54 protein-coding genes, 3 tRNA genes and 1 pseudogene (2 of these 58 cut by a window edge) are annotated in these 57,671 nt (G+C 56.3%); 48 read left to right on the forward strand and 10 right to left on the reverse strand.

All coding sequences use genetic code 11. The annotated features are described in order from the left end of the window. Positions 1-284: the 3' portion of a lactoylglutathione lyase gene (gene gloA / locus R2940_05155; protein MEZ4599159.1), read on the forward strand. Its footprint begins 121 nt before the window's first position; the window shows 284 of its 405 coding nt (coding positions 122-405); the start codon falls outside the window, past its left edge; it ends in the stop codon at positions 282-284. Here gloA and R2940_05160 read toward each other — a convergent pair. Beyond that, the gene (locus R2940_05160; protein MEZ4599160.1) at positions 281-1,024 is read right to left on the reverse strand and encodes a DUF72 domain-containing protein; all 744 of its coding nucleotides are present in this window, start codon (positions 1,022-1,024) and stop codon (positions 281-283) included. The genes gloA and R2940_05160 overlap by 4 nt on opposite strands. A gap of 239 nt (positions 1,025-1,263) precedes the next feature. Then, entirely contained in the window at positions 1,264-1,779 is a 516-nt protein-coding gene (locus R2940_05165) for a hypothetical protein (protein ID MEZ4599161.1), read from the reverse strand. Between the two features lie 503 nt (positions 1,780-2,282). Here R2940_05165 and R2940_05170 point away from each other — a divergent pair. The 10 genes from R2940_05170 (at position 2,283) to pepN (ending at position 15,308) form a co-directional block, all read left to right on the forward strand. Further along, on the forward strand, positions 2,283-4,445 hold the full coding sequence (locus R2940_05170; GenBank protein MEZ4599162.1) for a carboxy terminal-processing peptidase: 2,163 nt from the start codon (positions 2,283-2,285) through the stop codon (positions 4,443-4,445). A 188-nt stretch (positions 4,446-4,633) separates the two neighbouring features. Then, positions 4,634-5,179 (forward strand): hypothetical protein, encoded by a 546-nt coding sequence (locus R2940_05175; GenBank protein MEZ4599163.1) that lies wholly within the window; start codon positions 4,634-4,636, stop codon positions 5,177-5,179. Between the two features lie 47 nt (positions 5,180-5,226). Beyond that, positions 5,227-5,898, forward strand: a complete 672-nt coding sequence (locus R2940_05180) for a MotA/TolQ/ExbB proton channel family protein (GenBank protein MEZ4599164.1) — start codon at positions 5,227-5,229, stop codon at positions 5,896-5,898. Between the two features lie 15 nt (positions 5,899-5,913). Next, a complete protein-coding gene (locus R2940_05185) occupies positions 5,914-6,381 on the forward strand; it encodes a hypothetical protein (GenBank protein ID MEZ4599165.1) in 468 nt (155 codons plus the stop codon). A 5-nt stretch (positions 6,382-6,386) separates the two neighbouring features. Beyond that, the gene (locus R2940_05190) at positions 6,387-7,748 is read left to right on the forward strand and encodes a hypothetical protein (GenBank protein MEZ4599166.1); all 1,362 of its coding nucleotides are present in this window, start codon (positions 6,387-6,389) and stop codon (positions 7,746-7,748) included. Between the two features lie 8 nt (positions 7,749-7,756). Continuing rightward, complete coding sequence (locus tag R2940_05195; GenBank protein ID MEZ4599167.1) at positions 7,757-9,814, forward strand: hypothetical protein; 2,058 nt, start codon at positions 7,757-7,759, stop codon at positions 9,812-9,814. A 113-nt stretch (positions 9,815-9,927) separates the two neighbouring features. Then, positions 9,928-10,001: transfer RNA gene (locus R2940_05200), tRNA-Cys, on the forward strand. Between the two features lie 104 nt (positions 10,002-10,105). Beyond that, complete coding sequence (gene amrB / locus R2940_05205) at positions 10,106-10,933, forward strand: AmmeMemoRadiSam system protein B (GenBank protein ID MEZ4599168.1); 828 nt, start codon at positions 10,106-10,108, stop codon at positions 10,931-10,933. A gap of 101 nt (positions 10,934-11,034) precedes the next feature. After that, a complete protein-coding gene (gene gltX, locus R2940_05210) occupies positions 11,035-12,432 on the forward strand; it encodes a glutamate--tRNA ligase (GenBank protein ID MEZ4599169.1) in 1,398 nt (465 codons plus the stop codon). A gap of 221 nt (positions 12,433-12,653) precedes the next feature. Beyond that, positions 12,654-15,308 (forward strand): aminopeptidase N, encoded by a 2,655-nt coding sequence (gene pepN / locus R2940_05215; protein MEZ4599170.1) that lies wholly within the window; start codon positions 12,654-12,656, stop codon positions 15,306-15,308. 75 nt (positions 15,309-15,383) lie between these two features. Here pepN and R2940_05220 read toward each other — a convergent pair whose 3' ends face one another. After that, positions 15,384-15,584, reverse strand: a complete 201-nt coding sequence (locus R2940_05220; GenBank protein MEZ4599171.1) for a cold-shock protein — start codon at positions 15,582-15,584, stop codon at positions 15,384-15,386. Positions 15,585-15,884: 300 nt separating this feature from the next. Between R2940_05220 and R2940_05225 the strand changes: the two genes are divergently transcribed. The 12 genes from R2940_05225 to R2940_05280 all read left to right on the forward strand — a co-directional run bounded on the left by R2940_05225 (position 15,885) and on the right by R2940_05280 (position 24,557). Next, a tRNA-Gln gene (locus R2940_05225) sits at positions 15,885-15,958 on the forward strand. A gap of 504 nt (positions 15,959-16,462) precedes the next feature. Next, positions 16,463-16,639 carry a hypothetical protein gene (locus R2940_05230; protein MEZ4599172.1) on the forward strand — a complete coding sequence of 59 codons (177 nt, stop codon included), beginning with the start codon at positions 16,463-16,465 and terminating at the stop codon, positions 16,637-16,639. 482 nt (positions 16,640-17,121) lie between these two features. Beyond that, positions 17,122-17,346 (forward strand): reverse transcriptase domain-containing protein, encoded by a 225-nt coding sequence (locus tag R2940_05235; GenBank protein ID MEZ4599173.1) that lies wholly within the window; start codon positions 17,122-17,124, stop codon positions 17,344-17,346. 112 nt (positions 17,347-17,458) lie between these two features. Further along, positions 17,459-17,860, forward strand: a complete 402-nt coding sequence (locus tag R2940_05240) for a group II intron maturase-specific domain-containing protein (protein MEZ4599174.1) — start codon at positions 17,459-17,461, stop codon at positions 17,858-17,860. Between the two features lie 558 nt (positions 17,861-18,418). After that, on the forward strand, positions 18,419-18,877 hold the full coding sequence (locus R2940_05245; protein ID MEZ4599175.1) for a hypothetical protein: 459 nt from the start codon (positions 18,419-18,421) through the stop codon (positions 18,875-18,877). 235 nt (positions 18,878-19,112) lie between these two features. Continuing rightward, positions 19,113-20,417, forward strand: coding sequence for an aminotransferase class I/II-fold pyridoxal phosphate-dependent enzyme (locus R2940_05250; GenBank protein ID MEZ4599176.1), 1,305 nt, complete (start codon positions 19,113-19,115; stop codon positions 20,415-20,417). 86 nt (positions 20,418-20,503) lie between these two features. Beyond that, positions 20,504-21,817, forward strand: coding sequence for a hypothetical protein (locus tag R2940_05255; GenBank protein MEZ4599177.1), 1,314 nt, complete (start codon positions 20,504-20,506; stop codon positions 21,815-21,817). Between the two features lie 39 nt (positions 21,818-21,856). Further along, positions 21,857-21,931: transfer RNA gene (locus tag R2940_05260), tRNA-Gly, on the forward strand. A 164-nt stretch (positions 21,932-22,095) separates the two neighbouring features. Beyond that, on the forward strand, positions 22,096-22,329 hold the full coding sequence (locus tag R2940_05265) for a DNA gyrase inhibitor YacG (protein ID MEZ4599178.1): 234 nt from the start codon (positions 22,096-22,098) through the stop codon (positions 22,327-22,329). Positions 22,330-22,362: 33 nt separating this feature from the next. Beyond that, positions 22,363-22,734, forward strand: coding sequence for a 6-carboxytetrahydropterin synthase QueD (queD, locus tag R2940_05270; protein ID MEZ4599179.1), 372 nt, complete (start codon positions 22,363-22,365; stop codon positions 22,732-22,734). Further along, positions 22,706-23,467 (forward strand): 7-carboxy-7-deazaguanine synthase QueE, encoded by a 762-nt coding sequence (locus R2940_05275; GenBank protein ID MEZ4599180.1) that lies wholly within the window; start codon positions 22,706-22,708, stop codon positions 23,465-23,467. The genes queD and R2940_05275 overlap by 29 nt, the downstream gene beginning before the upstream one ends. Before the next feature lie 370 nt (positions 23,468-23,837). Continuing rightward, positions 23,838-24,557: a creatininase family protein gene (locus R2940_05280; GenBank protein MEZ4599181.1), complete on the forward strand. Its 720-nt coding sequence runs from the start codon at positions 23,838-23,840 to the stop codon at positions 24,555-24,557. Between the two features lie 8 nt (positions 24,558-24,565). Here the strand turns inward: R2940_05280 and coaD are convergent, their stop codons facing one another. Further along, positions 24,566-25,054 (reverse strand): pantetheine-phosphate adenylyltransferase, encoded by a 489-nt coding sequence (gene coaD / locus R2940_05285; protein MEZ4599182.1) that lies wholly within the window; start codon positions 25,052-25,054, stop codon positions 24,566-24,568. A 5-nt stretch (positions 25,055-25,059) separates the two neighbouring features. Next, a pseudogene (gene rsmD, locus R2940_05290) lies at positions 25,060-25,632 on the reverse strand (16S rRNA (guanine(966)-N(2))-methyltransferase RsmD). Positions 25,633-25,779: 147 nt separating this feature from the next. Here rsmD and R2940_05295 point away from each other — a divergent pair. After that, positions 25,780-26,913, forward strand: a complete 1,134-nt coding sequence (locus tag R2940_05295) for a deoxyguanosinetriphosphate triphosphohydrolase (protein MEZ4599183.1) — start codon at positions 25,780-25,782, stop codon at positions 26,911-26,913. Between the two features lie 73 nt (positions 26,914-26,986). Here R2940_05295 and yhbY read toward each other — a convergent pair whose 3' ends face one another. Then, on the reverse strand, positions 26,987-27,280 hold the full coding sequence (gene yhbY / locus R2940_05300) for a ribosome assembly RNA-binding protein YhbY (GenBank protein MEZ4599184.1): 294 nt from the start codon (positions 27,278-27,280) through the stop codon (positions 26,987-26,989). A gap of 713 nt (positions 27,281-27,993) precedes the next feature. Between yhbY and R2940_05305 the strand changes: the two genes are divergently transcribed. The 9 genes from R2940_05305 to R2940_05345 all read left to right on the forward strand — a co-directional run bounded on the left by R2940_05305 (position 27,994) and on the right by R2940_05345 (position 38,243). Continuing rightward, positions 27,994-28,512: an NAD(P)H-dependent oxidoreductase subunit E gene (locus R2940_05305; GenBank protein MEZ4599185.1), complete on the forward strand. Its 519-nt coding sequence runs from the start codon at positions 27,994-27,996 to the stop codon at positions 28,510-28,512. 17 nt (positions 28,513-28,529) lie between these two features. Further along, entirely contained in the window at positions 28,530-28,913 is a 384-nt protein-coding gene (locus tag R2940_05310; protein MEZ4599186.1) for a (2Fe-2S) ferredoxin domain-containing protein, read from the forward strand. A 19-nt stretch (positions 28,914-28,932) separates the two neighbouring features. Beyond that, positions 28,933-30,399, forward strand: a complete 1,467-nt coding sequence (locus tag R2940_05315) for an NADH-ubiquinone oxidoreductase-F iron-sulfur binding region domain-containing protein (protein MEZ4599187.1) — start codon at positions 28,933-28,935, stop codon at positions 30,397-30,399. Positions 30,400-30,417: 18 nt separating this feature from the next. Next, positions 30,418-32,175, forward strand: coding sequence for an NADH-dependent [FeFe] hydrogenase, group A6 (locus R2940_05320; protein MEZ4599188.1), 1,758 nt, complete (start codon positions 30,418-30,420; stop codon positions 32,173-32,175). Between the two features lie 255 nt (positions 32,176-32,430). Then, the gene (gene hydE, locus R2940_05325) at positions 32,431-33,489 is read left to right on the forward strand and encodes a [FeFe] hydrogenase H-cluster radical SAM maturase HydE (protein ID MEZ4599189.1); all 1,059 of its coding nucleotides are present in this window, start codon (positions 32,431-32,433) and stop codon (positions 33,487-33,489) included. 19 nt (positions 33,490-33,508) lie between these two features. After that, positions 33,509-34,933, forward strand: coding sequence for a [FeFe] hydrogenase H-cluster radical SAM maturase HydG (gene hydG / locus R2940_05330; GenBank protein MEZ4599190.1), 1,425 nt, complete (start codon positions 33,509-33,511; stop codon positions 34,931-34,933). A 1-nt stretch (position 34,934) separates the two neighbouring features. After that, complete coding sequence (locus R2940_05335) at positions 34,935-36,347, forward strand: aspartate ammonia-lyase (protein MEZ4599191.1); 1,413 nt, start codon at positions 34,935-34,937, stop codon at positions 36,345-36,347. Then, entirely contained in the window at positions 36,344-37,594 is a 1,251-nt protein-coding gene (gene hydF / locus R2940_05340; protein ID MEZ4599192.1) for a [FeFe] hydrogenase H-cluster maturation GTPase HydF, read from the forward strand. The genes R2940_05335 and hydF overlap by 4 nt, the downstream gene beginning before the upstream one ends. Positions 37,595-37,700: 106 nt before the next feature. After that, positions 37,701-38,243, forward strand: coding sequence for a hypothetical protein (locus R2940_05345; GenBank protein ID MEZ4599193.1), 543 nt, complete (start codon positions 37,701-37,703; stop codon positions 38,241-38,243). On the opposite strand, the gene R2940_05350 is transcribed toward R2940_05345, so the two are convergent. Then, entirely contained in the window at positions 38,223-38,714 is a 492-nt protein-coding gene (locus R2940_05350; protein ID MEZ4599194.1) for a hypothetical protein, read from the reverse strand. The two genes, R2940_05345 and R2940_05350, sit on opposite strands and share 21 nt — an antisense overlap. Before the next feature lie 233 nt (positions 38,715-38,947). On the opposite strand from R2940_05350, the gene R2940_05355 reads away from it, so the two are divergent. From R2940_05355 to R2940_05365, 3 genes are all read left to right on the forward strand, one after another. Next, a complete protein-coding gene (locus tag R2940_05355; GenBank protein MEZ4599195.1) occupies positions 38,948-40,447 on the forward strand; it encodes an NADH-ubiquinone oxidoreductase-F iron-sulfur binding region domain-containing protein in 1,500 nt (499 codons plus the stop codon). Continuing rightward, positions 40,426-40,659 (forward strand): hypothetical protein, encoded by a 234-nt coding sequence (locus tag R2940_05360; GenBank protein MEZ4599196.1) that lies wholly within the window; start codon positions 40,426-40,428, stop codon positions 40,657-40,659. Before R2940_05355 ends, R2940_05360 begins: the two co-directional genes overlap by 22 nt. 120 nt (positions 40,660-40,779) lie before the next feature. Next, positions 40,780-43,416 (forward strand): glycosyltransferase, encoded by a 2,637-nt coding sequence (locus R2940_05365; protein MEZ4599197.1) that lies wholly within the window; start codon positions 40,780-40,782, stop codon positions 43,414-43,416. Between the two features lie 84 nt (positions 43,417-43,500). Here the strand turns inward: R2940_05365 and R2940_05370 are convergent, their stop codons facing one another. Further along, positions 43,501-44,025 (reverse strand): ferritin, encoded by a 525-nt coding sequence (locus tag R2940_05370; GenBank protein MEZ4599198.1) that lies wholly within the window; start codon positions 44,023-44,025, stop codon positions 43,501-43,503. A 36-nt stretch (positions 44,026-44,061) separates the two neighbouring features. Next, positions 44,062-44,895, reverse strand: coding sequence for a DUF3014 domain-containing protein (locus R2940_05375; GenBank protein ID MEZ4599199.1), 834 nt, complete (start codon positions 44,893-44,895; stop codon positions 44,062-44,064). A 263-nt stretch (positions 44,896-45,158) separates the two neighbouring features. Here R2940_05375 and R2940_05380 point away from each other — a divergent pair, with 263 nt between their 5' ends. The 5 genes from R2940_05380 to R2940_05400 all read left to right on the forward strand — a co-directional run bounded on the left by R2940_05380 (position 45,159) and on the right by R2940_05400 (position 47,292). Continuing rightward, positions 45,159-45,425: an antitoxin gene (locus tag R2940_05380; GenBank protein ID MEZ4599200.1), complete on the forward strand. Its 267-nt coding sequence runs from the start codon at positions 45,159-45,161 to the stop codon at positions 45,423-45,425. Next, entirely contained in the window at positions 45,425-45,775 is a 351-nt protein-coding gene (locus R2940_05385; GenBank protein ID MEZ4599201.1) for a toxin, read from the forward strand. Before R2940_05380 ends, R2940_05385 begins: the two co-directional genes overlap by 1 nt. A 156-nt stretch (positions 45,776-45,931) precedes the next feature. Continuing rightward, the gene (locus R2940_05390; protein ID MEZ4599202.1) at positions 45,932-46,459 is read left to right on the forward strand and encodes a nitroreductase family protein; all 528 of its coding nucleotides are present in this window, start codon (positions 45,932-45,934) and stop codon (positions 46,457-46,459) included. Positions 46,460-46,480: 21 nt separating this feature from the next. Continuing rightward, complete coding sequence (locus R2940_05395) at positions 46,481-46,882, forward strand: TM2 domain-containing protein (GenBank protein ID MEZ4599203.1); 402 nt, start codon at positions 46,481-46,483, stop codon at positions 46,880-46,882. Between the two features lie 14 nt (positions 46,883-46,896). Then, complete coding sequence (locus R2940_05400; GenBank protein ID MEZ4599204.1) at positions 46,897-47,292, forward strand: PaaI family thioesterase; 396 nt, start codon at positions 46,897-46,899, stop codon at positions 47,290-47,292. 68 nt (positions 47,293-47,360) lie between these two features. Here R2940_05400 and R2940_05405 read toward each other — a convergent pair whose 3' ends face one another. Next, entirely contained in the window at positions 47,361-49,226 is a 1,866-nt protein-coding gene (locus tag R2940_05405; protein MEZ4599205.1) for an AMP-binding protein, read from the reverse strand. Between the two features lie 285 nt (positions 49,227-49,511). On the opposite strand from R2940_05405, the gene lepA reads away from it, so the two are divergent. From lepA to carB, 7 genes are all read left to right on the forward strand, one after another. Further along, on the forward strand, positions 49,512-51,314 hold the full coding sequence (gene lepA / locus R2940_05410; GenBank protein ID MEZ4599206.1) for a translation elongation factor 4: 1,803 nt from the start codon (positions 49,512-49,514) through the stop codon (positions 51,312-51,314). A 3-nt stretch (positions 51,315-51,317) separates the two neighbouring features. Further along, positions 51,318-51,962: a signal peptidase I gene (gene lepB, locus R2940_05415; protein MEZ4599207.1), complete on the forward strand. Its 645-nt coding sequence runs from the start codon at positions 51,318-51,320 to the stop codon at positions 51,960-51,962. 266 nt (positions 51,963-52,228) lie between these two features. Next, a complete protein-coding gene (gene pyrR, locus R2940_05420; protein ID MEZ4599208.1) occupies positions 52,229-52,765 on the forward strand; it encodes a bifunctional pyr operon transcriptional regulator/uracil phosphoribosyltransferase PyrR in 537 nt (178 codons plus the stop codon). A 111-nt stretch (positions 52,766-52,876) separates the two neighbouring features. After that, positions 52,877-53,809, forward strand: coding sequence for an aspartate carbamoyltransferase catalytic subunit (locus R2940_05425; GenBank protein ID MEZ4599209.1), 933 nt, complete (start codon positions 52,877-52,879; stop codon positions 53,807-53,809). A gap of 65 nt (positions 53,810-53,874) precedes the next feature. Next, positions 53,875-55,152: a dihydroorotase gene (locus tag R2940_05430; protein MEZ4599210.1), complete on the forward strand. Its 1,278-nt coding sequence runs from the start codon at positions 53,875-53,877 to the stop codon at positions 55,150-55,152. Between the two features lie 132 nt (positions 55,153-55,284). Further along, positions 55,285-56,403, forward strand: coding sequence for a glutamine-hydrolyzing carbamoyl-phosphate synthase small subunit (gene carA, locus R2940_05435; protein ID MEZ4599211.1), 1,119 nt, complete (start codon positions 55,285-55,287; stop codon positions 56,401-56,403). Positions 56,404-56,491: 88 nt separating this feature from the next. Continuing rightward, positions 56,492-57,671 carry the start of a carbamoyl-phosphate synthase large subunit gene (carB, locus tag R2940_05440; GenBank protein MEZ4599212.1) on the forward strand. 2,078 nt of this gene lie beyond the right edge of the window, so only the first 1,180 of its 3,258 coding nucleotides appear in the window; the start codon lies at positions 56,492-56,494; its stop codon lies off the right edge, out of view.

The following is a 57,671-nucleotide window of genomic DNA, read 5'->3' on the forward strand; positions in this document are numbered from 1 at the left end:
CTGCCGGCGAATTCACCTTGGCTTTCGTGGGCTACGGCGATGAGAAATCGCAGTCGGTGATCGAACTGACCCATAACTGGGGACGCAAAGAGCCTTACACGCTGGGAGACGGATTTGGCCACATCGCCATCGGTGCCAGGGACATCTATGGATTGTGCGACAAGCTGAAGGAGGCCGGCGGAAAAGTGGTGCGGGAGCCGGGACCGATGAAGCATGGCACGACCCACATTGCCTTTGTGGAAGACCCGGATGGATACAAGATCGAGTTGATCCAGGTGGGTTAATCCATTCGGCGACCGATCATCGATTTCAAGGTCAGGGCGTTGCGCACAGCATGTCCATCCACGTCGTTGTTGAAATAGACGAAGATGCTTCGCCCCTCTTTTCGCCAGACGAGAATACGCTGCGCCTGTGCCTCCAGGACCTGATCCGAATAGCTGCCGGAGTACTGAGCTTCAGCAGGACCGTGAAAGCGCAGGTAGACGGGATCTGCGGTCACCCAGTCGGGGCACTCGCCGATGGAGCGGTGGTCGTGGATGCAGAAGGCGATTCCGTACCGTTCCAGGAGTTTGCGGATGGGCTCCGCGTGCCAGCTGTCATTGCGGAATTCGAAAACCTTGACGAGGTCTTTCGGCAGGGCCCGCAGGAAGTTTTCCAGACGATCCGGATCGGCCTTCCAGCGGGGTGGAAGCTGAAAAAGGATCGGACCGAGACTTTCGGCGGCCAGAGCGGCCCGCTCGAGAAACTTGTCCAGGGAGGACTCGGGGTCCAGGAGCCGTTTGATATGGGTGATGTAGCGGCTGGCCTTGAAGGTGTAGAGAAAGTTTTTTGGCGCCACCTCCCGCCAGTGTTCGAAAGTTTCCGGGCTGGGGAGACGATAAAAGGTATTGTTGATCTCGACCGTATCGAAGTCGCGGGTGTAATAGCCGAACCAGTCCCCTTGGGGGATTTCCTTCGGATAGTAGGTCCCTTTCCAGTGCTTGTAGACCCATCCTGATGTGCCGATACGGATTTCCCTGCCCAATGGTCTTCTCCCTGTACCAGATCCGGAATATTTCAGGGATTGAAATTTCTCGCTGTCCGGGTCACTCCATGCCCGTCCATAAAATATACAGCACGTACAGCGGGTTGAAACGCCGGCGAGAAACCTGAGGAAGGTCGCGCCCCTGAATTGGTGGATTCTTGGGTCCAGGGTTCAAAGAAAAGGGCGGTGCCGTTCACTGGAGACGACACCGCCATTCTCAAGCCCGGTTTTGAAATCCGTCAATCGTCATGCCGACCACGTCGGTGGCTATGATCCCGGTGCCGTTTATGGTCGTCATCGTATTTCCGGTCATCGCGAGGACCTCTGCGGTAATGCCTGTAGTCGATATCGCGGATCCTCACAATGTCCCGATATTTTCTATGGGCCAGGCCCGGGGGAAGATGCCTGGGCGGAAGCGAGTGCCAGGGGCCGTGGATGCTTGGAGCCGCCAGCCAGCCGCGGCGGTGGTACTGGTAATAATTGCCCCCGAACCAGAACATGTCGCAAGGACCGCCGACGGCGACATGAACTCCAAGACCGGGAGAGGGCCAAAAATAAGGCTCAGGTGCCATCACGACAGGCGGAGGGGCGACAACGACGGGTGGCTGGGTGATGATCACGGGCGGTTGAGACACGACCACAGGCGGTGGGTACGGAGTTCCGATCTGGATGCCCAGATCGACATTGAACCTGTCGGCGTGAGCAGCAGAGGCAGCCAGAAGGATCGGAAAAACCAGGAAAAGCGTTTTTTTCATCGTCGTTGTCCTCTTTCAAGTGAGATGGTTATTGCATCCTGAAGAATAAGTTCTTTCGGCCGGTAGGACGCATCTCCGCTTGAAAAGGTTTACCGTCGTGAAAAAAATCGGATTGACTGTTAAATGCCCGAAGCCGGTGACGTGAAAAGGCGAAAAACGATCCCATATTTCTTCAAAATTCTTGCATGATGACCAAACATCAATCTGAATTTGCAATGTCGGACAAACATCCGGGATTTTTCCCCTCATACGGGTGAAAGGCGGCCCCTTTTATGCATTGGAACAGTGTCCCAAAAAAGTTCACGCGGGGCCTGGTGGTGGGGGCTAGAAGATCCAACGGAATAGGGATCGGACTCATTTTTCTTTTCTGGTTAAGCATTTTTACCGATTCTGCCCCTTTTCCATACCTCCGGTGTTGAGTATAATAGCCTCAGTTTTCCCCGCTTCTAATCTTTCAGGTGATCTCACATCAGTCAGGTGATAATTTGAGAGGAATAATTTTCTTGATCCGTTATTTCACAACCAGTGTCATTCTGCTGCTCGTTTTCATCCTTGGCTCGAGTTCCGCCCAGGTTTCCAGAAACTTTCTCGATTTCCAGACCAAACGGGAGCATCTGCTGGCATACCTGGTCCGCCAGCAACTGGCCGCAAATCATTTCAGCCACAAGGAGTTCGATGACTCGCTTTCGCGGGCGGCCTTCACTCTCTATGTCAAACAGCTGGATTCGCAGAAGCGCTTCCTGCTGGCGGAAGACGTGCGGGCTCTGGAAAAGTATGCCCGTCTGATCGATGATGAAATGATCAGCGGGTATATCGAGTTCCCGCGCGCCTCAAAAAAGCTGCTGGAACGCAGGGTCGGCGAAGTCCAGAAGATGTTTCTTGAAATCATGGACAAGGGTTTTGATTTTTCCCAGCAGGAGGATCTGGAAACCGACCCCGAAAAGCTGGTTTATTGCCGCAATCAGGACGAGCTTTATGAGCGTTGGCGGAAGATCCTGAAATACCAGGTACTGTGGCGGTATCTGGATCTGCAGGAGGCAGCCCAAAAGAAGCCGATGCCGGAAAAACGTACTGTCGAGTCGACCAAGGCATTGCCGGCCGGGCAGATCGACAAGCAACTACTCGAGGAGGCCACGGAAAAGATACGGGTGTCCACCCGCCAGCTTTTCGATCGACTGCTGACAGTGGGGGAGCAGGACTATCTCGATCGTTATTTCGATGCGGTCTGTCGTGCTTTCGATCCCCATACCAACTATCTTCCTCCCGAAGAGAACGAGGATTTCCAGATCAGTATGAAGGGATCCCTGGAGGGGATCGGTGCCACCCTGCGTGAGGAGGACGGTTTCATCAAGGTGGTTTCCATCGTCCCGGGAAGCCCGGCCTTCCGGGAAGGGCAACTCCATGCCGAGGACATCATTTTGAAGGTGGCCGAAGGGGATGCCGAGCCGGTTGACGTCACCGATGCCCGGCTGCGGGATGCGGTCAGGCTTATACGGGGTAAAAAGGGAACCAGCGTCAAGTTGACCGTGCGCAGGCCGGAAGGTACCGAACTGGTGATTGCCATCATCCGCGATGTGGTCCAGATCGAGGAGACTTTTGTCAAGGCGACTGTGATGGAACCGGTCGACGGACAAAAGGGGCGTTTCGGCTATCTGAAGATACCGACCTTCTATCGAGATTTCAGCGAGGAGGGGCAGGAGGACGGGGTGCGCAATTCCACGGATGATACCCGCAAAGCCCTGCAGGAGCTGGCCCGGCAGAAAATCGATGGTATTGTGGTTGACCTGCGTAACAACGGCGGCGGATCGCTGGTGGATGCGGTCCAGATCGCAGGGCTGTTCATACCCCAGGGACCCATCGTCCAGGTAAAGAACAGCAACGGCGAACTGGATATCCTGCGGGATAAGGATTCAGCCGTTTACTACGACGGCCCTGTGGTTGTGCTGGTCAACCGGTTCAGTGCTTCCGCTTCTGAAATTTTGGCGGGTGCCCTGCAGGATTACCGGCGGGCCGTGGTGCTTGGCAGTGAGCGAACCCATGGCAAAGGGACTGTGCAGACCATCATCAACCTGAATCGTGCCCTTACCGGAGGAGAACTCGAGCGGTACAAGCCGTTGGGGGCGATGAAAATTACCATCCAGAAGTTCTATCGGATCAGCGGCCAGTCCACCCAGATGGAAGGGGTGGTGCCGGATATCGTTCTTCCCGATCCTTTGGGCTATCTGAAGAGTGGGGAGCGTTACGCCGAATACGCCCTGGCCTGGGACTCGGTTTCCAGGGCAGAGTACAAACCCTGGTCACTGCATCCTGAAGTTGTCGAATCCCTGCGGGCCCACAGCAGAAAACGCCTTTCGGCCGATCCTCGTTATCTGCGTATCGCCGAGCAGGCCAGCCACAATGAAAACCGGAGCCAGAAGAGCCGCTATCCGCTTGTTCCCGACGGGCTCAGACGGGAATTGGACGAACTGAAGGCCCTGAGGGAGGAGGCCGCCGTCGAGCCGGAGGATTCCGAGGGCAAAGCTGCTGATCCGGCCTCCTGGAAGAAGGATCTCGTCGACGATTTCACGGTCACCGAGGCCGTGAGGATCCTCGGAGATCTGCTCGATTTCGAAAAGGAGTTGATACAACCCAGACAGGAGGTGGCAGGGACGGTATCCCCGTCCTGATCACCCCTGACATTCATAAAAAAAGGTCCTTCGGCATAGCCTGAAGGACCTTTTTTTATTACCAAATCGGCGAGCTGAAAGGTTGTTAACCAAAAACCGGTTGCTATACTAATCAAGATTGTGTAGTGAGCTTTTATAGGCTGGATTTGCTGTATGGGATTTTTCATTTGAATCAAGGAGTATTTGGAATGAAGATGTATACCTTGGGATTGATTTTTCTGAGCGTGCTGTTTATGTTGCTCGCCGGATGTTGCGGCTGCAACCGCTCCAATTGGCCCGCCTCGCCTGAATTGGGGCATATGGACCTTGACCAGAAACAGGTTTACATGGACAACGTCCGGCAGAACCTGACAGTTTTCCAGGCATCCTTCGACGACATCGAACGGCAAACACCGGAAATCTCCCCCGACGACCAACCGATCTGCGATGAGAATCAGTATTCCTGCGAAGTTTACAGGTATGTGGAAACCTACGCTATGCCCATCATCAGCGACGAAACCGCCCGGACCAATCTCCAGACCCGCCGCGAAGTCGCCCAGATCAACCTGCTGAGTGCCTACGCCCTCTATCAGGCCCAACAGTTCGGCCGTGCCAAATCTCTGGTCAAAATGTTCGAAAAACAGTATGGGGAAGATCCGTCGATCCTCAATTCACCGGTCGATTCCAACGAACTCGGTTTTTCCACATTCGGCGAAGGTTTACGGCTTTTGAAAAGAAAGCTCATCGCAGGCTGACCAATTGATCGGGAATTAGAAACGTCATTCATTGAGAGGTTCATCATATGCCGGCACAGGACAATATCTTCAACAAGATGGCCGATGGAATCATCACCGGACTGACCTATCTGATCAACGGCTATTCCGGTTTGCTGCAGCTGACCGTATATTTCATCATGGCCTGCGTCTTCGCCTTTGCCTTGATGAAGGCTTATCAATCCTTTCGTGCTCTGTCCCATTTCAATTTTCAGAACCTGAAAAACCGGGACGGGCTCAACAATCTTCCCGCCAGCCTGAAAACCCCCCTGGCCGTTATTTCAGCCTCGTTCTTTCACAAGGCCAAGCAGCACTATCTCGATGAAAAGGAAAAAGAGCGGAATTCTGACAAGGTCGTTCCGCCGGATGCCTTCATTCGGGATGCCGCCTATCAATTCAGCGAGCGGTATTTTGAAGAGAAGTTCATGGAACCGATCAGTATGATGGCCAACCTCATGCCCCCCATGGGTTTCATCGGCACCATCATCGGCATGGTCGTTCATTTTCTTTCCAACAGCGGCACCCTCAACAGCGAGCTGACGGTGGCCGGAATCGCGACGGCTCTCTATACCACGTTTATCGGCCTGGTCTGTTTTACCTTCCTGGAATTCCTGAAGAAAATTTTTTACAGTCTCGCCTACAAACGTATTGATGAAGGTCTCGCCGCGGTCGCCGACCTGGGCGAAACGGCAAACACTTGAAATTCAGGATTCAGGATGAAGAAAAAATCCAATAACTCATGGCTTTTCTCCTTTACCGACCTGGCTTTTCTGCTGCTGATCAGCCTCAGTGTCATCCCCAGTGCCGACAGTATCAATATCCGTTTCGCGGAAATGAATGTGCCTGTCGTGCCGGACAGCACCCAACTGGCTCCCATGCAGCATTTGAGAGAGGTCTGGGAGCTTCAGGTCTATCCGGTTACCGATGAACACCCGGTTCCCTACCGGATCATCCGCGGGGGAGTGGGCAACCGGCCCGATGCGGCGGGAGCAATGCTGCTTTCGGCAGAAGAACTGATCCCGGCCCTGGAGTCTTTGAAACAACGAAACATTCAACCCCTGCTGCTGCCGGAAAAAACCTCCTTGAGCCAGGATTTTCTGTTTGCGGCCGGTGCCCTGGGCAGGGTCTGGTCAACCTCCGGGGGGCATACCGTGGTTCAGCCTGATCTGGCCGAAAAGGAATAGGGGACATGGAGCTGTGGAATAAAAGTCCCTACGGATGGGGCGGATTCCGGATTCCGATGCCCAGATCCGCCACGGATATCTATGCCGACCGGCGCAGGAACAGGGGGATCCACAAGGGGATGGAACGGCGGCGGGATCTGTTCGTCAAACCCTTCCCGCTGATGCTGTCCGATTTTCTGAGAAACGATCTCCCGCTGCCAAAAACTTCTGCCGCCGTCTCTTTTGGCCTGGGTATGGTTGTGCTTCTCTCCCTGGCCGGGTTGCTCGTGCCCCCGCTGGAGGATGAAGTCCCTGCCAGAGTGGAGATCACCGCCCGGCTTTTCGAAGAACAGCTCACCCCGCCGAAGATTGCTCAGCCGGTGCCGCGGGATGTCCCGCCTGCGGTTGCCAAAACTCTTCCCCCGAAGCCGGTACAGGCCCCTATCCCTCCCCCGGAGGCCGTTGCTCCTGCTCTTACCAAAGAGCCGCCACCGGTTCCGGCGCCTCCGGTGAGGATCGTGGAGCGTGTTTATCCACGACCGGAGCCTGCCATCAAGGCACCGGCCAGGATGCGGAACTATGAGCCGGAACCCGCCAGAGTCGCGGCGTTGCCGGAAAACCGTTCTTTTCAAAAGATGAAAACGGCCTCGCAGAGCCAGCCGGTGAAAGCCGGTTTGCCGAAAAAAGATTATACCTTCGGAGAATCTTCGGGAAGAGCAGGCCTGCCCGCTGCAACGAACCAGCGATCGTCTTTTGCGGCTGGAACGACGGTCAATCTGCCAGCGACGTCCGGGCTTGTTTCCGATTATGGCCGTCCGGTCAGCCAGGGGGATAGCGCAGCGCCCCTGACCGGCCGCTCCTTTGCCCCCGACCGTTCTTCTGATCAGGTCAGCCTGCGCGGGTCCTCAGGACCCGGTGCCGGTTACCGGCAGCCGGTGAACGGAAGCCCCGATTTGTCCCGAATACCGGCCACCGGCGAGGGAGTCGGCGGGCTGGGTGGGCGCGCGACATCCACCGTCGATATTCCCGGCCTCGGGCAGAGGAAAACTGTATCCGGCGGTGACCTCAAACAGAATCTACCGGCCTCCGCCGGACTTCCGAACAGCAAGATTGCCCTGGGCGGCGCCGGAGACCTCGACCCCAACCTGTTCGTCAGCCTCAATCAGCTGAAGGCCTGCATCGATCAGAGCAGGGAGGATCAACTGCGCACCCAGCTGGCGACGATGCTGGAAACGAAGGGGCAGTGTCGAAGCGGAAATATGATCTTCAAGTTCGATTTTCCGGAAACAGGTTATACAATTCAGGTCGGTATTTACAATCCCACTGACTTTTCCGACAAATGCGCGGCTTTGACTGCAGCCATAGAATGTGTCCACCATTCCAAGTGAGGAAATCCATGAAATGTAACCGGATCCTGTTTGCACTGTATCTACTGTTCCTTGCGCCTTCCCTGGCATTGGCCTCGGAAATCTCCTTATCCCAATGGGACTCACTGCTCGACGTCAGCTACCGTTTCACCTGGTATCCGCAGAGCGATCTGCAATCGCTGCTGGAGGAAAAAGGGCGGGAATACGGAATGAGCCTCGAGGATTACCGGGAGGCCGTGCAAAATGAGCTCGGTATTGCGACCGGCACAGGTGGGCGGCTCGATGCGGCTTCAATGACCGGCGGAAAGGCGTGGAAGAAGTATTTTCTCCTTTCCCAGGCGGAGTATGTGCTCTTCCTCAATTCCGGGAACAGTGTGCACCTGGATAACGCCCGCGTGGCCCTGTCGACTCTCGAAGCCAGGGAGCAGCTGGATGTTTCCTTCTGGTCTCACTTTTTCCAAACCCACTCGGCCCTGGAACAGAACGATCGCCAGGCTTTCATGAGGGGTGTGTTCGATGTCTGGCAGAACGATATTCTCAAGCTCGAAGTCGATGATCTGCGCCTGCAGGGCGACCTCGGAAAGGCGGGTTTCATTAAAAGCCTCCCGTATCTGTATGAAAACCTCGCTCACCTGATCATTACCCGTGCCATTATCGAAAAGGAGATGAGCAATCTGGCGCCGTTGGGAGCCATCATTCTGGCCCTGAAAGGCAAACTGACCGTGGAAAACGGCTATCGCACCGTCGTCGAAGCCGTTGCTGAAAGGATGAGCGGCATCAACTCGGATAACCATAATCTGAATTTTGCCGTCGCCTTTCTCGAGGCGACCGCCAGCCGCAACACCTTTGAGGAGGAAAAAGATCCGGCCAGGCTCGTGGACCGGTTCAATCGGGCCGAAAAATTCTATCGGCTGGCACTGACCTGGGCGAACACCAAAAAAGGCAGGGCCGCGGTACTGCCGCAATACCTGGGCTTCCTGAACTATGTGACCCGCCGTCTGTCCGACCCTCAAGATCCGCTGACCGGTGAAAGCTTTTTTGCCGCCATCCCGGGAACGGCCGACCACTACCTGGATCAGGCCATTGCCCTTTACGACGATCTGGCCGGGCCGAAGGTTCAGGAGGAGGGGATCGCCTCCGCCGGTTTCAGGCAGTCAGACAATTATCTGGCGGCCATGCACAAGCTTTGGGATGCCTCGGCCAAGCTGGCGATCATGCTCGGCACCTATTACAAGGGACAAGCGGTTGGCCAGAGGCGAACGGCCGGTTTCCCTGCGGAAACTCCGCTTCTCAAGTATTGCGCTCTTTTCGACAGGCATGCCAGGACCAATCAGGACATCGTGCCCGACAACGCTTTTTTCCTGGTCGCTTTTGCCGCCGGAGAACTGGCCGGAATCTATCGGGAACAGGGCGAATTCAGCACCGATTCCCGGGCCGGCGATCTATTTTTCGGCTATCAGCTGCAGGCTGTCGAAATCTTCCCCATGGATATCCTGGGAATTCTGCAACTGGCCTATCAGTCCAGCCTCGATGGGAAAATCGAAGGCTATTTTTCATACACCAGTCCGATTGCCCAACGGCTCAGGGGAAGCGAACCGGTGCGGCGCTGGCGTGCCTCGAATCAGACCGAATATGACCGCCTCGTGGCGGCAGTGCCCTCCACGGTTCCCCAGATCATGGACAATGCCTACCCCCTGATCAACTTTATCCAGGACACGGGAGGGTCCGAGGACGGAATGTACCGCAAGACCCTGGCCATGAACCAGGTGCTGTTCGTCACCGCCAAGGAAAAAAACAGCCAAATCGCGGAAAAACTTTTGCGGGCAGTTGGTTCCGCCGATTTTTCCGACGGCACCATTGTGCTTGACGATGGTCTCAGGTCCCAGATCCCCTTGCAGGTGGCCGATCATGTCCAGCAAGCTCTGTCCGAGTCCCCCGTCTATCACTTTGGCAAGCTGAAAAACGAACTCTATGCTTCGCTGACAAGTCCGGTTCACAGCCTGTTGCGGGAGCTTTTCTATGAAATCCCCTACGGGCAGCACCAGTATCCGAAAATTCTTCAAAAATACGGTCATGCAGCCAGATAGAGCAGGTGTCGAGGCGATCGGGAGCCGGGGGTGTCCAAGGGGAATTTCTCCTTGACACTCCAGGGGCTATTTGGTATCAATACCGTCACGTTTCATGCCGGGAAAATTTAATCGGCCCCGTCGCCAAGTGGTAAGGCAGAGGTCTGCAAAACCTCCATCACCAGTTCAAATCTGGTCGGGGCCTCCATATCGTCGAAACAGCAAAAGCCAGCCCTGAGGGTTGGCTTTTGCTGTTTCGACCTGTGTTATAATCTGTGCGGAATGCTCACGGTCCGGGAAGGAGGTTTGGCCATGGTTCGAAAACCGGTTGTGGCAGGAAAATTCTATCCGGAAAACAAGGAAGAGCTTTTTCGGCAAGTCAGGGATCTGATGCCGGGTGAACGGCCGGCGAGAAAAGTTGTCGGAGCGGTCGTCCCCCATGCTGGATATGTCTATTCGGGCGGTATCGCCGGCAGGACTTTCTCCGAAATTCTTTTCCCGTCGACCATAGTTCTGCTGGGCCCCAATCATACCGGGTTTGGCGCTCCCCTGGCTGTTTTCCCCTCCGGTTTCTGGGAAACCCCATTGGGGAAGGTGAGGGTAGACGCGTCCCTGACCGATGAAATCGTACGGACATGCCCGGGGGCCATTGCGGATGACCGGGCCCACCGGTTTGAGCACTCCCTGGAGGTTCTGGTTCCCTTCATTCAGGTTCGCTCGCCCGAATCATCCATCGTTTCCATATGCGTCGGGCAAAACGAATTTCAGGAACTGGTCAATTTCGGCGATGCCCTGGGGGATCTGCTGGTTGCCTGCTCTTCCGATGTCCTGCTGGTCGCCAGTTCCGACATGACCCATTTCGAATCGGCCGAAAGGGCGCGGAAACAGGATTCGATGGCTTTGAAAACCATTCTGGACCTGGACCCGGAAGGGCTTTATCGGGTGGTGATGAAAGAAAGGATCAGCATGTGTGGCGTTTTTCCCACCGTGGCCATGCTCTGCGCTGCTCTGAAAATGAATGCCTCTCGCGGGGTCCTGATCCAATACGGCAATTCGGGAGAGGTCACCGGAGAAATGAATGGGGTCGTCGGCTACGCCGGGGTGATAGTAGAGAAGGGGGCAGGGGAAGAATCCTTATAGCGGTAAAAACACCTTGTCAACCCATAAGAGTTGCAGTATAAAACGGGGGGCCGCTGCTGGCGGCCCTCTTTTTTTGCATACTCTCGATCCAGGAGCAAGACATGTCCGGAATGCGCGTACGATTCGCCCCCAGCCCGACCGGCTATCTGCATATCGGCGGCGCCCGCACCGCCCTGTTGAACTTTTTGCTGGCCCGCAAGAATCACGGGACATTCATCCTGCGGATCGAGGATACCGATGTGGCCCGTTCTACCCAGGAATCAGTCGATGCCATCCTGCAGGCCATGGAATGGCTGGGCATGAAATGCGACGAGGGGCCCTATTATCAGTCGGAGCGATTCGATCTCTACAGGTTGAAAATTGCTCAGATGGTGGATCGTGGCACCGCCTACCGCTGCTATTGCACACCGGAGGAACTCGAGGCCAAACGGAAGCTGGCGGAGGAGGAAAAGCGTAAGCCCAAGTACGACGGCACCTGCCGAAATCGGAAAGACGTGCCCGAAGGGACCCCCTACGTCGTTCGCTTTCGCTGCCCCGATACGGGAATCACCTCCTTCAACGACCGCATCAAGGGCCCCATTTCTTTTCAGAACGAAGAGTTGGACGACCTGATTCTGCAACGTTCCGACGGAACCCCCACCTACAATGTGGTGGTGGTGGTCGACGACGCCGAAATGGGCATCACCCTGGTGGTCAGGGGGGACGACCACATCAACAATACCCCCCGTCAGATCCTCTTGTACCAGGCCATGGGCTATTCTGTTCCCGAGTTCGCCCATGTACCGATGATCCTGGGCTCGGATCAGAAACGGCTATCCAAACGGCATGGAGCCACCTCCGTCATGGCTTACCGGGATCTGGGTTTTCTGCCGGAAGCCCTGGTCAACTATCTGGTCCGTCTCGGGTGGTCCTACGGCGATCAGGAAATTTTTTCCATGGAGGAACTGATCGAAAAGTTTTCCCTGGAAAACGTCGGAAAGTCGGCGGGAGTGTTCAACCCGGACAAGCTGCTCTGGCTCAACAGCCATTATATCAAGACGGGTGATCCGAAAAGGCTGGCGGGACTTCTGGTCGAGTATCTGGAAAAAGAGGGTACGAAAGTTGGCTCCGGTTCCGAACTCGAGGCCATCGTCGCCGCTCTCCAGGACCGCTCAAAGACCATGGTCGAGATGGCCCAGGAGGCACGCTGTTTCCTCTCCGATGAAGTGATTTTTGAAGAAAACGCCGCCGAAAAGTTTTTGGTGGAGGAAAACCGTTCCGTTTTCGAAGCTTTAATCGAACACCTGAAAGGTTGCAGGGACTGGCGGGAAGCGGTGCTGGACCAGGTTTTCAAGGATCTGCTGGAAAAGACCTCTTTCAAATTCGGCAAGGTGGCCCAACCGGCCAGGGTGGCGCTGTTCGGGAGTGCAAAAGGCCCCGGTCTGAGCCTGATCATGCAGATTCTGGGAAAGGAAAAATCCCTTGACCGGTTGGAGAAGGCTCTTTTGGGGCTGAAGTGACGATTTTTTATCAGGATGAAGTCGGTTTTCAAGGGGTGCGCATCGATTTTCCGATCGGTGTCGCACCCCGTTTTGTTCGCAACTGGAAATAATCGGGGTTGCTATCGGTATCGGGGTCGGGGTCGAAAAGTAGTCTTTCGATACCGACGCCCTCTCCGAAGAAAACGGCTCAGATTGGAAAACTGTTTTTAGCAGATACAATGGGACCATGGAGAATCGGCATGGACGATACAAATAACCGCACCGTTCGGTTGAAGGACTATACCCCTCCTGAATTCCTGGTCGAAAAAACCGATCTTCGATTCGACCTCGATGAGGAGTTTACCGAGGTCCGGGCACGACTTGAGATCAGGCGTAATCCGGTGTCATCCGGCGGCAGAGCTTCTCTGGTGCTCCAGGGGCGGGACCTCGAATTGCTGGAATTGCGGCTGTCGGGTCGTGTTCTTGAAAAAGACAGGTACCATGTTGACGATCAAACCCTGACCATAGAATCCGTTCCGGAAGAATTGGTTCTGGAAAGCCTGGTCCGGATCCGCCCCAGGGACAATACGGCGCTCGAAGGGCTTTACCTGTCCAGCGGCATCTTCTGTACCCAGTGCGAAGCCGAGGGCTTCCGTAAAATCACCTATTTTCCCGACCGTCCGGACGTCCTGTCCCGCTTTACCACCACCATTGCCGCCGATCGGGAGCGCTTTCCGGTTCTCCTGTCCAACGGCAATTCCTTGTCTTGCCGGGATCTGGAGGGCGGTCGGCATGAGATGACCTGGACGGATCCCTTCGCCAAGCCGTGCTACCTTTTTGCCCTTGTGGCCGGCCGGCTTGAATGCCTTGAAGACTATTTCATCACGGTCTCCGGGAAAAAAGTTCTCCTGCAAATATTCGTGGAAAAACACAACCTGCACAAATGTGACCATGCCATGATTGCGCTGAAGAAGGCTATGCGATGGGATGAACAGGTCTACGGCCTGGAGTATGACCTGGATCAGTACATGATCGTGGCGGTGGATGATTTCAACATGGGCGCGATGGAAAACAAGGGGCTGAATGTCTTCAATTCCAAGTATGTGCTGGCGAAACCGGAGACGGCCACCGATGCGGACTATCAGGCGATCGAGGAAGTTATCGGACATGAATATTTCCATAATTGGACCGGCAACCGGGTCACTTGCCGCGACTGGTTCCAGCTGAGTCTCAAAGAAGGGCTGACGGTTTTTCGGGATCAGGAGTTTTCCGCTGATCAGGTATCCAGGGCGATCAAACGCATTCAGGATGTGAGGGATCTGCGAACGGTGCAGTTCGCTGAAGACGCGGGACCTCTGGCCCATTCCGTCCGCCCTGAAAGTTATCAGGAAATCAACAATTTTTACACAGCCACCGTTTACCATAAAGGGGCGGAGGTGGTCCGCATGATCCAGACCCTGCTCGGTCCTGACCGGTTTCGTAAGGGTGTCCGCTTGTACCTGCAACGCCATGATGGTCAGGCAGCCACGGTGGAGGATTTCCTGCAGGCGATGGAGGATGTGTCCGGCCGGACCCTGGCACAGTTCCGCCTCTGGTACAGTCAGGCCGGCACCCCGACCCTGCGGGTGAATTGCCGCCATGACCCGCAGGGGCAGGTATTCGAAATCAATGTTCGGCAGAACTGCCCTCCGACCCCTGGCCAGTCGCAAAAGCAACCGTTTCATATACCTTTGAGTATGGCTTTGCTCGATGCCGCGGGAAGGGAGATCCCTCTTCGGCTCGAAGGGGAGGAGAGTGGGGAAGGGCTGCCGGTCCGGGTTCTGGAGGTGATGGGAGAAACCCATACCTACCGTTTCACCGGCATCGCCACGCGACCGGTTCCCTCCCTGTTGAGGGGATTCTCTGCGCCAGTGCGTCTTGAGGACGACCTCGATGAGGGTGACCGGGCCTTTCTCCTCCAGTTTGACCAGGACTCCTTCTGTCGTTGGGAGGCCGGGCAGCATATCGCCAACCGGGCCATTCTCGACCTGGTGCCGCTGCGCCCTGATGCTGATACCGAGGCGATTCTTCCTGAACCCCTGGTGAAAGGCTTCCGGCAGGTTCTGCAGGATGAGAATCTGGATCGGGGGCTTGCCGCCCAACTTCTGTCCCTGCCCTCTGAACTCTATCTGGCCGAACTGATGGAAGAAATCGACGTGGAAGGGATTTTTATGGCCAGGGAGGCGGTTCGCCGGGGATTGGCCGGACGTCTGCAGGAGGATTTTCTTGCCGGATGGCGAAAGAATCAGGAGTCCGGTCCTTATGATGTCCAGCCTGGGTCCGTCGCCCGCCGAAGCTTTAAAAACCTCTGCCTCGATTACCTGACAACCCTGGGAGGGGATAATCATCGTCTGCTGCTCGAAAGTTATCGGCAGGCGGGCAACATGACCGACAAAATCGCTGCCCTGAATCTTCTTGCCAATTGCGATATAGCAGAACGGCGTATGGCGCTGGAGGACTTTTTCCGATTCTCCGCGAACGACCCGCTGGTTCTCGACAAGTGGTTTGCCGTGCAGGCCCGGTCAAGGCTGCCGGAAACGCTGGAGGTGGTGGTCCGGTTGACAACGCATCCGGCCTTCAACTTCAACAACCCAAACCGGGTTCGATCTCTGCTCGGGGTTTTCAGCCGGGGCAATCCACTGCGATTCCATGCCGCAGACGGCAGTGGTTATGCTTTCCTCAGCGAGCAGATCCTGCGTATCGACCGCCAGAATCCTCAACTCGCGGCAAGACTTGCGGAGGCTTTCGGTTCCTGGCGTCGTTTCGAGCCCGTGCGACGCAAACAGATGCACATGCATCTAACCGGCATGGCGAAGGAAAAACACCTCTCCCGGGATCTTGCGGAGGTCGTAACCAGAGCTCTGCGGGGAGTTTGACAGAAAACCTTCCGCCGAAAAGGCAAAACCCCGCCAACGGGGAGCGGGGTTTTGGAGGATTCGAGTCGGAGGGGATCAGATTTTGCGGACGTTGGCGGCCTGGGGACCTTTCTGGCCTTGAGTGATTTCAAAGCTTACCCGGTCGCCTTCGGCCAATGATTTGAAACCATCGCCCTGAATGGCCGAAAAATGCACAAATACGTCGGGTCCGGAATCCTGCTCAATAAAGCCATAACCTTTGGAATCATTGAACCATTTGACTGTTCCTTCTGCCACTTTCTTGCTCCTTTGCTTAACCGTAGGCGGTCTCTTGGTGCAGTTGCATGTCGCATCGCTTCACCAGTCACCCGGTCTGCCTAATCGGCTTGGCACAGGTCCATTCGACATGTATCCGCACAAATTATTTGGCTATGACGCTAGCATAGGGTATTTGACGAATCAAGAAAAAATTCCAATGGTCATATTTTTCGCAAACTGCCAAGTCCCTGAAATGTATAGCGATGAACGGATCGCTGGTCCGGCGGGGATTTTCCCTTGACAATACAGGCATGAATTGGTAAAAGTAGCGGCGTTTTTTGGGAGATCGTCTAGCGGCAGGACTGCGGACTCTGACTCCGTCAACCTAGGTTCGAATCCTAGTCTCCCAGCCAGTTAAAACAAGGGGTTATGGCGCGCGCCGTAACCCCTTTTCGTTGGTGCGCCAGGCATGGCGCGTAGCGCCTTGACTGGCGCTGTTCCGGTTGTTGTGGTGATAACCGGATGACTTGGGGTGTAAGTCCCCTGTGGACCCTGATGGCGGGAACCACTAGCCGAACGGCAAGGGTGTCCACCGCGAGGTGGGATCTCGAAGGAAGCCGCAGGCAAACTCCCGGCCCGACGAACAGAAATCGACATGAGGCAGTCTCCATCCGGCGAGAAGGCCAACATCTTCAAAGCCCCATAGCCATCCGGGAGGGTGGGGCTGTAGATGCGGCGGGTATATGGGAGGAAGGTCACGCGCATTACCCTGGGAGATCTGCCGATCTGCCTCGTGCTACCGGCGTCGAGAGGCGTCGGGACGGGTCGGCAGAAGTCAGCAGAGGCCATAGTAGCCGGGGTTGACCATCCCGGTGAAGGGCCGAACACGAGGCGCCATTCAGGAGACTCGAATTTCGATGACGATCGAAGAAGCAGAAGCCCTGATTGAGAGATCAGGGGCCGGGCCCGAGGGTAGCGACCGGAAGTCGCAAGAGTACGGCACAGGTGCGTCAAACGTCACGGCATGCCGGGAACCGTCCTGGACGGAAGCGGAGACGCGGCTGATGGAAGAGGTTGTCAGTCGCGGCACATGATGGCGGCCTACGCACCGGTGGTTGGCAACAAGGGAGCCCCCGGCATCGACGGGATGCAGGTGAGCTGAAAGGGCTACCTGGTCAAGGAATGGCCGCGCATCAAGGAGGACCTGCTGAACGGAAGTTACCAGCCCCAGCCGGTGCGGAAGGTCGAGATACCCAAGCCCGGCGGCGGGATGCGCATGCTCGGCCTCCCCACGGTGCTGGACCGGCTCATTCAGCAGGCGCTGCATCAGGAGCTGATGCGGCTGTTCGATCCAGACTTCTCCAAGAGCTCCTACGGTTTCGACCCGGACGGAGCGCCCACCAGGCGGTACAAGCAGCCCGCAAGCATGTGGCCGAAGGGCGGCGGTGGGTGGTCGATATCGACCTGGAGAAGTTCTTCGACCGGGTCGGACACGACGTGCTTATGGCACGAGTGGCCCGCAAGGTCAAAGACCCCCGTGTACTGCGACTGATCCGCAGACTACCTGAGGGCCTGAGTGCTCGAAGGGGGGATCGTCTCGCCACGGGTGGAAGGGACGCCGCAAGGCGGCCCGCTCTCGCCGCTGTTGTCGAACATCCTGCTTGACGAGTTCGACAAGGAACTGGAGAGGCGCGGCCACGCCTTCTGCCGTTATGCCGATGATTGCAACATTTACGTGCGCAGTCGGCAATCGGCGGAGCGGGTCATGGCTTCGCTGATCCAGTTTTCGAACAGCGGCTGAAACTCAAGGTCAACCGCGTCAAAAGCGCCGTTGGCCGCCCCTGGGAGAGAACCTTTCTGGGTTACAGGATGACCTTTCACAAGAAACCGCGGCTCAAGGTATTGAAGGCTCTGTGAAACGGTTCAAGGCCAACCTCAGAGAGCTCTTTCGTCGGGGAAGGGGACACAGCCTCAAACGGGTCATCGAAGAGTCCACCCCGAAACTGCGGGGATGGATCGTCTACTTTCGGCTGGCGGAAGTCAAAGGCATCTTCGAAGAACTGGATAGCTGGGTCAGGCGGAAACTACGCTGCATTCTGTGGCGGCAGTGGAAGCGCTCTTTTACGCGGGCCAGGAATTTGATGCGGCGGGGATTGTCGGAACTCAGAGCATGGAGGTCGGCTCAAAACGGGCGAGGCCCCTGGTGGAATGCAGGAGCCTCGCACATGCACGATGCGTTTCGAAAATCCTTCTTCGATAAACTGGGGCTGATCTGCTTGGTAGACAGTCTCAGACGCTTTCAGAGTGCTTTGTGAACCGCCGTGTACGGAACCGTACGCACGGTGGTGTGGGAGGACGGCGGGGGTGACCCCGCCTCCTACCCGATCCAGATTACTCCAGTAAATGCTTGTTGCAAGTCTGCTGGACCAACGGCACATCCCCGCACGCGATCTGCTTCTCCGCGACCATTCTGATCTCCTGAAGTAATCAAGTAGTAGTCCAGGACCATAGATAACTCCCGATCACAAATACCATCTATTTCAGAAAAATGGGGTTTCCTCTCCTTTGACTTTTTCTCGGCAAGGTAAAATTTTTCCAATTATCGTATTGCGCAAATTCATTGGCGTGCTATTTTTCTTAAAAAGAATTTAAATATTGAACATCTTCCAGTCCGGTTTCTTGGGAAATAAGTTGGATATCCAGCGCTATTTTCCCTGGCTGGTCGATCACCTGAAACTGATCTCCTGGTGTTAGGACTCCAGGCATTTGTCTGTTTGTGCATTTTCAAAAGTTTATCCCTGCAATCATTACCTGATAGCTGAGTGATTTGAATCATAGGGTGCGAAGTCTTTTGCCGTGAAATGGGGACTATTATGCTACTTAAACTGGTAATGTTGTTTTCCATTCTACTTGCTTCCTGCCTTTCTGCTTATGGTGGATGGTTTACGGACCATACCAATTTGGAATACAACATAACTTTTGCGCCGCCGCACAATGAGCCGGTGGTTGGTGACAGGGTGGCGCGATACAGAGTGCAGCTTCGCCCCAGCGTTGAATTCAAATACTTCCGCTACAATCTTAAAATCGACGCCTGGGCTTGCAACACCTGGCAAAGCAATGACGTGATCGGTAATGGCGGAGACGCCTGGGACAATTCGGACTACTCCATCGAAAAATGGCGTATCGGTTTCACCCACCGGGCGGAAGCTGGGCCGAAAATTATTCACCTTTTTACCGAGTATTATGTGCCATACGACAACGATTCCTGGGGTGGACACGGCATGGAGCGGCATTATTATTGGCTGGTCGGTTTCGGTGGCAAGTTCTGGTGAAACCGGACAAGAGCCGTGCTGCAACGGAGTGGGGCGAAAGCTCCACTTTTTTTATATGGATGTTTGACCGATCACTTGTGGCGATCCATCAATTTTTATATGGTGAAGGCAGGCCTCTTTTCACCCCTTTTCCCATTGACAACAATTCGCGAATATTGTTTAAATGCGCCCCTGAAAAGCTCGAAAAACAACTTGGCGGACCTATCTAAGACACTACTTTTGGGGAGATCGCATAGTGAATTCGCTGGCCCAAGAATTGAACGATGACCTGAAACGGTACTGTCCTGCCATTCTGGAAATGCTTTCCACCCTGGGCAAGGAGCTTTACTTTCCCAAGGGGATCCTGAGCCAATCTGCCGAAGCTAAGGAAAAGGCTCATCGCTTCAATGCGACGATCGGCATCGCGACAGAAAATTCAGGGCCGATGTATCTTTCCTGCATGCATGAAAAGCTGACCGGATACGATCCCAAAGACATCTATCCCTATGCTCCTCCCGCCGGCAAACCAGAGCTTCGCAACCTTTGGCAGAAGAAGATGCTGCGGGAAAACCCGTCCATGGAAGGCAAATTTTTCAGCCGGCCGATTGTGACCAACGCTCTGACTCACGGCCTGTCGATTGTTGCCGACCTTTTTGTCGATCCGGGGGATCACGTTCTTCTTCCAGACAAGATGTGGGGCAATTACAATCTGACTTTCGCTGTTCGGAGGGGAGGAGTGGTTCGGACCCATCCGACCTTTACCGCTTCCGGCGGATACAATGTTGAGGCTTTCGAAAAGGCTCTTGCCGAAACCGCAAGGCAGCGGGGGAAGGCCGTCGTACTGCTGAATTTCCCCAACAATCCAAGCGGATATACCCCTACCGTTAGTGAGGGGGAGGCCCTGGTGGATGCCATACTGCGGCAGGCCGAGAGCGGATGCAACATCGTTGCGGTGACGGACGACGCCTATTTCGGGCTTTTCTACGAGGATACCCTGAAGGAATCGCTTTTCGGCCGCCTCGCCAACAGGCATCCGCGTCTGCTGGCGATCAAACTGGACGGCGCCACCAAGGAAGAGTTCGCCTGGGGGTTCCGGACGGGGTTCATAACCTATGCCGGCGGCCTGGCAGAGGAACCGGCGCCGGTACTGAATGCTTTGGAGAAAAAGACCCTGGGTATCATCCGCGGCACCATTTCCAACTGTCCCCATCCGTCCCAGACGTTCGTCATCGAGGCGCTCCGCTCTCCCCTTTTCATTCAGGAAAAGCAGGAGAAGTTCGAAATCCTGAAGCGACGGGCTCTCTGTACGAAACAGGTGCTTCTTGAGGGAGATTTTGCTGATGCCTGGGAGTTTTATCCCTTTAATTCCGGCTATTTCATGTGCCTGAAACTGAAACGGGTTGATGCCGAAGTGTTACGCCTGCACCTTCTGGAAAAGTACGGGGTCGGGACAATTTCGATCAACCGGACCGATCTGCGCATTGCTTTTTCCTGTATCGCCGAAGAGGATCTGCCGGAACTGTTCAACATCATTCATCGTGCCGTTCAGGACCTGTCCTGAAGTTCCTGTTTGAGCCTTTTTCAGATATGGCCCGCCCGGTGCGGGCCTATCTTTTTTGAACCGGCCAATAGCGTTTCGGAGAGGGCATGTTCACCCCTCGTTCCTGCCTGCAGCGTTTGATTCTCGTGCGATTGGGTCAACTGGCGGCGAAAGAGCCGTGTTACCTGGTTGGAGGCGCCGTGCGCGACGTTCTGGCGGGGCGGATGGGGGCGGACCTCGATTTCGCTTTCCCCGCCGATCCTACCCCGATAGCCAGGCAATTGGCCGAAACCCTGGGAGGACACTGGTTTTTTCTTGATGAAGAACGACGGCAGAGCCGGGTGGTGATCCGGGACGGGGAGAAAGGCGACATGACCTGTGATCTTTCTCCGTTCCGCAGCGACTCGCTGTTCGAAGACCTGAAGCTGCGCGATTTCACCATCAACGCGATGGCCTTCCCCCTTGGTGAAGACGGATCTCTTGGAGTTCTTTACGATCCCCTGAGCGGCAGAGAGGACCTGCAAAAAAAGCTGCTCCGAATCTGTTCCCCCTCGGTGCTGCAGGATGATCCGCTGCGTGTCCTGAAGGGGATTCGCCACTGCCTGACCCATGGGCTGGCCATCGAATCGAACACCCTGCACGCAATGAGGGCGGCTTCCAGCCTGTTGTCCCAGGTAGCGCCCGAACGGATTCGTGACGAGCTTTTCGGTATCCTTTCAGCAGGTTCCGTGGAGCGAGGGATCCGTTTAATGCAGGAGTTGAAGATCCTGACCCTGCTGCTGGGATCCTCGCCCGTTGGGAAAGATTACAGGCAGGGGATAAAGCTGATCAGGCAGGCCGAAACCTGGTTGGCAGCGCTGGACTGTAATCCGCAGGCACCTCGCGCCAGAGAGCTGGCGAAGGCAAAAATCGAATCCGATATCGGGCGTGATCTTGTTTTAAAACTGGGGGCTCTCTTGAAAGGCTACGGAACAAAAGATTCAGCCTCGGTCCTGGACAGGTTGCGCTGCAGCCGGCGGCTGCAGGATACGGGGAGGGCGTTTCAAGAGCTTTCGGGTCAACTTTTCGGTGAATTTCTGTCCCTGAGGTGCGGTCGGAGGGGCCGAGCGCTGTGGCTGGCCGCTCTTGGCCCCGATCCGGTTGCCTGCCTCCTGTTTCTTGCTGTCCTTGGGGGGGGAGAAGGAATCCATAAAATCGATGCGGTGGAACAAGGCTGTGAGGACCTGCACGCCTGCCTCGTCGAGGGGCGGATTCCCGATCTGGTGGACGGACAATGGCTGCAAAGGCACGTGGGTTTAGAGCAGGGGCCCGAAGTGGGTCGTGCCCTGGCTGCCCTGCGGCATGAGGAGATTGCGGGCCGGGTTAACAACCGGCAGGAGGCGGAACTGTTTCTGCAGTCCTTCCGTGAAAAAAACCGTTGACAAAACCAGGCCCGGTTCCTAGAATTGCGGCTCTGATCGGCGGGAATAACTCAGTGGTAGAGTGTCAGCTTCCCAAGCTGAAGGTCGCGGGTTCGAATCCCGTTTCCCGCTCCAAAATGCAGGGGTCTGCGAGTTTTCGCCGACCCCTTTCTGTTTTTTCGATCCCCTTCGTCGAGGACTTTGGCCAGAAGGAATGTTTTTGACTGTCGCCCGTCCTTAAGATATTCTTCTGAACCTTACCCGTTGGCAACAGATTCCCTGCAGGAAAATAGAGTACAATGGAGAAAAAACGATTGGTGGTGGTCATGGGAAATGGGAGGCGGGGCCGGAACCAGTCTCCGGAGGTCGAACTGAGATGCCCGCAATGCCGCAAAAAAACGGCGTGGGGAAACAATCCCTATCGGCCGTTCTGCAGTTTCCGATGCCGTTCTCTCGATCTGGGTGCCTGGGTGGAGGAGGAATACCGGGTTCCCGGGGAATCGGCAAAGGACACCGAATCTTCTGAAGAATAGTCATAAAAACAAATAGTTGAAGGGTTAAATTTAATGTACTATCTCACTGTACACAGCCATTTTGCCGCCGCTCACAATCTCATCAACTACCAGGGGGATTGTGAGAACCTTCACGGCCATAACTGGAAAGTCGAAGTGACCGTTTCCGCCAGGGAACTCAATACCGCCGGCCTCGGAATCGATTTCAAGATTCTGAAGAAGGAAACCAACCGGATTCTTGACGAGCTTGATCATAAGTACTTGAACGAACTCGACCCGTTCCGGGATCAGAGCCCTTCTTCGGAAAATATTGCCCGTTTTCTGTTCGAACAGTTGGGTGCGTCCCTCGACAGCCAGAACGTGGCGGTGAAAAAAGTCACCGTTTGGGAATCCGAATATGCCTGTGCCAGTTATGCCAAAGATTGAGGGGCAGCTCCTGGAGGTTTTCTCCTCCATTCAGGGAGAGGGGGTTCTGGTCGGTTGCCGGCAGATCTTTGTTCGAATGGCCCTGTGCAATCTCAGCTGCCGCTATTGCGACACCCCGGTATCAGCGAAGGAGTCCTGCCGCATCGAGGATGCGCCGGGCTCCGGGAATTTTCGGGACGTGGGGAACCCCGTGTCCCTTGAGGTGCTGACAGCCATACTTGCGGACTGGACCGCCCGCAGCCGGGGCCTGCACCATTCCATCAGCCTCACGGGAGGGGAGCCTTTGATGCAGAGCGAAGTTCTGGTCTCCTGGCTGCCGGTGATAAAAAGAATACTCCCCGTGCATCTGGAGACCAACGGCACCCTTCCCGAAGCACTGGAACCCATCCTGACCTATCTGGAATGGATTTCCATGGATATAAAGCTGGCCTCCCAGACCGGACAGGAGACTCCTTGGAAGATCCATGAGGAATTTCTGCGACTGGCCAGGAAAACCTGCTGCGCGGTGAAGGCCGTGGTCGGCGAAAATACTCCTGTTGCCGAAATCGAACAGGCAGCCGCCTTGATGCACCGGGCCGCCCCAGAGACCCTGCTGATCCTGCAACCGGTTACGGAATCCGGCAGGGTGGGCATATCCGCCCCCGTGCTGCTGGAGCTCCAGGCCGCCGCTGCAAAGATACACCCCATGGTGCGCGTCATCCCCCAGACCCATCACTTCATCGGCCTGCCTTAGCTATTGGAGGGTTGTGACCAGGACTGGTAGTGCGTTCCGCAAAACCCCCTGTGACTTGCGATAGCGGCTTTCAGCCGGGATGATTTGCCGGGCAGGTCGCGCAAAAAAGGGTTTTTTTAAATTTTTTATCCAAATCGAAATCGGGATCGAAATCGGTCTTTGGCTCTGAATTTTTGCTTGGATAGCAAAATCCCAATGACCGGAAACAGGAACCAAAAGGCTAACCCCCGATTTCGATTGCGATTTCGATTTGAAAAAACCATAAGTATTTCATAGTGGGCTAAAAAACAGGATTCGTGTTAAAGCCAGGGACTTGGCTTTGCCCCTGGACCAGGGACCGGTGACCGCTTTTAAATCAGGAGGAAGCTTGATGATCATTGAAGAAATGACCATGCCGGAATTCATCGAGGGCCTGGAAAAAACCCGGACCGTTTTGATACCCTTCGGTTCCACTGAAGAGCATGGTCCCCATCTTCCGCTGTCGACGGATACCCTACATGCCGTGGAGGTGGGGCGCAAGCTGGCTGGCAGGCGAAATATTTTCGTGGCACCTCCAATCCCCTACGGCGTCTGTCGATCCACCTCCCGACATCCGGGCACGATCAGTATCGGCACGGCCACTCTGCGCGCGCTCGTGATCGATATCGTTTGTTCCCTTTATGCACAGGGTCTGCGCAATTTCATTCTGCTCACCGGGCATGCCGGCGGTACCCATTCCGCCATGTTGACCGACGGCGGGGAAGAATTACTGGAACGGTTTCCTGATCTGCGCGTGGCGGTTCTGACCGAATTCATGCTGGCAGCCAGGGAAGGGAAGGGGCTGATCGAAACACCGGGCGACTCTCATGCCGGGGAGATCGAGACCTCGCGGATTCTGCACTCCCACCCCCACCTCGTAAAAGGCGCCGCGAATGAGGAGTACCCGGAATTTCCCATGGGGATACTGGTTCGGGACAAACGAAAGTTCTGGACCGGAGGGGTATGGGGCGACCCCACGAAGGCTACGGCTGCCAAGGGGAAGGCTCTGGAGGAGCTGGTGGTCATGACCCTGGATCAATTCGTTTCCCGTTTTGAGGAATGGAAGGAGTAGAGGAAGGTTCACCTGTTCAAGAACTTGCGGGCCAGTGCCGCCTTGACGCAGGGAGGGACGAAAGGATCGATCCTGCCGTCCATTGAGGCGACCTCCTTGACAATCGAGGAACTGAGATAGGCATAAGAAACCGAGGTCATCATGAACAGGGTTTCCATATTCGGATTCATGCTGTGGTTCATCTGGGCCAGCTGAAACTCATTTTCGAAATCGGAAACGGCGCGCAATCCCCGCAGGACAACCCGCGCCCCCTTTCCGGCCATGTAGTTGACCAGCAGCCCGCTGAAGGAATCGACCTCGACCTGCGGGTAGTCCCTGACCGCTTCCCGGATCAGGTCCAGCCGTTCCTCGATACTGAACAGTCCGCGCTTGCTGGCATTCTGGGCGACAGCGACGATCAATCGGTCAAAGATATCCAGGCCCCGCAGAATAATGTCGAGGTGCCCATTGGTGATGGGATCGAAGGATCCGGGATAGACGGCAATACTTTTTTCCATGGCAATCAGGCCTTTGTATCGGTTATAGAATAGAGGACGATCCGGGTCGAACCGTATCTCCTGCGAAGGATGCAGCTCAGGTTTCCGGCTCTTTCCGGCAGGTCCTCACTGGAAGACACCTCGGCACAAACGATCCCGCCTTCGGTCAGCAGGCCGTGTCCGGCTATGGACAGCAGGGCGTTTTCCGCCAGATTCATGCCGTAAGGCGGATCAAGGAAAACCAGGTCAAAGGGGCCGCTGCCGGTCAGTTCGGGAATTTTTTTTAAAACATCTCCCCGCAGAAATCGAATTTTTTCCTGGACTCTGCAGGCCTTGGCATTCGCTTCCACAAGTTGTGCGGCCTGCGTTCCTCGGTCGACCATAAGAGCGATGCTGGCGCCCCGGCTAACCGCCTCCAGCCCCAGGGCACCGGTGCCGGCAAAGAGATCGAGAACTTTTTTGTCGGCAAAGGATCCAAGCTGGTTCGCGAGGATGTTGAACAGTGCCTCGCGCACCCGATCCGAGGTGGGCCGAATCTGACTTCCGGAAAAACCAGCCAGCTTTCTGCCCCTGGCTGATCCGCTGATAATGCGCACGAAGGTCGCCTCTTTTCTGTGGAACCAGGTTCCGCAACCGGTATTTAAACGGTTGAAAAACCTAGCATGTTTCGGGTTTTACGTCAAGCCGGGAGTGCCCGTCACAGGCCCTTGCCCAAGGGATATTTCAGCAGGAAGGGAGATTTTTATATGGAACGGCCGGACCTGGCCCCTTTTGCCGCCAAAAGCCGCGACAGTCGTGGTCGGCGGCATCAGGAAAAATTCAAGGACGTCCGCTCGGAATACGCCCGGGATCGGGACAGGATCATCCATTGCGCCGCTTTCAGGCGGCTCGAGTACAAAACCCAGGTCTTTGTTAATCACGAAGGGGATTATTTCCGCACTCGGCTGACCCACTCCCTGGAGGTCGCCCAGATCGCCTGTGGCATCGCCCGGCGCCTGCTTTTGAACGAGGACCTGGTCGAAGCCCTTTCTTTGGCGCACGACCTCGGTCACACACCCTTCGGCCATACCGGAGAAGAGGTTCTGAACCGGCTGATGGCCGAGTACGGGGGATTCGAGCACAATCGACAATCGCTGCGGATTGTCGAACTGCTCGAGGAGCGTTATCCGGGATTCAGCGGGCTTAACCTCACCTGGGAAACCCGCGAGGGGATCATCAAGCATTCCCCGGACCGGGATCTCGGGGAAAACCCTGAACTGGCCGAATATCATCCGGGGGAAAGGCCGTCTCTGGAAGCCCAGATTATCGATCTTGCCGATGAGATCGCCTACAACAATCACGACATCGACGATGGCCTGAAAGCCGGGTATATTTCATTGTCCGAGCTGGACGAGGTCGATCTCTGGCGCGATACCTTCGCCGAGGTGGGAGAGAAGTATCCGGGCCTCGATCAGGGGCGGCATGTCTACCAGACCATCAGTCATCTGATCGGGGCCCTGATCGGCGATGTGGTGGTGACCACCCTGAGAAACATAGAAAAACACTGCATCGACACCCAGGAGTCGGTGAGAAGGCACGGGCAGCGTCTGGTCTCTTTCAGTTTGGAGACGGGGAGGAGAAACCTTCAGCTGAAAAAGTTTCTGCGGAGGCGTCTTTACCGGCACTACAAAGTCGAACGCATGCGGGTCAAAGCGGAACGTTTCCTGACCATGATTTTCGAAAGTTTTGTGAAAAACCCCTCTTTGCTGCCCTGGAGCCATCAGGGCCGGTGCGAGGAGTTTGGCCGCGAAAGGGTCATCTGTGACTTTATTGCTGGGATGACCGATCGCTATGCTCTGGAAGAATATAAAAAGCTGTTTGATCCTTACGAGCGGGTTTAGCCGGGATCACAGGTGTTTAAGTATCCGCAGGAAAGGGCTGCAAGCTGCAGGAAACCCTGCTGGAACTGAAGAATCAGGGAACATGAATGATCTTTTCCTCGCTCGGGCGGTAGAGCAGGATGGTGTTTCCCAATACCTGAACCACCTTTGCACCCGTTTTCTCTGAAAGCATTGTGGCGGCATCGTGGCGGTCCAGGGAACACCCTTCCTGAATTTTGATCTTGATCAGTTCCTTGGCTGCCAGATTCTCTTCCACAGCGCTGAGGACATGTTCGGACAGATCCCCGCGGCCAAGCATGACAACGGGTTTCAGTTTATGTCCTAGACCCCTGAGGTATCGATTCTGTTTTCCAGTCAGCTTGTTCATTATTGTGTTCCTTTAGAAATCAGCCCAAGGCCAGGTCCGAGGTCTGAGAGAGGCCTTATAACAGAACTTTCCCGGAAAGAAAAGATGAATTCCTGGATAGAGTCAGGTTGTTGTGGAAACAGGGTTTCAAAGTGGGCTTGAAGCTTCAGATGCAAGAGGAACTTGCCCGTCAGTATCGCAGCTCCAAATGAATCCGAGAGGGCTTTTTTGCCGGTCGAATCGTTCTTGAAAATCAGGATTAAATAGATATCGTTCCGGTTTTTTTTCTTATCCCGCCCAGGCCCTCTGTAACGGTTTGGAACGAACTGGTTATTTATTTTAACTCATAACGGTTCCTTGAAGGTGATAACCGCTATTTTTTTCTTAAAAACAGACTATTTTACAGTAACTTGTCCTAATTTATGAGGTCGCCTGGCCAGTGTAACAAAATGGAACGGAAGACCTTTGGTGCAACAGGAAAAAAATGTTTTAAAGCGTGAGCATAAGCATTGACATGAAAAGCTGTTTTGTGTAAAAAGTGTGAGCTGTAAAAAGAGTTGTCTTGTTGTTATGAGGAGAGGGCGAGCGAAGGCGGCTCTCATTTTTTTGGTTCGTGATCTGATTTGCAGGGTCCAGAGGGTGAGGAGGGCTGAATGTTTAAAAAAATCCTTAGCTTTTTTTGTAAACCAAAGGCAGATTCCGATTTGGCGAAACAAAAGGAGAGGAAATCGAGTATGCAAACGTCAACGTGTCAGAAGTCCGGAGCCTGTACGCTGCCTGATCGTGCTACGCTGCCTGAATCCATTTACCAGGAGCTGGCCAATTTTATCGCCCAGCTTCCCACCAAAGAGGGGCACCTGGTAACCGCTCTGCACAAGGCCCAGCACCTGTTCGGCTATCTCCCCCGGGAGGTTCAGGAGTTTGTCGCCGACCAGATGGAGGTATCCCTGGCAAAGGTCTACGGTGTGGTCAGCTTTTACACCTTCTTCACCATGATTCCCAAGGGCAAGTATCCCATCTCCGTCTGTATGGGTACTGCCTGTTTCGTCAAGGGCGCAGACAAGGTTGTCGATGCCCTGAAGAAGCAGCTGAACGTCGAAGTCAGCGAAGTGACCGCCGACGGCAAATTCTCCATCGACTGTCTGCGCTGCGTGGGCGCCTGCGCCCTGGCACCGATCGTCATGGTCGGGGAGAAAGTCTATGGCCATGTGAAGCCTGACATGGTTAAAGACATCATCGCGGACTTTTCTTAATAGGGGAGAATTTGAAAATGGCTAAAATATCGAGTATTGCAGAACTCAACAAGAAGCGCGAAGAGCTGCAGGCCGCCGCAAAAGCCAAGGCCGGCAAGCCCCTCGTCAACGTATCCCTCGCCACCTGCAGCATCGCCTCCGGCGGCAAGGAAGTTCTGGACGCCATGAAGGCCGAAGCCGCCGCTCAGGGTCTCGCCGTGGAATTCATGCAGTCCGGCTGCATGACCTACTGCCATTCCGAGCCCACTGTCGAAATCACACTGCCCGGCAAGGAGCCGGTCGTGTTCGGCAAGGTCAATGCTGAAAAAGCCAAGGCGCTGGTCGAGAAATATATCAAGACCGGTGAGATGGTGGATGGCGTCAAAGTCATCCCGGTGGGCTACGAACGGGTGGTTTTTTAAATAAAAGGAGAAAATAGCTATGGCAGAGAAGAAACAGCTCAGAATAGCAACCAGGAACTCCGGTTTCATCGATCCGGAGAGCATCGAATCCTACATTGCCGTCGGCGGCTATCAGGCCCTGGGCAAATGTGTGACCGAAATGACCCCCGAGCAGGTCATCGAAGAGATGAAGAAATCGGGCCTGCGCGGTCGTGGCGGTGCCGGCTTCCCCACCGGCGTGAAGTGGGGCTTCGCCGCCAAATACCAGTCCGACACCAAGTACGTGGTCTGTAACGCCGACGAAGGCGACCCGGGCGCGTTCATGGACCGTGCCGTTCTCGAAGGCGACCCGCACAGCGTGCTGGAAGCCATGGCCATCGGAGGCTATGCCATCGGCGGCGGCAACGGCACCATCTACATCCGTGCCGAATATCCCCTGGCCATCAAACGCCTGCAGATCGCCATCGCTCAGGCCAAAGAGATGGGCGTTCTGGGCAACAACATCTTCGGCACCAACTTCAGCTTCGACATCGAACTGAAGTACGGCGCCGGCGCCTTCGTCTGTGGCGAAGAGACCGCGCTGATCAACTCCATGGAAGGCAACCGCGGCGAGCCTTACACCAAGCCTCCTTTCCCGGCTGAAGCCGGTTACTGGGACAAGCCGACCATTGTCAACAACGTCGAGACTCTGGCCGCTATTCCCGCCATCCTGGTCAAGGGCGCCGACTGGTTCAACAAGATCGGCACCGAGACCTCCAAGGGCACCAAGGTGTTCGCCCTGGCCGGCAAGATCAACAACGTCGGTCTGATCGAAGTTCCGATGGGCATCACCCTGAAAGAAGTCATTTTCGAAGTCGGCGGCGGCGTGGAAAACGGCAAGGAGTTCAAGGCCGTGCAGACCGGCGGACCCTCCGGCGGCGCGCTGACCTACAAGGATCTCGACGTCAAGATCGACTACGAGAGCCTGATCGCCTGCCAGTCGATGATGGGTTCGGGCGGCATGATCGTCATGGACGAGGACGACTGCATGGTCTCCATCGCCAAGTTCTTCCTCGACTTCACCATGGACGAGACCTGCGGCAAATGTACGCCCTGCCGCATCGGCTCCAAGCGCATCTATGAGACCCTGGACAAGATCACCAAGGGTCTGGCCACCGACGACGACGTCGACAAACTGAAGATGCTGGCCGCAAATGTCAAGGACACCGCTCTGTGCGGTCTCGGTCAGACCATGCCCAACCCGGTTCTGTCGACCATGCGCGTGTTCGAAGACGAGTACCGCGCCCACGTCCGCGACAAGAAGTGCCCGGCCGGCGTGTGTACCGACCTGCTGGAGTTCGTCGTGGTGCCCGAGAAGTGCGTCGGCTGTACGCTGTGCGCCAAGGTCTGCCCGGTGAACTGCATCAGCGGCAAGGCGAAGGAAGTACACGTGATCGATCAGGCCGCCTGTATCAAGTGCGGCGCCTGCCTCGACAAGTGTAAGTTCGACGCCATCATCAAACAGTAATGAAAGGAGACATAGATAATGTCTATGCTGAAAATAACGATTGACGGTAAAGCGACCGAAGTGCCGGCCGGCAGCATGATTCTGGACGCCGCCAAGAAGGTTGACATCACTGTCCCGACCCTGTGCTACCTCAACCTCGAGGAAATGACCTTCAACAACATGGCCGCTTCCTGCCGCATCTGTGTGGTCGAGGTGGAAGGCCGCCGCAACCTGGCTCCTGCATGCGCCACCCCCGTCATGGACGGCATGGTAGTGAAAACCAATACCCTGCGCGTCCTGCAGGCCCGCAAGACCGTCCTCGACCTGCTGCTGTCCGACCACCCCAAGGACTGTCTGGTCTGCGCCAAGTCCGGTGAGTGTGAACTGCAGGCTCTGGTAGAAACTTTCGGTATCCGTGAAGTTGCCTATCCCGGCGTCATGTCTACCTACCGTCAGGATGTCTCTCCTTCGATCATCCGCGACATGGACAAGTGCGTCATGTGCCGTCGTTGCGAAACCATGTGTAACGAAGTCCAGACCTGCGGCGTTCTGTCCGGTGTCAACCGTGGTTTCGACGCGGTTGTCGCTCCGGCTTTCGAAATGAACCTGCAGGACTCGGTCTGCACCAACTGTGGCCAGTGCACCCAGGTTTGCCCCGTAGGCGCCCTGGTTGAAAACGACCACACCTGGAAAGTCATCGACGCCCTGGCCAACCCCGAGAAGGTCACTGTTGTTCAGACCGCGCCTGCCGTGCGCGCCGCTATCGGCGAAGCCTGCGGCATGGAACCCGGCCAGAGCTTCACCGGCAAGATGGCAGCCGCTCTGCGCAAGCTCGGTTTCGACCACGTGTTCGATACCGACTTTGCCGCCGACCTCACCATCATGGAAGAGGGCAGCGAATTCCTCGACCGCCTGCAGCGCTACCTGGATGGCGATAAATCGGTCCGTCTGCCGATCATGACCTCCTGCTGCCCGGGCTGGGTCAAGTTCTTCGAGCACCAGTTCCCCGACCTGCTCGACGTTCCTTCGACCGCCAAGTCTCCCCAGCAGATGTTCGGCGCCATCGCCAAGTCCTACTATGCCGAACTGCTCGGCATCCCCCGCGAGAAGATGGTTGTCGTTTCGGTCATGCCCTGTCTCGCCAAGAAATACGAAGCCGCCCGTCCCGAGTTTGCCGTGAACGGCAACCCCGACGTCGACATCGTCATTTCCAGCCGCGAACTGGGTCGTCTGATCAAGACCATGAACATCGATTTCGCCTCCCTGCCCGATGAGGACTTTGACAATCCTCTGGGTTACTCCACCGGTGCCGCTCCGATTTTCGGCTGCTCCGGCGGTGTTGCCGAAGCGGCTCTGCGTACCGCCTACGAACTGGCCACTGGCGAAACCCTCGCCGATGTCAACTTCGAAGGCGTTCGTACCCTGACCGGCGTCAAGGAAGCGTCCGTTCAGGTAGGTCCGCACACCCTGAACATCGGCGTTGCCAGCGGCCTGGGCAATGCCCGCAAGCTGCTTGAAAAAGTGGCTTCCGGCGAGAAGCAGTTCCATGTCATCGAAGTCATGGCCTGCCCCGGCGGCTGCCTCGGTGGCGGCGGTCAGCCTTACCACCATGGCGACATGGATATCCTGCGCAAGCGCAGCAAGGTTCTCTATGACGAGGACGCCGGCAAGCCCGAGCGGAAATCCCACGAAAACCCCTACATCAAGGAGCTTTACGAGAAATACCTGGGCAAGCCGCTCAGCGACAAAGCTCACCACCTGCTGCACACCCACTACTTCAAGCGGCAGAAACTGTAGGATTCGGATATTAACCGCTGATTTTGCAATCCATCTTCAGGCCGGGCGAGAAATCGCCCGGCTTTTTTTATTTTCACCGGGAATATTTTTATGGAACTTGACCTGCGTCAAAGAAAAATTCGTTCAATTAAAGATAATGGGAGCACGTTTGCATACCGGATGTGGAAGGTTGCCGATGTGCGGCGATGAGGTGGTTGACTCTCGGAACGAACATCGGCAACCGAAACGAACAGACAGACGACAGGATTGGACTGAATGATTGATAAAGACGAAATTATCGGTTGGCTGAAGTGTGACGACAAGGCCCGCCTGGAAGATCTGTGGAACAAGGCCGACAGCATCCGCAGAGAAATGGTCGGTGACGCAATCCATCTCCGCGGGCTGGTTGAAATTTCCAATCATTGCGAAAGGGATTGCCTCTACTGCGGAATCCGAGCCCACAACCGGGCCGTGCCGAGATACCGGATGGAAAGGGAGGAAATCCTTGGGTGCGCACGCAAGGCCGTGCAGTTCGGTTTCGGTACCCTGGTCATGCAGGCCGGTGAAGACAGGGGGCTCGAAGCGGAGTGGATGGCCGAAACCATCCGGCAGATAAAGCAGGAAACATCCCTTGCTATCACCCTGAGCCTCGGGGAAAGGGATATGGAGGAATACCGCCTCTGGAGGGAAGCGGGCGCCGACCGTGCTCTGCTCCGGTTTGAAACTGGGAGACGGGATCTTTACGATCAGATCCACCCGCCTCTGGCAGGTGTGTGCAGCGACAGGCTGACCATTCTCCAGGAGTTGCGGAATCTCGGGTATGAGATCGGCAGCGGGGTGATGATCGGTATTCCCGGGCAGACCTATGAGGATCTGGCCGAAGATATCCTGTCCTTCCGGCGCCTCGATCTCGACATGATCGGGGTAGGGCCTTACATTTCGCACCCTGGAACTCCACTGGCAAAAATCGCCGGTGAACTTGCCGCACCTGCGGGCCTTCAGGTTCCGGCAACCACAGATATGGGTTATCGGGTCATTGCCCTGGCCAGGATTGTTTGTCCCCAGGCCAACATTCCCAGCACGACCGCTCTGGCAACTCTGGATGGCCCTACCGGGCGTGAGCAGGGACTGCAAAAGGGTGCCAACATCATCATGCCGAATCTGACTCCCCGCAAGTATCGGCAGATGTACGAGATCTACCCGGCGAAAGCGGCCAGCACCGAAGAGGCAGAGGAAAGTTGCGCTCTGGCTTTCAAGCAGATTGCGGCGCTGGGTCGTGTTGTCGGCAAGGGAAGAGGGGATTCTCCCAATCTTACAAAGACTTTTAAATCATAATTAAGAAAGAGGTTTAACTATGTGTGCGTTGCCAGCAATGACTTTAAGCAAGGGTGCCGTCGATTTCATTGACGAGGATCATCTCAACGGTCTGCTTGCCAAAGGCAAGCCGAGCCGGCAGAGGATTCGGGATATCATAGCCAAGAGCCTTGCCAAGGAGGCTCTGACAGTCGAAGAAACCGCTGAGCTGGTTTTGACGGATGAGCCGGACCTGCTTGAAGAGATTTTTGACGCTGCCCGGCAGCTCAAGAAAAATGTTTATGGCAACCGCATCGTGCTGTTCGCCCCTCTATATATCGGCAACGACTGTATTAACGACTGTACGTACTGTGCTTTCAAACGCTCCAATTTCGAGGCCTTGCGAAGAACACTCACTCCTGAGGAGATCCGCGGACAGGTCAAGGCCCTCGAAGACAAGGGGCACAAACGGCTGATCCTCGTTTTCGGCGAACATCCCAAATACAACGCCGATTTTATCGCCGATACGGTGCGTAACGTCTATTCGGTCAAATCGGGGTACGGGGAGATCCGGAGGGTCAACATCAACGCCGCTCCTCTGGATCACGAGGGTTACCGCAAGGTCAAGGAAGCCGGAATCGGCACCTACCAGATCTTCATGGAAACCTATCACCATGAAACCTACTCCATGATGCACCCCGGCGATACCCGCAAAGGAAACTACCTCTACCGTCTGGATGGTCTGAGCCGGGCTTTCGAGGCCGGGTGCGACGATGTCGGATTGGGTGTGCTCTTCGGTCTTTACGACTGGCGCTTTGAAGTTCTCGGCATGGTGCGGCATGCGCTGTATCTCCAGGAGAAATACAATGTTGGGCCGCATACCCTCAGCTTTCCCCGTTTGCGTCCCGCTCACGGCGTGGAATTCGACGAGAAATATTTCACCACCGACGCCGAATTTAAACGGATTATCGCCATCCTGCGCCTGGCGGTTCCCTACACCGGCCTGATTCTGACCGCCAGGGAAAAACCGGAGCTTCGCCGCGAACTAATGTCCTTTGGGGTTTCCCAGATCGATGCCGGCAGCCGGATCGAACTGGGCGGCTATACCGAGGCCGGTGATGCCCAGGTCATGGAGCGGGAGCAGTTTTCTCTCGGAGATATCCGTTCCCTTGACGAAGTCATGCGGGAGTTGATGAGCGATGGTTACGTTCCCAGCTTCTGCACCTCCTGTTACCGGAGTGGACGCACTGGGGAACATTTCATGGAATTCAGCATTCCCGGTTTCATCAAGCGGTTCTGTACTCCCAATGCCCTGTTGACCCTCGAGGAATACCTGGTCGACTACGCTTCACCGGAGACCAGAGCGGTGGGGGAGAAGCTGATCGCCGAGGAACTCGAAAAAATGGACGATGGGGATATGAAGCAGCGAACCCTTAAGCAGCTCGAGGACATCAGGGATCGTGAAGTCAGGGACATCTATTTCTGATATGAGCGAATATCGCAAGGAAAAAGATCTGCTGGGAGAGCGGGAGGTCCCTGCCGAGGCCTTGTACGGAATCCATACGCTTCGGGCCCTGGAGAACTTCGCGCTCAGCGGAAGGCGGGTGAACCCGGCGCTGGTCCATGCCTACGGCGCCGTCAAACTCGCCTGTGCCGGAACCAATGGAGATCTCGGCAGCTGGGCCGGAGAAAAAAGACAGGCCATTGAAAGGGCCTGTACGGAAATGATGGAGGGGCTTCTCGACGAGCATGTGGTGGTGGATGCGCTTCAGGGCGGGGCGGGAACGTCCACCAACATGAATGTCAACGAGGTGCTGGCAAACCGTGCCCTGCAGCTGCTCGGCAAGCCGCTCGGGGATTACGACACGGTCTGTCCACTGGAGGATATCAATCTCCACCAGTCCACCAATGACACTTATCCCACAGCCCTTAAGGTGGCGGCCATTCATCTCCTGCGCCAGCTGGAAAGGGACGTTGTGGCCCTGCTCGAGGCTTTCCAGACGCAGGAAAAGGCCCTGGCGCACGTGGTCAAGATCGGACGCACCCAATTGCAGGATGCGGCTCTGACCACCCTGGGGCGGGAAATGTCGGCCTATGCCGACGCCTTTGCCCGGGATCGCTGGCGCATCTATAAATGCGAGGAACGGCTGCGCGTGGTCAATCTCGGCGGGACCGCCATCGGGACCGGATTGGCCGCCCCCCGCCAGTATATTTTCAGAGTGGTGGACAGGCTGCGCGCCATTACCGGCCTGGGTCTGGCCCGAGCGGAGAATCTGATTGATGCCACGCAGAATGTCGACGCATTCGTGGAAGTTAGTGGTATCCTCAAGGCTCTGGCCACCAACCTGCTCAAGATCGCCGGGGATCTGCGTTTCCTCTCCTCCGGTCCCGATGCAGGCATCGGCGAACTGCGACTGCCTCCCCGCCAGGCTGGGTCCTCCATCATGCCCGGCAAGGTCAATCCCGTGATTCCGGAGGCAGTCTCCCAGGCGGCCATGGCTGTCATGGCCAAAGACCAGATGATCGCCCATGCCTGTGCCATGGGGCACCTCGAACTCAACCCTTTCCTGCCCATGGTGGCCGATGCCCTGCTTGGCAGTCTGGATCTGCTTAGCAATGCCTGTCAAATTTTCCGGCGCCACTGTGTCGAGCAGCTGTCTGCGGATGAGGATCGCTGCCGGCAGCAGGTACGAAACTCCACCGCCAGCGTGACGGCCCTGGTGGGTCTTATCGGATACGAGCAGGCGACGGAACTGGCCAGGGCCGTGGCCATCGAAGGAAAAGGATTGCGCCAGCTGGCTTTGGAACGAGGTCTGGTCAGCGCCGAGATATTTGACGAACTGACTTCACCGGAAAGCGTGACCCGTCTCGGAACGCCGGCCGGCAGGGGGAATAGATGAAATCTACACCAAAAGGAATGCGCCTGCACATCGGTCTGTTCGGCCGTCGCAATGTCGGCAAATCCTCATTGCTCAACGCCTTGACCCGGCAGCATGTATCGATCGTTTCGAATGTTGCCGGCACCACAACCGATGCGGTCGAAAAACCGATGGAAATGCTGCCCATCGGACCGGTGCTGTTCATTGACACGGCCGGCATCGACGATGTCGGTGCTCTGGGGGAAATGCGGGTGCAAAAAACCCGGCAGGTCTTCGACCGGGCGGACATCGGCATCATTGTGACCGAAGCCGGGCAGTGGGGAGATTTCGAGGAAGCCATTTTGTCCGAGTTGGGCCGGAGGGAAATTCCCATCATCGTGGTTTTCAACAAGACCGATCTGTTTCCGCTGGAATCGGGCCACACGGAACGATTCAGGGAGCTTCAGGTGCCCTGTGTGGCCACGGCCGCAGAGCGCGGGGAAGGGGTGCTCGAGCTTCGCGAAGCCTTGATCCGGACAGTTCCTGATGAATTCATCAACCCGCCGTCCATTTTGGGCGATCTGGTTCCTGCTGGCGAACTGGCGATTCTGGTGGTGCCGATCGACATGGAGGCGCCCAAGGGTCGGCTGATACTGCCGCAGGTTCAGTCGATTCGCGACATTCTTGACAACGATGCTTACTGCATGGTGGTCAAGGAAAGGGAATTGCGCGATGCCCTGGATCGCCTCAAGCGTCCTCCCGCCCTGGTGGTCACCGATTCCCAGGCTTTTCTCAAGGTGGCCGCCGATACTCCGGAAGAGATCGCCATGACGTCCTTTTCCATTCTGTTTGCCCGATTCAAGGGAGATCTGGTTGAATACGTCAAAGGAACCATGGCCATTGAAAATCTGGTCCCCGGGGACCGGGTTCTGATTGCGGAATCCTGTACGCATCACCCCATCGGAGAAGATATCGGAAGAGTCAAGATCCCCCGTTGGCTGCAGCAGTACGTTGGCGGCAAGGTGGAATTCACCCACATGCAGGGCCACGATTTTCCGGAAGACCTGCCTTCCTACAAGCTGGTCATCAACTGCGGTTCCTGCATGTGGAACCGGCGCGAGGTTCTTTCCCGCATCATGCACTGCCAGCAGGCCGGTGTTCCGACCAGCAATTACGGACTGACCATTGCCTACGCCTTGGGGATTTTTGAAAGAGCCCTGAAACCGTTTCCCGCCGCCATGGACGCCTACCGGGAACTTTCGGGGACTGCAAGCCTTATTTCCAATTGAATTTTATAGTAGGGGGTTGGCAGGCACCGGCGGTTGGGGCTATAATTGCCCACAGCCCGAATTCCGACCATTCTGGTATCTTTCAGGGCACAAGAGAGGAGCGAACATGACCGTTTTCCGGTTCATCGCTGTGTCTGCCCTTTGCAGTCTGATGGTGGTTGTCTCCCCCGTTCTCCTCGGGATATCTGCGGTTTCTGCCGAGGAGAAAAGCCACGAGGAATTCAATATCAAAGGCGGAGGAGGCGCACAAAAGGAAAACCTTTTCAATCTGTTTTTCGGTCACATCCCCATGATGCCAACCCAGCGCGGCACCGTGATTATCGAAGCCTACCATGATGTCAACGGCAACCAGCGCCGGGATGAAGGGGAAGAAAAACTGGAAAAGGTCATTTCCGCCATCGTCGATGAAGTGGAGTATGACCTTCCGGCCTTTATCCCCGGCCTGGATAACGGAAAAAACTACACCATTCTTTTCGAGGGGAGCCGTTATCAACCCGTCGAAAGTAAAAAAGAGGTCTTCATCAAGAAACGGGGCCAGATCATCCGGATCGATCTGCCCTGCCGCGAGGGGAATCCCAACACCTCCCTGGCCGCGAAGGAGGAACGGGAAGAGAGACTGTCCGGTGCATCAGGCATCGGTCTGCGCTGATTCATCCATTGGGGCTGTCTCCAAGGGAGCTGTTTCCTCCGTTCCTTCGATTGCCTTCCGAAGAGAATCTGTCCTCACCCTGAGATTCCCTCTCGCTTCGCGAACCTGTTGCAAAGCCTGGCGGGCCTGTTCGATCACCGCCTCGGCCGATTCATCCACCTGATCCAGCCGGGTATTCAGATCCGCGATCTGCCTGGTCACTCTCATGACCTCCTCACCGACAACCTTCGCCTCCTGGGCCAGTTCCCTGGCCTGATTTTCGATCATCTCCAGGCGTGCTCTGGCCTGTTCGGCCTTTTCGGCCGCGAGGTCGGTTCTTTCCCTTATCTCCTGGTCGATTTTATCGGCTGCATCCGGCCGCTCGATGGCGGGTGGTTCCTGCGCCGTGGATGCCGGTTCATCTCCCTGGCCGCATCCTCCTGTGAGAAGCAATAATACGCACAGTGCCGGGAAAACCATTTGACGTGTCATTTTTCCTCCTCCTGTTGTTTTTTCAAAAATAACGGCGGTTTGGAAATCTCATTTAATTTATAACAGGTCAAACTGAATTGTTCGAATAAAAACCTTTGCTGGGAAAACGTGGTTTATCCTGATCCTGCCATTGAAAATGCCGATTTGCGTCTTAAAGTTTTTAAAAAGGCCAAAAGCCGGGAAGGTGCCCACATTTACGGCCCCGGTGAATCAATTGCCCAGGAGATGTAATCATGACGACGAAGAAACAACTGCGCATCGCCACCCGGAATTCGGGTTTCATCGACCCGGAGGAGATTGATTCCTACATTCTTGCCGGCGGGTATCAGGCCTTGGGCCGTTGCCTGAGTGAGATGACCCCACAGGAACTGATTCAGGAAATTAAAAAGAGCGGCCTGCGGGGACGGGGCGGGGCGGGTTTTCCGACGGGAGTGAAATGGGAGTTTGCCTCCCGGTATCAATCCGATGTCAAGTATGTCATCTGCAATGCCGACGAAGGGGACCCGGGAGCCTACATGGACCGTGCGGTACTCGAGGGGGATCCGCACAGCATTCTTGAGGCCATGGCCATCGCGGGCTACGCCATTGGAGCCCATAACGGTACCATCTACATTCGTGCCGAATATCCTCTAGCGGTGAAACGGCTGCGCATCGCAATCGAACAGGCCCGGGAATATGGACTTCTCGGAGAAGACATCCTGGGCACCGGATTCGGTTTTGCAATCGAGATCAAGTATGGAGCCGGAGCCTTCGTCTGCGGTGAGGAAACGGCTTTGATCCGGTCCATGGAGGGCAACAGGGGTGAGCCTTACACCAAGCCGCCCTTTCCGGCGGAGGCTGGTTACTGGGGGAAACCCACCATCCTGAACAACGTCGAAACCCTTGCCAATATTCCTGCCATTATCATGAAGGGGTCCGACTGGTTCAGGTCCATCGGAACGGAAACCACCAAGGGGACCAAGGTCTTCTCCCTGGTCGGGAAGATAAACAACGTCGGCCTGATAGAGGTGCCGATGGGGATTACTCTGGGGGAAATCATTTTTGATATCGGCGGCGGGTGCCCTGGGGGGAAAATGTTCAAGGCGGTACAGACGGGAGGCCCGTCAGGAGGAGTCTTGACCTACAAGGACCTCGATGTGCGGATCGATTACGAAAATCTGGCGGCCTGCGAATCGATCATGGGATCGGGGGGCATGATCGTCATGGACGAGGAAGCCTGCATGGTGGCGGTGTCGAAGTTTTTTCTCGATTTCACCATGGACGAAAGCTGCGGGAAATGTGCCCCCTGCAGGATTGGATCCAAGCGGCTGTGGGAAACACTCGACAAGATCACCCGGGGGAAGGGTGATGAGGAGGACCTGGAAAAACTGGAAAACCTGGCCCGCCGGATCAAGGACACCGCCTTGTGCGGCCTCGGGCAGACCATGCCGAACCCGATCCTTTCCACTCTGAGGGTTTTTCGTGAAGAATACCTGAGCCATGTCCGAGACCATTTATGTCCGGCAGGCGTCTGCGAACAACTTCTGGATTTCGTCATCCTCAAGGACAAATGTGTCGGGTGCACCCTTTGCGCCAAGGTCTGCCCGGTGCATGCGATCAGCGGATCCCCCAAGGAAGTTCATGTCATCGACCGGGAGGTCTGCATCAAATGTGGTGCCTGTATCGATAAATGCAAATTCGACGCGATCGTGCGCAGTACGGAGAAAACACCATGTCTTACCATTTTGAACTGATTTTCCAGAAAACGGAACACGGCCGTCCGATTCATGCCTGTGCCCAGGTGGCGCTGGATCACTACTCCGAGGATGAGTACGGCAACATTCTTGTCATACACCCCTGCAAAGAGGCCGAAGACTTTGACTCTCATATTGTCCAACTGATCGATGAGCTGGAAGAGATCCGTCGAAAAGCCAGGGAACAGTTCGCCGCTGCACCCAGGATCTAGATCCAGTTGAGCCCTCTGACAATCTGCAGAGACCTATTGACCCCGGACCGGGAGCGGGAATAGAATAGCGCGGTTTTATGGCCTTCCTTGTTGGGAGGCCTTTTTCCGTGGGGCTATTCCATGCGCAGAGACAGTTTCATCATTGCCGTGGCCGTAACCATACTGGCCATTATAGGCTGGGCGGCCATTAATCGGCCGGAGGCAGAACCCCCCTGGCCGGCCACCATCCAGGGTTTTTCCTTCGCCCCTTATCATAAGGGTCAATCGGGGATAGAACGAATCTATCCCAGCCGTGAACAGGTCGACTCGGACCTGTCCCTTCTCGCCGGACGGACCCATGCAGTCCGCACCTACAGTGTCGACGGAATTCTGGGAGAAATTCCCGAACTGGCCGAAAAACATGATATCAACGTCGCCCTGGGGGCCTGGCTGGAAAGAAATCCGGATCGGAACGAACAGGAAGTCACCCGGCTGCTCGAAATTGCCGCCCACGCCCGCAATGTGGTTCGCCTCATTGTCGGCAACGAGGTACTGCTTCGCGGCGATCTTTCCCTGGATGAACTGACCGTCTTTCTCGACAGGGTGAGGGCCGAAATCGACATTCCGGTCAGCACGGCCGAGCCTTGGCACGTCTGGGTCGATCATCCCGAACTCGCCGACCATGTCGATTTCATTGCCGTCCACATGCTGCCTTACTGGGAAGGGGTACCCCCCGAAAAGGCCGTCGACTATGTCATCGAGCGCATGGGCGATCTCACAGAACTCTTCCCGGGCAAGCCCATCGTCATTTCCGAGGTCGGATGGCCGAGCAACGGCCGGACATTAGGGCGAGCCGTCGCCTCGGAGGCCAACGAGGCCACCTTCCTGCGCCGTTTCCTGGCCAGGGCGGAAACGGAAAACTACATCTACTATGTAATGGAAGCCTTTGACCAGCCCTGGAAACAGGAAACTGAGGGGGCGGTCGGCGCCTACTGGGGGGTCTATGATTTCGAGCGGCAACCGAAGTTCGCCTTTGACGAACCGATTGCCCAGATTCCCGACTGGCCCGTTCTGGCGGCGACTTCCGTCATCGTCTCCCTGATCATCTTTGCCTTGCTTCTGGTCGACAGCCGCCGGCTTCGCAAGCGGGGCCGGAGCTTTCTTGCAGTCATCGCCTATGCTTCGGCCACCGCCGCAGTCTGGGTTGTCTACGATTACAGCCATCAGTATCTGACTCTGACCAACATCCTCGTCGGGGTACTGCTGGTTTTCGGCATGATCGGGGTCATCGTGGTGCTGCTGGCCGAGGCTCACGAATGGGCGGAGGCTCTCTGGGTTTTGGAGCACTCACGGCTCTCGGCGCCGCCGGCGGCAGAAGACGACCTCCTGCCGATGGTATCGGTCCACGTACCGGCCTATAATGAACCGCCCGAGATGATGATAGAAACCCTCGACGCCCTGGCGGCTCTGGATTATCCCCGGTTTGAGGTTCTGGTGATCGACAACAACACCAGGAATCCCGACGTGTGGCAACCGGTGGAAGCCCATTGCCGACGGCTCGGCCCCCGTTTTCGATTCTTTCACGTCGACCAGCTCGCCGGTTTCAAGGCCGGGGCCCTCAACTTCGCCCTGCGCCGGACGTCCCGGGAAGCGGAGGTGGTGGCTGTCATCGACAGCGATTACAAGGTCCATTCCCGCTGGCTGAGGGACCTGGTGCCTCATTTTCTGCAGCCCAACGTCGCCATCGTCCAGGCCCCCCAGGATTACCGGGATGCCGGCGAAAGCGCTTTCAAGGCCATGGCCTATGCTGAATACCGTGGTTTTTTCCATATCGGGATGATCACCCGCAACGAACGCAACGCCATCATTCAGCACGGCACAATGACCATGGTCCGGCGCAGGAGCCTGGAACAGGTGGAAGGGTGGGGAGAATGGTGCATTACCGAGGACGCGGAGCTGGGACTGCGCATCTTCGAAAAAGGGTATGAGGCTGTTTACGTCCCCCGCAGCTATGGCCGGGGGTTGATGCCCGACACCTTCCTCGACTACAAGAAGCAACGTTTCCGCTGGGCCTACGGCGCGGTGCAGATCCTGCGCCGCCATGGCCGCATGCTGATTTTCGGAGGAGACAGTCGACTCACCTTCGGTCAACGCTACCATTTCGTGGCCGGATGGCTGCCATGGCTGGCCGACGGCATCAACCTGCTTTTCAATCTGGCCGCTTTGTTCTGGACGGCCGGAATGCTGGCCGCACCCGGGAGAATCTACCCTCCGTTGCTGGTGTTCTCCCTGCTGCCCCTGACCCTGTTTATCTTCAAGATCGGAAAGCTGATCTATCTGTACCGAACCCGGGTCGGCGCCAGCAGCGTCCAGACCATGGCTGCCGCATTCGCCGGTCTGGCCCTCACCCACACCATCGGTGTGGCCATGCTCACCGGTTTCGTCAAAACAGGGCTGCCGTTCTTCCGCACGCCCAAGCTGGCCAACCGGCAGGTGCTGCTGCAGGCCCTGCTGGCCGCCCGTGAGGAAGTCCTGCTTCTGGTCGCTCTGTTCCTGGCCGCGGCGGGAGTGATCGGGCGATTGGGTACGGAATCACTGGATCTGCTGATGTGGTCCGTCATGCTGCTGTTGCAATGCATCCCTTATGCGGCTGCCCTGCTGGTATCCATCATCAGCGCTTTACCGCAGCTGCCCTCTAACTGGATCGGCGAGATCGGGAGCAGCGTCAGGGAACACCGTCACCCGCTCCGGGCAAAATGCTCCTTCAGGGCGCGATGATCAACCCTGCAAAAATGGAAAAACCCCGCCCGGGGCAGGCGGGGTTTTTCCAGATATAACGCCATTTTTGCCCTCGGGACCGTCTCAGGCCCCGGTGATGCTCATCCCTGCCGGCGGGACGAAGGTGCGCTGGCTCAGTTCCCGATCCAGCATCAGCAGTCCGCGCCCGTCGTTCCCCATCCGCTTCAGCTTTTTCAGTTCGAGTCCGAAGCTGGCTTCTTCCTCGACCTGCTCGCTGACGAACCATTGCAGAAAGATTTCAGCGGCATGGTTCCCTTCATTCTTGGCCAGCGTCATCAGCTGGTTGATCCTGTCGGTGACAAACGCTTCATGCTTGCAGGAATATTCGAAGACATCCTGAGCGGATTCGTAATCGGTTTTGGGACCGTCGATCGGAAGGAGAAGAGCCCGTCCTCCGGCTTCGCAGATGAATCGGAAGAATTTTTCCCCGTGGCACATCTCCTCGAGGCTTTGCAGGTGCATCCAGTGAGCGAAACCGGGCAGGTCTTCTCCTTCGAAATAGGCGGCCATGGCCTTATAGAGATAGGCCGAAAAGAATTCGTTTTTCATCTGTTCGTTCAAGGCATCCTGCAGCTTATTACTGAGCATTTTTCCTCTCCTTATGAGTAGATTCGTTTATACCTTTTATGAGTTTGTAGCAGCGGATGACGATTCTCCTTGCTGTCCTTCACCAACCAACTGATTTCGCAGCTTAAGTAAAACATCCCGGATACGTTGGGAATTATCGGGTCCCATGCGCAGCAGAAGCTTCCGGCCGGCCGACAGGGATTCCAGCTGAGGATCGGCATAGCGGAACGCTTTGACATGCTGCACAACCGGGAGAGGGTATTCGACTTCGGGCGTGTCTATCATGTGGTCCAGGACCTGGATCATGCGATCGTGAAAATATCCCTTCGGATGGCCCAACTGGCGGTAGGCCTGTTCCATCAGCGGATAGACGGTAAGATAGGTGTATTTTAACCTTTCCGACGGTACCGCTTCCGCCAGCCGGACATAGGGGGTGTAGCGGCGAAAGTTTTCTGCGGCGATAACCCTGCTGCCCGCCTCGCCCGAGACCTGGAACTGGCCGGGAGGGGACTGTGCCGGTACATGCTGGTGGGGATATTCCTTGCGGGGCAGGGAATCGATGATCAGAACCATGCGAGGAATGAACTCCTGGGAAACCAGGACTTTGGAGGATTCACCGAAAAGGCGCAGGAAAAGCTCCTTCATGTAGGGGTCGCTGTCGGCCAAAGCCGGTAAGGGTCTTGCCGGTTTCTCTTCCTCGGAAGCGATCCTTTCTTCCGCCGGAAGGGGGTAGCGAATCTCCGGTTCTGCTTCGAGAGGCGCCGCGGGAGGCCTTTCCAGCTCTGTGACCACCGGCGGCGAGGAAGGTTTCTGCGGCCATAGGAAAAAGACCACCAGCAGGGTGACCACCAGCAATCCCAATATGAGAGCGGCGATATGAAAAGGTTTCATGTCAGCGATCTCCCCAAGCATCGGTTTTAATCTTCAGATGAAATAAGCATGTAATAGAACAAGCATAGGTGACCGGACAGCTTCCGTCAAACCGTCCCCTTGCAGATTTCGACCTGTAAACCCAAAAATTACGACTATTTGAAGAAAAGGACCGGTTCCTCTTGCTTTTCCCGACAGGGTCTGATAACGGTAAAGCCTTTCGTAGCGGGACCCCTGAAAAAGACACGCCCGGTCCGCCCAACCCTTCCGAGGTGCGCCAGGAAATGAACAAGTATGAAGCAGTCTATCGGGCCACCCTGACCAAATGGGGGGAAGAGGCCCAGTATGATCAGGCCGTCGAGGAGTGTGCCGAACTGATTGCGGCGCTGAAACATTACAAGCGCGACAAGATAGGACCCGAGCAGGTCATCGAGGAGTTGGCCGACGTAGCCCTCATGGTCGGGCAACTCAGTTTCATGTTCGGGGAGGACCTGGTGCAGCAGGCCGTTGAAAGGAAGCTGGCCAAGCTGGGCAGACTGCTGGAGACGTGATGGAATTACCTGATTACGATTTTTTTCCGACACCTCTGTTTGCTGACAAGCTCGAAAGAATCAGGAAACAGGATCCTCCCGGCCATGCCCGCATCATGAAGGTGATCGAACGCCTGCTGTTTCACCCCGAAGACGCCGATGGAAGGATGCACGGCGTTCATCACGGGCGGCTGAAAAAGTACGTCGGTCGTCGGGATTACCGGTTGATCTATCACTGGTGCAGACTCTGTCGCAAGGAAAACCGCCGATTCGAAGACCAGTGCGGTTACTGCGAAAAAATTCCGGACCATAGCGTCATTTTTTTTGATGTTTATCACAAGAACGAACTCGCCCACCTGAAAAACCTCTGAAAAGCGTTTCTCTCCGGCAACGCCATACCTGGTCTGGCAAAGGTCGTTACCCGTTCTGCCGATCACGGCTTGAATCATTCCGGCAATAAAGGTATGCTCCTGAAAGAACTCAGATTTCCATGAATTGACATCTTTTGTCGAAGGAAAGGGAACGGCATGATTCTCAGTCTCTTGCAGAAAAGGCGCAGCATCCGCTGTTTTGAACCTAGGCCCGTTGAACAGGAAAAGGTGGATATTCTGGTCGAAGCCCTTCTCAGATCCCCCTCATCCAAAAGAAGAAATCCCTGGGAATTTGTCGTGGTCACCGACCCCGAAATTTTGTCCGGACTGGCGGGCGCCAAGCCTAAAGGTGGTGATTTCCTCAATTCCTCGCCCCTGGCTATTGTCATTTGCGCCGATCCTGAAAAGTGCGATGTCTGGATCGAGGACTGTTCGATTGCCGCGATCATCCTGCAGTTGGCGGCGGAAGATCTCGGCCTGGGAAGCTGCTGGTCACAGATCCGGCTCCGTCCAACCGAAGCCGGTGGCCGGGCTTCCGATTACATCCGCGACCTGCTCAACCTGCCAAGCGGCTTTGAAGTCGAGGCCGTGGTCGGTATCGGCTATCCTGGCGAAGAGAAAAAAGCCCATCCCCGATCCTCCCTGGAGTTTGAAAAAATCCATCTGAATCGCTTTGGGGCCTGACCCGGGCAAGGAGAATCCGGAATGACCAACATCATCGACACTCACAGCAAATTGTTCGGTTATCTTCTCTGGCTGTTCGGCTTCACCGGATCGCACCGGTTTTACTATGGCCGGCCGATTTCCGGAACCATCTATTTCTTCACCCTGGGACTCCTCTTCATCGGCTGGATCATCGACCTCTTTCTGATCCCGTCCATGGATCGGCAGGCCGATCTGGAATTCGTCCCGGGACACCTCGATTATAATATCGCCTGGCTGCTTCTTGTCTTTCTCGGCGTCTTCGGCGTCCACCGTTTGTATATGAGGAAGTGGATCACCGGGATTCTTTATCTGTTGACGGGCGGATTTTTTCTGCTGGGGGTTCTCTACGATTTCTGGACCCTGAATGATCAACTGTCCAAAATCAACCGTTCCGCGGTTTAGGGGAGGGATCGAGAGTGGAGGTCCTCAAAAGTGAAGGCTGTTTTGTCTGCGGATTGGACAATCCGTCCGGTCTGAAAGCCCGTTTTACCACCGACCGGGAAAACAATCGCTCCAGCTGCCGTTTGATCCTCGATGCCCGGTTCCAGGGTTGGGCAGACGTGGTGCATGGAGGAGTGATTTCCGCCCTGTTGGACGAAGCCTGCATCTATGCCGGGCTGGGGCTGGGGCGGCAACTGGTGACGGCCGAGCTTTCCGTTCGGTTCCGGAAACCGCTGCCTGTGGACAGGGAAGTCCTGGTTTCGGGAGAAGTCTTGGAAATCCGTCGCAAGGTTCTGCGGGTCAAGGCCTGGCTTTCCCTGGACGATGAGGTCCACGCCGAAGCGGAATCGCGGGTTTTCGTGCTTGATTAACCAGGATTCAACGGTGTCGTGCCTGCTTTGACGGCGGGCGTTCTGCCCCCTCGATGACCTGCGCATCTTCATTCGGTGGCTGAAATGTCCGCCTCGACCACAAATCGTTTGATTTTTCGGGTAGTCGTTTTCGGGAACTCGTCATCCCGCAAAGTGAAACGCTTCACCCGCTTGTAGTCCGCCAATCGCTGTCCGCCCGCCACGATCTCCCGACGAATCAGTTCCTTGAGGCCGGCCTCATTCAGGGGCGGAATCCCCTGTTCCCTCACATGCCGGTCAATGGCTTCATGGTCAGGATAGACCTGGGCATGCACCTCCTCCTCGCTGGCGTCCAACTTGTGGCCGTAGACCATGACCTCGGCGATAAAGGGGCTTTTCAACAGCTCGTTTTCCACCTCTTCAGGGTATATATTCTTGCCCGACGGGGTGACGATCAGGTTTTTAACCCGGCCGCAAATGGTCAAAAAGCCTTCCTCGTCCAATTTCCCGAGATCCCCCGTATGATACCAGCCGCCTCGGAGAACCTCCGCGGTTTCCTCAGGACGATTGTAGTACCCCTGCATGACGTTGGGACCACGAACCAGGATTTCCCCCACACCCTCCTCGTTTGGACTATCGATGCGGACCTCCACACCGGGGATGGGGCGACCGACGCTTCCGATTTTTTTTTCGTTCGGACATTCCACGGAAATGACGGGAGAGGTTTCGGTAATGCCGTATCCCTGGTAGATCGTGAAACCGAGTTTTTCCAGGCCGATCGCGATTTCAGGGTCGAGGGCAGCACCGCCGCTGATGAAGGTCACATTGCCGCCCAGATTCTTTTTGACCTTGGCGCTGACCAGCGGGCGGGTGATCGGATTGGCGAATAAAACCCTCGAAAGGGCCTTGTCGTTGATATTTTTCATGATGCGGTTCAGCAGCAGCCGGAAAACAGCCGGGACACCAAGGAAAATAGAGGGTTTTTCCTCAACGAGATTCTGGCCGATCTTCTTGATCGATTCGGCGATGGAAATCGTCCCGCCGAGAGACAGGGGGATCAGCATTCCGGCAACCTGTTCGAAGACATGGTTGATGGGCAGAAAGGAGAGGGTATGCATGGTGTGATCGACGTCCAGCCGTGGAATGGAATTCCTGATGTTGCTGATAATGTTGGCGTGGCTGAGCATGGCTCCCTTGGAGCGTCCGGTCGTGCCCGAGGTATAGAGAATGACGGCCGTATCCTCGCTGTTTCTGCCCGAGGGGCGGGGAGGGGTATCGGCGACGACAAATTCATCGAAGCTGCAAAGACCATGATCCTGGCAGAATTTTCGAAACCGCAGCGCCTCCTTGGCAAACAGGCCACGTTCCTGCACCTCGGCGGTTTCCGCTTGAGAATTTTGCCGCAAAAGTCCTTCCAGTTGACGGCCAAGGGCTTCCATGCGGGATCTTTCATCAGGAGGGATATGGAACTTCTCAGCCAGTTGCTGCCACTCGTCAACCATCAAGGCAATCGTCTCAGACAGCGTCTGCAGGGCGTTCAGGTCCGAGGAACCATCAAGGAGGACGATTTTTTTCAGATCCGGCAGTTCTCTGCCGATTTCGGCCACACCATCAAGGTAAGCTCTTTCGGTAAACAGGATGCAGCTGCCGCAATCTTCGAGAACATGACGGAGTTCACCGCTTTTCAATTCCTTGTCTACGGGCACGACGATACCGCCGGCGTGGAGGATGCCAAGATAGGAACTCATCCAGCGGGGGGAATTGGGACCGAGCAGCGCGACGCGATCACCGTGCCGCAGCCCCCAGGTCTGCAGACCTGCCGCGACCCTCTCGACGTCGCGCCACAAATCCCGGTACAGTGTTTCCCGCCACAGACCGGCGACTTTTTGCCGCACCGCGGCCTTGGCAGAAAACTTGCGACTGCTGTCGCTGATCAGTAGATCGATGGTACTCACGGGATTTGCTCCTCCTCGGGTTTATGGCATGTCAATCGTCTCTATCATACAGGCGGCATCGTAACCGGGCAACGAATCTGAGGCAATTAAAAACATGATCCGCCGAAGCAGGGCTGCAGCACAGGGCTTTTCCCTTTACAAGGGACTGGCCCTTTGTGTACCCTATAAAGTCTTTGCACGCCCGAGTCGTTTCTAAAGATTTCAGTCGAAACCGCCATTTAACGCCCTGCGGTGGAAACTCGCTGAAAGGATCGGGGTATTTTACCTTGAGGATATGCAACCTTTATGGATCAGAGCCTGATACGCAACTTCTCCATCATTGCCCATATAGATCATGGCAAATCGACCCTCGCCGATCGCCTGCTGGAGGCGACGGGAGCCCTCACGGAAAGGGAGAAAACCAACCAGTTCCTCGACAAGCTCGATCTGGAACGGGAAAGGGGCATTACCATCAAGGCCCAGGCCGTGCGTCTCAATTACCGGGCCCGGGACGGCCGAACCTACGTTCTCAATCTGATCGACACCCCCGGGCATGTCGATTTCACCTATGAAGTGAGCCGATCCCTGTCCGCCTGTGAAGGGGGGCTGCTGGTGGTCGATGCGTCCCAGGGGGTGGAGGCCCAGACTCTGGCCAACGTCTATCTGGCTATCGACCAGAACCTGGAAGTCTTTCCCGTACTGAATAAAATCGATCTCCCCGGAGCGGACCCCGCCCGGATCAAGGAGGAAATCGAGGAAATCATCGGCCTCGACGCCTCCGATGCGGTGGAGGCCAGCGCCAAGGAGGGGATCGGCATCGAGGAGATCCTCGAAGCGATCGTTCAGAAGATACCGCCTCCCAAAGGCGATGCCGAAGCGCCCCTGCAGGCGCTTATTTTTGACTCCTGGTACGATTCCTATCAGGGAGTCATCGTGCTGGTACGGATCAAGCAAGGGACCCTGCAGAAGGGGGACAAAATCAAACTGATGGCCAGCGGCAGGAGTTACGAAATCCTCAAGCTCGGCGTCTTTTCCCCCCATCCGGTGGAGATGACCTCCCTGGCCGCCGGCGAGGTCGGTTTTGTCATCGCCGGCATCAAGATCGTGCAGGACGCCAAGGTCGGGGATACCCTGACTCATTTTCATCGGCCGGCGAGCGCACCCCTGCCGGGTTTCAAGGAAGTCAAGCCGATGGTCTTCTCCGGGCTTTACCCCATCGACACCGGGGAGTATGATTCCCTGCGCGATGCCATGGAGAAGCTGCGCCTGAACGATTCCTCCTTTTCCTTCGAGCCGGAGAACTCTCTGGCCCTCGGCTTCGGATTCCGTTGCGGTTTTCTGGGGTTGTTGCACATGGAGATCATCCAGGAGCGTCTGGAAAGGGAGTTCAACGTCGATCTCATCACCACCGCGCCAACGGTACGCTACCAGGTCACAACGGTGCAGGGGGAGGAACTGGTGGTGGACAGTGCCAACAAGCTGCCGGATGTTCAGTACATCGACCAGATCCGTGAACCCTACATCCTGGGATCGATCCATGTGCCGAACGAATATGTTGGCGCGGTTCTGGCCCTGTGCGAAGAAAAACGGGGCGTTCAGCGGGAAATCAAGTATCTGACGGCCAACCGGGTCATGGTCGTTTACGAGCTTCCCCTGAGCGAAATCGTGCTTGATTTCTACGATCGCCTCAAGTCGATCAGCCGCGGCTACGCGTCCCTCGACTACGAATTCCTCGACTACCGCCCCAGCGATCTGGTGCGGTTGAACATCCTTGTCAACGGGGATCCGGTCGACGCCCTGTCCCTCATTGTCCATCGGGACAAGGCCCAGTTTCGCGGACGCGAACTGGTGGCCAAGATGAAGGAGTTCATTCCCAGACAGCAATATGAAGTGGCGATCCAGGCGGCCATCGGCAGCAAGGTGCTGGCCCGTGTCAACGTCAAGGCACTGCGCAAGGACGTCACCGCCAAGTGCTATGGCGGCGACATAACGCGCAAGCGGAAGCTTCTGGAAAAACAGAAGGAAGGTAAAAAACGGATGAAACAGGTCGGCAACATCGAATTGCCTCAGGAGGCTTTCCTGGCAATCCTTAAAGTGAAAGAGAAATGACACATGCTCTTCAAATCCAAAAACCGCAACAAACCCTGGTACCGGGAATACGGTGAAGCACTCCTCTTCGCCCTGATTCTGGCCCTGATCATCCGCACCTTTGTGGTTCAGGCCTTCAAGATTCCGTCCGGGTCGATGGAAGACACCCTGCTCGTCGGAGATCATCTGCTGGTCAACAAGTTTATCTACGGCATCCAGGTGCCGTTTGCCGATGACAAAATTCTCTCCCTGCGGGACCCGGAGAGAGGCGACATCATTGTCTTTGAATATCCCGAGGATCGGGAAAAGCCCTTTTTCCAGAGAAGGGATTTCATCAAGCGGGTGGTAGGTGTTCCCGGTGACGTGGTCCAGATAACCAACAAGCAGGTCTATCTGAACGGTCAGCTTTTCAATCTGGAACAGGCGGTTCACAAGGAGGATAATGTTTTTCCGGCGCATTTTTCGCCCCGGGACAACATGCCTCCCGTTCTGGTGCCGCCAGGTAAATATTTTGTCATGGGCGACAATCGGGACCGTTCCCACGACAGCCGGTTCTGGGGCTTTGTCGACGACGACGAAATCAAGGGTCTCGCGTTCATCAAATACTGGTCCTGGAACGGTGAAAACCATCGCCCGCGCTGGAGCCGGATCGGAAAACTGATCCATTAGCCCGCCAGATCGATTTGTGATTGACGGCACTTCGGGGTTTTGATAGAGTCCCCGAAACAGTTCGATTCAGAGAGATACAGGCATGCCTTTTAAGCTGATCCAGAGAGATCAGCAAGGGTGGCGATAATGTTGTTCGAAAATAAAGCGGTAATAAACAGGGTATCCTTTCGCATACGGCGAGGGTACCCTTTTTTGTGCCCTGAAAATCCCGCTAAAGGGGCAGAAGGGCGGACGAACATGAATGAACAGCCTGTCAGGGAGGCCGAATGACGACACGGGAAACCATCCTTCTGGACAATCAGGCAATCGCCCGGGCCTTGACCCGAATTGCCCATGAAATTCTTGAAAAGAACAAGGGAACAGAGGGCATGGTCCTGGTAGGGGTGCGCCGCGGTGGAGATCATCTGGCGCGCTGTCTGCAGAACCGGATCCGGGAAATTGAAGGGGTGGAGGTGCCGATGGGGTCCATTGACATCACCATGTACCGCGATGACCTCGGGTCGCGGGGAAAGCTCCCCGTCGGCAGGACCGAAATCCCCTTTTCCCTGGATGACCGGCATATCGTGCTGGTGGACGACGTACTGTTTACCGGGCGCACCATTCGGGCGGCTATGGACGCCCTGATCGATCTCGGCAGGCCGCGGTCCATCCAACTTGCGGTCCTGATCGACCGGGGCCACCGCGAACTGCCGATCAGGGCCGATTTTGTGGGCCGCAACGTGCCAACCTCGCGCAGTGAAAAGATTCTGGTTCAGTTCGGGGAACAGCAGGCGCCCGAGGAGGTGCGCCTGGTCAAACCCTGAACCGGCGTGTCAAATCGGTCCGTTTCCTGGTGGAACAGGGCCGTGACCCTTTTTCTTCAGCATCCATTCGGGCATGGGTGCACAAAAAGTCCGAACATCCGGAGGTCCGCCATGTCTTTCCGACATAAACACATTCTGGGTATCGAACCGATGTCCGCCGAAGACATCACCCAGATTCTCGATACCGCAGACAGCTTCAAGGAGATCAGCACACGGGAGATCAAAAAGGTGCCGACTCTGCGAGGGAAAACCATCATCAACATTTTTTTCGAAGCGAGTACCCGCACCCGCACCTCCTTTGAAATTGCCGGCAAACGCCTCTCTGCCGACACGGTCAACATCAGTGCGTCGACCTCCGCCGTGGTGAAGGGGGAAACCCTTGAGGATACCGCCCGAAACCTGGAGGCCATGCATCCCGACATCATTGTCATGCGGCACGGGCACTCCGGCGCTCCCCACTACCTGGCGGAGCGCTGCGGGTTCTCCGTGGTCAATGCCGGGGATGGCGCCCATGAGCATCCCAGCCAAGCCCTGCTCGACCTGATGACGATCCGGGAGAAAAAAGGGCGGATCGAAGGGCTGACGGTCGCCATTGTTGGCGACATTACCCACAGCCGGGTGGCCAGATCCAACCTGTACGCCCTGAAGAAAATGGGCGCCCAAGTGCGCCTGGCCGGTCCGGGAACCATGCTGCCGCCTGGAATCGAAAGACTCGGCGCCCAGACCTTCAATCGCATCGAGCCGGCCATTGAGGGCGCTGACGTGGTGATGATGCTGCGCATCCAGCAGGAGCGCCAGGGCAAGACCCTGCTCCCCTCGACCCGCGAGTACAGCCGGTTCTTCGGTCTGAACCGGGAGAAACTGAAACTGGCCGCGCAGGATGCGATCGTCATGCATCCCGGTCCCATGAACCGGGGCGTGGAGATCGCTTCGGATGTGGCCGACGGCTCTCAGAACGTCATTCTCGACCAGGTTGAAAACGGCGTGGCGGTACGGATGGCCCTGCTGTATCTCATTTCGGGCGGCGAGCATCCCGCCGAATAATCCGGCGGCTTGCGCTGCCGGAACGGTTTTTGCCGATAATCAAAACAGTCTTTACGGGGTGGACGATGAAAATACTAATCAAAAACGGCAGACTTCTGGACCCTGCCCATGGTGTCGATGACAAACTCGATCTGCTTGTTCAGGACGGAAAAATTGCCGGAATCGGCCAGGGAATTGAAGCGCCCGATGCTGAACTCGTGGAGGCTGCCGATTCCCTGGTCGTGCCCGGACTGATCGATATTCACGTTCATCTGCGGGAGCCGGGGCAGGAGTACAAGGAGGACATATACTCCGGGACCCGGGCCGCTGCGGCGGGAGGCTTCACCTCGGTAGCCTGCATGCCGAACACCTCGCCGGTGAATGACAACAAGGCGGTGACTCGGTTGATTCTGGAAAGAGCCGCCGAAGCGGGTTTTGCCAACGTCTATCCCGTTGGCACCATTACCCGCGGCCTGCAGGGGGAAACTCTGGCTGAAATGGGCGAGCTGCGGGAAGCCGGCTGCGTGGCCATTTCCGACGACGGCCGTCCCGTGGCCAGCGGCGAGATCATGCGCCGTGCCATGGAATATTCCCGATCCTTCGATCTGCCGGTCATCAGCCACGCCGAGGATCTCTCCATCGTCGCCGGCGGTGTCATGAACGAAGGGTTCGTGTCAACCGAACTGGGACTTAAGGGGATACCCTGGGTTGCCGAGGACGCCATGGTGGCCCGGGACGTCATGCTGGCCGAATTTACCGGGGCCCGTCTGCATGTCGCCCATGTCTCCACCCGGGGGGCGGTCGAAATCATTCGCGCGGCAAAAAAAAGGGGTGTAAAGGTGACGGGGGAAGCGACCCCTCATCATTTTACACTGACGGAGGAGGCCGTGCGGGGATACGACACCAACGCCAAGATGAATCCGCCCCTGCGAACGGCCGACGATGTCGCCGCCATCAGGGAAGGGCTGGCGGATGGCACTCTCGGGGTTATCGCCACCGATCATGCGCCCCACCATATCGACGAGAAGAATGTCGAGTTCAACATTGCCCTGAACGGCATTGTCGGGCTCGAATCTGCCCTGGCCCTGACTTTGCGTCTGGTCCAGGAGGGGGTCCTGACCTTGCCCCGGGCCATCTCCTGCCTGACCTGCGGACCGGCACGAGCCCTGAACATCCCTCGGGGTACCCTGGAAGTGGGCAGGGCGGCTGACATAACGGTGATCGATCCGGAGCATAAATGGACCTTCCGGGCTGCAGACATGGTCTCCAAAAGCCGCAACACCCCCTTCGACGGCTGGAAGTTTGCAGGGGCTGCAACCATGACGATCTGCGGCGGCCGGGTGGTTTACCGCCGGACGGTGTAAATTATAGGTGAGGAGTGAGGCGTGAGGGGTGAGGTGTAATTCTTCCGTCTAAAAAAGGGTCTTCCTTTTTTTTCTCCTCACTCCTAACCCCTCACTCTACCGTATTTTCAAGCACCAAGGAGCATTAACCTTATGAAAGCGATTCTGGCCCTTGCCGACGGCAGGGTTTTTTACGGCAAGGCCCTGGGTGCCCGGGGCGAAACCACCGGGGAGGTGGTTTTCAATACCAGCATGACCGGATACCAGGAAATTCTCACCGACCCCTCCTACTGCGGGGAAATCGTGACCATGACCTATCCGCAGATCGGCAACTACGGCATCAACCCCGAGGATGTGGAATCGGGCAAACCCCATCTTGCCGGTTTCGTGGTCAAGGAAGCCTGCGAATACCCCAGCAACTGGCGCTCCCGCAAGTCCCTGGGCGCCTATCTGGAAGAAAACGGCATTGTCGGCATCCAGGGGATCGACACCCGGGCCCTGGTGCGCCATATTCGTGACAATGGAGCACAGACCGGGATCATTTCCTCCATCGATCTCGATCCGGAAAGCCTGATCGCCAAGGCTCGCCGTGCTCCCTCCATCGTCGGGCGGGACCTGGTTCGGGAAGTGACCTGCAAAGAGCCTTACGAATGGCACGAAGGTCTCTGGGATCTTGAAAAGGGCTATGCTCAGGCCGACGGCCAGGAGCGTTTCAAGGTGGTTGCCTACGACTTCGGCATCAAGCGAAACATTCTGCGCAATCTGACCGCCTCGGGCTGCCAGGTTACGGTGGTTCCCGCCGATTTCCCTGCGGAAAAAGTGCTGGGAATGAAACCCGACGGTGTCTTCCTCAGTAACGGACCCGGCGACCCCGAACCGATCATCTATGCCCAGGAGAACATACGCCAGTTGCTGGGAAAAGTGCCTGTTTTCGGGATCTGTCTGGGGCATCAGCTCCTGGCTCTGGCTCTCGGCGGCCAGACCTACAAACTCAAGTTCGGTCACCGGGGCGGCAACCAGCCGGTCATGCGGGAAGAGAGCCGGCAGGTGGAAATCACCTCCCAGAATCACGGTTTTGCCGTCGCCGGCGACTCCCTCAAGGACGAGGCGGTGCTGACCCACATGAACCTCAACGACAACACCATCGAAGGTCTTGAGCATTGCCGGTTGCCGGCTTTTTCCGTCCAGTACCACCCGGAAGCTTCTCCCGGTCCGCACGACGCCCGGTATCTTTTCCAGCGTTTCATTGCGATGATGGAAAAAGAGCAGTAGGCAAGGTGACCGGTCAGCGAAACCGGATGGAACGCGAATCCGTTTTTCAGTCCGCCGCATCGGCGCTCATTATTACCAAGGAACCAGAATGCCAAAACGTACCGACATCGAGAAGATTCTGATCATCGGCGCCGGGCCGATCATTATCGGCCAGGCCTGCGAGTTCGACTATTCCGGAACCCAGGCCTGCAAGGCTCTGAAGGAGGAAGGGTACAAGGTCATCCTCCTCAATTCCAACCCGGCCACCATCATGACCGACCCGGGTTTTGCCGACCGCACCTACATCGAACCGGTTACCCCGGAGTCATTGGCGCGCATCATCGAGAAGGAACGCCCCGACGCTTTGCTGCCGACCCTGGGGGGCCAGACGGCCCTCAATACGGCGGTGGCCGTGGCCAAACAGGGGGTCCTCGACAAGTTCGGTGTGGAACTAATCGGCGCCAAATTGCCGGCTATCGAAAAAGCCGAAGATCGCACCCTGTTCAAGCAGGCCATGGAAAGGATCGGCGTGCCGGTGCCCCGGTCCGGTCTTGCCCATAACTATCAGGAGGCCATGGAAGTTATAGAACACGTGCGCTTCCCGGCCATTATACGGCCCTCCTTTACCCTCGGCGGAACGGGCGGCGGCATCGCCTACAACCTCGAGGAGTACGAGGCGATGGCCATGGCCGGCATCGAGGCTTCACCCAGCAACGAGATCCTGGTGGAAGAATCGGTGATCGGCTGGAAGGAGTTCGAGCTCGAGGTCATGCGCGACATGGCCGACAACGTGGTCATCATCTGCTCCATCGAAAATTTCGATGCCATGGGGGTGCATACCGGCGATTCCATCACCGTCGCGCCCGCCCAGACGCTGACCGACAAGGAATATCAGATCCTGCGGGATGCCTCGATCCGGATCATTCGGGAAATCGGCGTCGATACGGGCGGATCGAATATCCAGTTCGGAGTCAACCCCCGGGATGGCCGGCTGGTGGTCATCGAAATGAATCCCCGCGTCTCACGGTCCTCGGCCCTGGCGTCCAAAGCGACAGGTTTCCCCATCGCCAAGATCGCGGCCAAACTCTCGGTAGGGTACACCCTGGACGAGATCCCCAACGATATCACCCGGGAAACCTTCGCCTCTTTTGAACCGACCATCGACTACGTCGTCACCAAAATACCTCGCTTTACTTTCGAAAAGTTCCCCCAGGCCAACAGTGTTCTGACTACCCAGATGAAATCGGTGGGCGAGGTGATGTCCATTGGACGGACCTTCAAGGAGAGCT

The organism is Syntrophotaleaceae bacterium (genome assembly GCA_041390365.1).
GTDB lineage: Bacteria > Desulfobacterota > Desulfuromonadia > Desulfuromonadales > Syntrophotaleaceae > JAWKQB01.

What these genes read in the sequence shown, in the direction of transcription:
- carA (MEZ4599211.1), top strand. Translation starts at nt 55,285, where the DNA reads ATGAAAGCGATTCTGGCCCTTGCCGACGGCAGGGTTTTTTACGGCAAG.
- R2940_05255 (MEZ4599177.1), top strand. Translation starts at nt 20,504, where the DNA reads ATGTTCACCCCTCGTTCCTGCCTGCAGCGTTTGATTCTCGTGCGATTG.
- R2940_05165 (MEZ4599161.1), bottom strand. Translation starts at nt 1,779, where the DNA reads ATGAAAAAAACGCTTTTCCTGGTTTTTCCGATCCTTCTGGCTGCCTCT.
- amrB (MEZ4599168.1), top strand. Translation starts at nt 10,106, where the DNA reads ATGGTTCGAAAACCGGTTGTGGCAGGAAAATTCTATCCGGAAAACAAG.
- R2940_05315 (MEZ4599187.1), top strand. Translation starts at nt 28,933, where the DNA reads ATGGCAGAGAAGAAACAGCTCAGAATAGCAACCAGGAACTCCGGTTTC.
- R2940_05245 (MEZ4599175.1), top strand. Translation starts at nt 18,419, where the DNA reads ATGCTACTTAAACTGGTAATGTTGTTTTCCATTCTACTTGCTTCCTGC.
- R2940_05365 (MEZ4599197.1), top strand. Translation starts at nt 40,780, where the DNA reads ATGCGCAGAGACAGTTTCATCATTGCCGTGGCCGTAACCATACTGGCC.
- R2940_05335 (MEZ4599191.1), top strand. Translation starts at nt 34,935, where the DNA reads ATGAGCGAATATCGCAAGGAAAAAGATCTGCTGGGAGAGCGGGAGGTC.
- R2940_05195 (MEZ4599167.1), top strand. Translation starts at nt 7,757, where the DNA reads ATGAAATGTAACCGGATCCTGTTTGCACTGTATCTACTGTTCCTTGCG.
- R2940_05355 (MEZ4599195.1), top strand. Translation starts at nt 38,948, where the DNA reads ATGACGACGAAGAAACAACTGCGCATCGCCACCCGGAATTCGGGTTTC.
- R2940_05320 (MEZ4599188.1), top strand. Translation starts at nt 30,418, where the DNA reads ATGTCTATGCTGAAAATAACGATTGACGGTAAAGCGACCGAAGTGCCG.
- R2940_05305 (MEZ4599185.1), top strand. Translation starts at nt 27,994, where the DNA reads ATGCAAACGTCAACGTGTCAGAAGTCCGGAGCCTGTACGCTGCCTGAT.
- R2940_05430 (MEZ4599210.1), top strand. Translation starts at nt 53,875, where the DNA reads ATGAAAATACTAATCAAAAACGGCAGACTTCTGGACCCTGCCCATGGT.
- coaD (MEZ4599182.1), bottom strand. Translation starts at nt 25,054, where the DNA reads ATGGAAAAAAGTATTGCCGTCTATCCCGGATCCTTCGATCCCATCACC.
- hydG (MEZ4599190.1), top strand. Translation starts at nt 33,509, where the DNA reads ATGTGTGCGTTGCCAGCAATGACTTTAAGCAAGGGTGCCGTCGATTTC.
- R2940_05190 (MEZ4599166.1), top strand. Translation starts at nt 6,387, where the DNA reads ATGGAGCTGTGGAATAAAAGTCCCTACGGATGGGGCGGATTCCGGATT.
- R2940_05275 (MEZ4599180.1), top strand. Translation starts at nt 22,706, where the DNA reads ATGCCTGTGCCAGTTATGCCAAAGATTGAGGGGCAGCTCCTGGAGGTT.
- hydF (MEZ4599192.1), top strand. Translation starts at nt 36,344, where the DNA reads ATGAAATCTACACCAAAAGGAATGCGCCTGCACATCGGTCTGTTCGGC.
- R2940_05310 (MEZ4599186.1), top strand. Translation starts at nt 28,530, where the DNA reads ATGGCTAAAATATCGAGTATTGCAGAACTCAACAAGAAGCGCGAAGAG.
- R2940_05425 (MEZ4599209.1), top strand. Translation starts at nt 52,877, where the DNA reads ATGTCTTTCCGACATAAACACATTCTGGGTATCGAACCGATGTCCGCC.
- R2940_05180 (MEZ4599164.1), top strand. Translation starts at nt 5,227, where the DNA reads ATGCCGGCACAGGACAATATCTTCAACAAGATGGCCGATGGAATCATC.
- R2940_05375 (MEZ4599199.1), bottom strand. Translation starts at nt 44,895, where the DNA reads ATGAAACCTTTTCATATCGCCGCTCTCATATTGGGATTGCTGGTGGTC.
- R2940_05395 (MEZ4599203.1), top strand. Translation starts at nt 46,481, where the DNA reads ATGACCAACATCATCGACACTCACAGCAAATTGTTCGGTTATCTTCTC.
- lepA (MEZ4599206.1), top strand. Translation starts at nt 49,512, where the DNA reads ATGGATCAGAGCCTGATACGCAACTTCTCCATCATTGCCCATATAGAT.
- R2940_05175 (MEZ4599163.1), top strand. Translation starts at nt 4,634, where the DNA reads ATGAAGATGTATACCTTGGGATTGATTTTTCTGAGCGTGCTGTTTATG.
- queD (MEZ4599179.1), top strand. Translation starts at nt 22,363, where the DNA reads ATGTACTATCTCACTGTACACAGCCATTTTGCCGCCGCTCACAATCTC.
- R2940_05185 (MEZ4599165.1), top strand. Translation starts at nt 5,914, where the DNA reads ATGAAGAAAAAATCCAATAACTCATGGCTTTTCTCCTTTACCGACCTG.
- yhbY (MEZ4599184.1), bottom strand. Translation starts at nt 27,280, where the DNA reads ATGAACAAGCTGACTGGAAAACAGAATCGATACCTCAGGGGTCTAGGA.
- gltX (MEZ4599169.1), top strand. Translation starts at nt 11,035, where the DNA reads ATGTCCGGAATGCGCGTACGATTCGCCCCCAGCCCGACCGGCTATCTG.
- lepB (MEZ4599207.1), top strand. Translation starts at nt 51,318, where the DNA reads ATGCTCTTCAAATCCAAAAACCGCAACAAACCCTGGTACCGGGAATAC.
- R2940_05280 (MEZ4599181.1), top strand. Translation starts at nt 23,838, where the DNA reads ATGATCATTGAAGAAATGACCATGCCGGAATTCATCGAGGGCCTGGAA.
- R2940_05230 (MEZ4599172.1), top strand. Translation starts at nt 16,463, where the DNA reads ATGACGATCGAAGAAGCAGAAGCCCTGATTGAGAGATCAGGGGCCGGG.
- R2940_05385 (MEZ4599201.1), top strand. Translation starts at nt 45,425, where the DNA reads ATGGAATTACCTGATTACGATTTTTTTCCGACACCTCTGTTTGCTGAC.
- R2940_05360 (MEZ4599196.1), top strand. Translation starts at nt 40,426, where the DNA reads ATGTCTTACCATTTTGAACTGATTTTCCAGAAAACGGAACACGGCCGT.
- R2940_05350 (MEZ4599194.1), bottom strand. Translation starts at nt 38,714, where the DNA reads ATGACACGTCAAATGGTTTTCCCGGCACTGTGCGTATTATTGCTTCTC.
- R2940_05265 (MEZ4599178.1), top strand. Translation starts at nt 22,096, where the DNA reads ATGGAGAAAAAACGATTGGTGGTGGTCATGGGAAATGGGAGGCGGGGC.
- pepN (MEZ4599170.1), top strand. Translation starts at nt 12,654, where the DNA reads ATGGACGATACAAATAACCGCACCGTTCGGTTGAAGGACTATACCCCT.
- R2940_05370 (MEZ4599198.1), bottom strand. Translation starts at nt 44,025, where the DNA reads ATGCTCAGTAATAAGCTGCAGGATGCCTTGAACGAACAGATGAAAAAC.
- R2940_05390 (MEZ4599202.1), top strand. Translation starts at nt 45,932, where the DNA reads ATGATTCTCAGTCTCTTGCAGAAAAGGCGCAGCATCCGCTGTTTTGAA.
- R2940_05295 (MEZ4599183.1), top strand. Translation starts at nt 25,780, where the DNA reads ATGGAACGGCCGGACCTGGCCCCTTTTGCCGCCAAAAGCCGCGACAGT.
- hydE (MEZ4599189.1), top strand. Translation starts at nt 32,431, where the DNA reads ATGATTGATAAAGACGAAATTATCGGTTGGCTGAAGTGTGACGACAAG.
- R2940_05345 (MEZ4599193.1), top strand. Translation starts at nt 37,701, where the DNA reads ATGACCGTTTTCCGGTTCATCGCTGTGTCTGCCCTTTGCAGTCTGATG.
- R2940_05380 (MEZ4599200.1), top strand. Translation starts at nt 45,159, where the DNA reads ATGAACAAGTATGAAGCAGTCTATCGGGCCACCCTGACCAAATGGGGG.
- pyrR (MEZ4599208.1), top strand. Translation starts at nt 52,229, where the DNA reads ATGACGACACGGGAAACCATCCTTCTGGACAATCAGGCAATCGCCCGG.